This is a genomic window from Kribbella sp. NPDC051587, assembly GCF_044453945.1.
Lineage (GTDB): Bacteria > Actinomycetota > Actinomycetes > Propionibacteriales > Kribbellaceae > Kribbella.
The window spans coordinates 57,672-113,202 of record NZ_JBITDE010000004.1 but is presented as its reverse complement, the minus strand read 5'-3'; the positions used below and the strand labels follow the sequence as shown (position 1 = coordinate 113,202).

At 68.0% G+C, this 55,531-nt stretch carries 59 protein-coding genes and 1 riboswitch (2 of these 60 only partly in view); of the genes, 39 read left to right on the top strand and 20 right to left on the bottom strand.

The window, feature by feature from the left end; translation table 11 throughout:
- On the top strand, positions 1 to 310 hold the final stretch of the coding sequence (locus ACIA49_RS16200; protein ID WP_396377951.1) for a pyrimidine reductase family protein. It extends 416 nt beyond the left edge of the window; only the last 310 of its 726 coding nucleotides appear in the window; its start codon lies beyond the left edge, outside the window; its stop codon occupies positions 308 to 310.
- 1 nt (position 311) lies between these two features.
- Positions 312 to 992 (top strand): hypothetical protein, encoded by a 681-nt coding sequence (locus ACIA49_RS16195; protein ID WP_396377950.1) that lies wholly within the window; start codon positions 312 to 314, stop codon positions 990 to 992.
- Here the strand turns inward: ACIA49_RS16195 and ACIA49_RS16190 are convergent.
- Positions 985 to 1,551 carry a hypothetical protein gene (locus tag ACIA49_RS16190; protein ID WP_396377949.1) on the bottom strand — a complete coding sequence of 189 codons (567 nt, stop codon included), beginning with the start codon at positions 1,549 to 1,551 and terminating at the stop codon, positions 985 to 987. The genes ACIA49_RS16195 and ACIA49_RS16190 overlap by 8 nt on opposite strands.
- Before the next feature lie 69 nt (positions 1,552 to 1,620).
- Positions 1,621 to 2,631 carry an ABC transporter substrate-binding protein gene (locus ACIA49_RS16185; protein ID WP_396377948.1) on the bottom strand — a complete coding sequence of 337 codons (1,011 nt, stop codon included), beginning with the start codon at positions 2,629 to 2,631 and terminating at the stop codon, positions 1,621 to 1,623.
- 74 nt (positions 2,632 to 2,705) lie between these two features.
- Between ACIA49_RS16185 and ACIA49_RS16180 the strand changes: the two genes are divergently transcribed.
- The 9 genes from ACIA49_RS16180 (at position 2,706) to egtD (ending at position 14,291) form a co-directional block, all read left to right on the top strand.
- The gene (locus tag ACIA49_RS16180; protein WP_396377947.1) at positions 2,706 to 3,701 is read left to right on the top strand and encodes a FecCD family ABC transporter permease; all 996 of its coding nucleotides are present in this window, start codon (positions 2,706 to 2,708) and stop codon (positions 3,699 to 3,701) included.
- Positions 3,698 to 4,726: a FecCD family ABC transporter permease gene (locus ACIA49_RS16175; RefSeq protein ID WP_396377946.1), complete on the top strand. Its 1,029-nt coding sequence runs from the start codon at positions 3,698 to 3,700 to the stop codon at positions 4,724 to 4,726. Before ACIA49_RS16180 ends, ACIA49_RS16175 begins: the two co-directional genes overlap by 4 nt.
- A 1-nt stretch (position 4,727) precedes the next feature.
- Positions 4,728 to 5,504: an ABC transporter ATP-binding protein gene (locus tag ACIA49_RS16170; protein WP_396377945.1), complete on the top strand. Its 777-nt coding sequence runs from the start codon at positions 4,728 to 4,730 to the stop codon at positions 5,502 to 5,504.
- Positions 5,501 to 6,184: a (2Fe-2S)-binding protein gene (locus tag ACIA49_RS16165; RefSeq protein ID WP_396377944.1), complete on the top strand. Its 684-nt coding sequence runs from the start codon at positions 5,501 to 5,503 to the stop codon at positions 6,182 to 6,184. The genes ACIA49_RS16170 and ACIA49_RS16165 overlap by 4 nt, the downstream gene beginning before the upstream one ends.
- A gap of 39 nt (positions 6,185 to 6,223) precedes the next feature.
- Complete coding sequence (locus ACIA49_RS16160) at positions 6,224 to 9,862, top strand: glycoside hydrolase domain-containing protein (protein WP_396377943.1); 3,639 nt, start codon at positions 6,224 to 6,226, stop codon at positions 9,860 to 9,862.
- A gap of 160 nt (positions 9,863 to 10,022) precedes the next feature.
- Positions 10,023 to 11,249 carry a glutamate-cysteine ligase family protein gene (locus ACIA49_RS16155; protein ID WP_396377942.1) on the top strand — a complete coding sequence of 409 codons (1,227 nt, stop codon included), beginning with the start codon at positions 10,023 to 10,025 and terminating at the stop codon, positions 11,247 to 11,249.
- Positions 11,246 to 12,586: an ergothioneine biosynthesis protein EgtB gene (egtB, locus tag ACIA49_RS16150; protein ID WP_396377941.1), complete on the top strand. Its 1,341-nt coding sequence runs from the start codon at positions 11,246 to 11,248 to the stop codon at positions 12,584 to 12,586. The genes ACIA49_RS16155 and egtB overlap by 4 nt, the downstream gene beginning before the upstream one ends.
- A complete protein-coding gene (gene egtC / locus ACIA49_RS16145; protein ID WP_396377940.1) occupies positions 12,586 to 13,329 on the top strand; it encodes an ergothioneine biosynthesis protein EgtC in 744 nt (247 codons plus the stop codon). Before egtB ends, egtC begins: the two co-directional genes overlap by 1 nt.
- The gene (gene egtD / locus ACIA49_RS16140) at positions 13,326 to 14,291 is read left to right on the top strand and encodes an L-histidine N(alpha)-methyltransferase (protein ID WP_396377939.1); all 966 of its coding nucleotides are present in this window, start codon (positions 13,326 to 13,328) and stop codon (positions 14,289 to 14,291) included. The genes egtC and egtD overlap by 4 nt, the downstream gene beginning before the upstream one ends.
- A 101-nt stretch (positions 14,292 to 14,392) precedes the next feature.
- On the opposite strand, the gene ACIA49_RS16135 is transcribed toward egtD, so the two are convergent.
- From ACIA49_RS16135 to ACIA49_RS16125, 3 genes are read right to left on the bottom strand one after another with little or no spacing between them, the layout of a single operon-like run.
- On the bottom strand, positions 14,393 to 15,685 hold the full coding sequence (locus tag ACIA49_RS16135) for an ABC transporter substrate-binding protein (protein ID WP_396377938.1): 1,293 nt from the start codon (positions 15,683 to 15,685) through the stop codon (positions 14,393 to 14,395).
- 10 nt (positions 15,686 to 15,695) lie between these two features.
- Positions 15,696 to 16,565, bottom strand: a complete 870-nt coding sequence (locus ACIA49_RS16130) for a carbohydrate ABC transporter permease (protein WP_396377937.1) — start codon at positions 16,563 to 16,565, stop codon at positions 15,696 to 15,698.
- Positions 16,546 to 17,481, bottom strand: coding sequence for a carbohydrate ABC transporter permease (locus tag ACIA49_RS16125; RefSeq protein WP_396377936.1), 936 nt, complete (start codon positions 17,479 to 17,481; stop codon positions 16,546 to 16,548). Before ACIA49_RS16125 ends, ACIA49_RS16130 begins: the two co-directional genes overlap by 20 nt.
- A 77-nt stretch (positions 17,482 to 17,558) precedes the next feature.
- On the opposite strand from ACIA49_RS16125, the gene ACIA49_RS16120 reads away from it, so the two are divergent.
- Positions 17,559 to 18,608 carry a LacI family DNA-binding transcriptional regulator gene (locus ACIA49_RS16120; RefSeq protein WP_396377935.1) on the top strand — a complete coding sequence of 350 codons (1,050 nt, stop codon included), beginning with the start codon at positions 17,559 to 17,561 and terminating at the stop codon, positions 18,606 to 18,608.
- Between the two features lie 28 nt (positions 18,609 to 18,636).
- A complete protein-coding gene (locus tag ACIA49_RS16115; protein ID WP_396377934.1) occupies positions 18,637 to 19,368 on the top strand; it encodes an alpha/beta fold hydrolase in 732 nt (243 codons plus the stop codon).
- On the opposite strand, the gene ACIA49_RS16110 is transcribed toward ACIA49_RS16115, so the two are convergent.
- The 3 genes from ACIA49_RS16110 to ACIA49_RS16100 form a co-directional block, all read right to left on the bottom strand.
- Positions 19,361 to 23,311: a glycosyl hydrolase family 18 protein gene (locus ACIA49_RS16110; protein ID WP_396377933.1), complete on the bottom strand. Its 3,951-nt coding sequence runs from the start codon at positions 23,309 to 23,311 to the stop codon at positions 19,361 to 19,363. The two genes, ACIA49_RS16115 and ACIA49_RS16110, sit on opposite strands and share 8 nt — an antisense overlap.
- Before the next feature lie 215 nt (positions 23,312 to 23,526).
- Positions 23,527 to 24,219: a CHAP domain-containing protein gene (locus ACIA49_RS16105; RefSeq protein ID WP_396377932.1), complete on the bottom strand. Its 693-nt coding sequence runs from the start codon at positions 24,217 to 24,219 to the stop codon at positions 23,527 to 23,529.
- Between the two features lie 119 nt (positions 24,220 to 24,338).
- Complete coding sequence (locus ACIA49_RS16100; protein ID WP_396377931.1) at positions 24,339 to 24,818, bottom strand: CHAP domain-containing protein; 480 nt, start codon at positions 24,816 to 24,818, stop codon at positions 24,339 to 24,341.
- 165 nt (positions 24,819 to 24,983) lie between these two features.
- On the opposite strand from ACIA49_RS16100, the gene ACIA49_RS16095 reads away from it, so the two are divergent.
- Both ACIA49_RS16095 and ACIA49_RS16090 read left to right on the top strand, forming a co-directional pair.
- Positions 24,984 to 25,667 (top strand): NBR1-Ig-like domain-containing protein, encoded by a 684-nt coding sequence (locus ACIA49_RS16095; protein WP_396377930.1) that lies wholly within the window; start codon positions 24,984 to 24,986, stop codon positions 25,665 to 25,667.
- A gap of 214 nt (positions 25,668 to 25,881) precedes the next feature.
- Positions 25,882 to 27,636 carry an alpha/beta fold hydrolase gene (locus ACIA49_RS16090; protein WP_396377929.1) on the top strand — a complete coding sequence of 585 codons (1,755 nt, stop codon included), beginning with the start codon at positions 25,882 to 25,884 and terminating at the stop codon, positions 27,634 to 27,636.
- A 42-nt stretch (positions 27,637 to 27,678) separates the two neighbouring features.
- Here the strand turns inward: ACIA49_RS16090 and ACIA49_RS16085 are convergent, their stop codons facing one another.
- Positions 27,679 to 28,179, bottom strand: a complete 501-nt coding sequence (locus ACIA49_RS16085) for a GbsR/MarR family transcriptional regulator (protein ID WP_396377928.1) — start codon at positions 28,177 to 28,179, stop codon at positions 27,679 to 27,681.
- Positions 28,180 to 28,253: 74 nt separating this feature from the next.
- On the opposite strand from ACIA49_RS16085, the gene ACIA49_RS16080 reads away from it, so the two are divergent.
- The 6 genes from ACIA49_RS16080 (at position 28,254) to ACIA49_RS16055 (ending at position 33,828) form a co-directional block, all read left to right on the top strand.
- Complete coding sequence (locus tag ACIA49_RS16080) at positions 28,254 to 29,153, top strand: ATP-binding cassette domain-containing protein (protein ID WP_396377927.1); 900 nt, start codon at positions 28,254 to 28,256, stop codon at positions 29,151 to 29,153.
- A complete protein-coding gene (locus ACIA49_RS16075; RefSeq protein ID WP_396377926.1) occupies positions 29,150 to 30,748 on the top strand; it encodes an ABC transporter permease in 1,599 nt (532 codons plus the stop codon). Before ACIA49_RS16080 ends, ACIA49_RS16075 begins: the two co-directional genes overlap by 4 nt.
- Positions 30,749 to 30,811: 63 nt before the next feature.
- Positions 30,812 to 31,195: a TIGR03618 family F420-dependent PPOX class oxidoreductase gene (locus ACIA49_RS16070; RefSeq protein WP_396377925.1), complete on the top strand. Its 384-nt coding sequence runs from the start codon at positions 30,812 to 30,814 to the stop codon at positions 31,193 to 31,195.
- Positions 31,185 to 32,375: a precorrin-6y C5,15-methyltransferase (decarboxylating) subunit CbiE gene (cbiE, locus tag ACIA49_RS16065; RefSeq protein ID WP_396377924.1), complete on the top strand. Its 1,191-nt coding sequence runs from the start codon at positions 31,185 to 31,187 to the stop codon at positions 32,373 to 32,375. Before ACIA49_RS16070 ends, cbiE begins: the two co-directional genes overlap by 11 nt.
- Positions 32,372 to 33,112: a precorrin-4 C(11)-methyltransferase gene (gene cobM / locus ACIA49_RS16060; RefSeq protein WP_396377923.1), complete on the top strand. Its 741-nt coding sequence runs from the start codon at positions 32,372 to 32,374 to the stop codon at positions 33,110 to 33,112. The genes cbiE and cobM overlap by 4 nt, the downstream gene beginning before the upstream one ends.
- On the top strand, positions 33,109 to 33,828 hold the full coding sequence (locus ACIA49_RS16055) for a cobalt-precorrin-6A reductase (protein ID WP_396377922.1): 720 nt from the start codon (positions 33,109 to 33,111) through the stop codon (positions 33,826 to 33,828). Before cobM ends, ACIA49_RS16055 begins: the two co-directional genes overlap by 4 nt.
- Here ACIA49_RS16055 and ACIA49_RS16050 read toward each other — a convergent pair.
- Positions 33,822 to 34,532 (bottom strand): TetR/AcrR family transcriptional regulator, encoded by a 711-nt coding sequence (locus tag ACIA49_RS16050; protein ID WP_396377921.1) that lies wholly within the window; start codon positions 34,530 to 34,532, stop codon positions 33,822 to 33,824. The genes ACIA49_RS16055 and ACIA49_RS16050 overlap by 7 nt on opposite strands.
- 77 nt (positions 34,533 to 34,609) lie before the next feature.
- Here ACIA49_RS16050 and ACIA49_RS16045 point away from each other — a divergent pair, with 77 nt between their 5' ends.
- Complete coding sequence (locus ACIA49_RS16045; protein WP_396377920.1) at positions 34,610 to 35,458, top strand: NAD(P)H-binding protein; 849 nt, start codon at positions 34,610 to 34,612, stop codon at positions 35,456 to 35,458.
- A 28-nt stretch (positions 35,459 to 35,486) separates the two neighbouring features.
- Here the strand turns inward: ACIA49_RS16045 and ACIA49_RS16040 are convergent, their stop codons facing one another.
- A complete protein-coding gene (locus tag ACIA49_RS16040) occupies positions 35,487 to 36,089 on the bottom strand; it encodes a TetR/AcrR family transcriptional regulator (protein WP_396377919.1) in 603 nt (200 codons plus the stop codon).
- Complete coding sequence (locus ACIA49_RS16035) at positions 36,089 to 36,937, bottom strand: oxidoreductase (protein ID WP_396377918.1); 849 nt, start codon at positions 36,935 to 36,937, stop codon at positions 36,089 to 36,091. Before ACIA49_RS16035 ends, ACIA49_RS16040 begins: the two co-directional genes overlap by 1 nt.
- 89 nt (positions 36,938 to 37,026) lie before the next feature.
- Here ACIA49_RS16035 and rpe point away from each other — a divergent pair, with 89 nt between their 5' ends.
- Entirely contained in the window at positions 37,027 to 37,689 is a 663-nt protein-coding gene (gene rpe / locus ACIA49_RS16030) for a ribulose-phosphate 3-epimerase (protein ID WP_396377917.1), read from the top strand.
- A complete protein-coding gene (locus tag ACIA49_RS16025) occupies positions 37,686 to 38,477 on the top strand; it encodes an HAD-IIA family hydrolase (protein ID WP_396377916.1) in 792 nt (263 codons plus the stop codon). Before rpe ends, ACIA49_RS16025 begins: the two co-directional genes overlap by 4 nt.
- On the opposite strand, the gene ACIA49_RS16020 is transcribed toward ACIA49_RS16025, so the two are convergent.
- From ACIA49_RS16020 to ACIA49_RS16005, 4 genes are all read right to left on the bottom strand, one after another.
- The gene (locus ACIA49_RS16020; protein ID WP_396377915.1) at positions 38,474 to 39,202 is read right to left on the bottom strand and encodes a polysaccharide deacetylase family protein; all 729 of its coding nucleotides are present in this window, start codon (positions 39,200 to 39,202) and stop codon (positions 38,474 to 38,476) included. The two genes, ACIA49_RS16025 and ACIA49_RS16020, sit on opposite strands and share 4 nt — an antisense overlap.
- Positions 39,203 to 39,429: 227 nt before the next feature.
- The gene (locus ACIA49_RS16015; protein ID WP_396377914.1) at positions 39,430 to 40,167 is read right to left on the bottom strand and encodes an amino acid ABC transporter ATP-binding protein; all 738 of its coding nucleotides are present in this window, start codon (positions 40,165 to 40,167) and stop codon (positions 39,430 to 39,432) included.
- Positions 40,157 to 40,903 carry an amino acid ABC transporter permease gene (locus tag ACIA49_RS16010; RefSeq protein ID WP_396377913.1) on the bottom strand — a complete coding sequence of 249 codons (747 nt, stop codon included), beginning with the start codon at positions 40,901 to 40,903 and terminating at the stop codon, positions 40,157 to 40,159. Before ACIA49_RS16010 ends, ACIA49_RS16015 begins: the two co-directional genes overlap by 11 nt.
- Before the next feature lie 29 nt (positions 40,904 to 40,932).
- Complete coding sequence (locus tag ACIA49_RS16005; RefSeq protein WP_396377912.1) at positions 40,933 to 41,787, bottom strand: ABC transporter substrate-binding protein; 855 nt, start codon at positions 41,785 to 41,787, stop codon at positions 40,933 to 40,935.
- Positions 41,788 to 41,989: 202 nt separating this feature from the next.
- Between ACIA49_RS16005 and ACIA49_RS16000 the strand changes: the two genes are divergently transcribed.
- The 7 genes from ACIA49_RS16000 (at position 41,990) to ribH (ending at position 46,999) form a co-directional block, all read left to right on the top strand.
- A complete protein-coding gene (locus tag ACIA49_RS16000; protein ID WP_396377911.1) occupies positions 41,990 to 42,295 on the top strand; it encodes a hypothetical protein in 306 nt (101 codons plus the stop codon).
- Positions 42,292 to 42,615, top strand: coding sequence for a type II toxin-antitoxin system PemK/MazF family toxin (locus ACIA49_RS15995; RefSeq protein WP_396377910.1), 324 nt, complete (start codon positions 42,292 to 42,294; stop codon positions 42,613 to 42,615). Before ACIA49_RS16000 ends, ACIA49_RS15995 begins: the two co-directional genes overlap by 4 nt.
- 98 nt (positions 42,616 to 42,713) lie before the next feature.
- A riboswitch (FMN riboswitch) is annotated at positions 42,714 to 42,847 on the top strand.
- Between the two features lie 162 nt (positions 42,848 to 43,009).
- Positions 43,010 to 44,020 (top strand): bifunctional diaminohydroxyphosphoribosylaminopyrimidine deaminase/5-amino-6-(5-phosphoribosylamino)uracil reductase RibD, encoded by a 1,011-nt coding sequence (ribD, locus tag ACIA49_RS15990; protein WP_396378551.1) that lies wholly within the window; start codon positions 43,010 to 43,012, stop codon positions 44,018 to 44,020.
- Positions 44,021 to 44,629: a riboflavin synthase gene (locus ACIA49_RS15985; protein WP_396377909.1), complete on the top strand. Its 609-nt coding sequence runs from the start codon at positions 44,021 to 44,023 to the stop codon at positions 44,627 to 44,629. It begins immediately after the preceding gene.
- Entirely contained in the window at positions 44,626 to 45,300 is a 675-nt protein-coding gene (pnuC, locus tag ACIA49_RS15980; RefSeq protein WP_396377908.1) for a nicotinamide riboside transporter PnuC, read from the top strand. Before ACIA49_RS15985 ends, pnuC begins: the two co-directional genes overlap by 4 nt.
- Positions 45,301 to 45,302: 2 nt before the next feature.
- Entirely contained in the window at positions 45,303 to 46,529 is a 1,227-nt protein-coding gene (locus ACIA49_RS15975) for a bifunctional 3,4-dihydroxy-2-butanone-4-phosphate synthase/GTP cyclohydrolase II (protein ID WP_391547132.1), read from the top strand.
- A complete protein-coding gene (ribH, locus tag ACIA49_RS15970) occupies positions 46,529 to 46,999 on the top strand; it encodes a 6,7-dimethyl-8-ribityllumazine synthase (RefSeq protein ID WP_391547131.1) in 471 nt (156 codons plus the stop codon). Before ACIA49_RS15975 ends, ribH begins: the two co-directional genes overlap by 1 nt.
- A 558-nt stretch (positions 47,000 to 47,557) precedes the next feature.
- Here the strand turns inward: ribH and ACIA49_RS15965 are convergent.
- Positions 47,558 to 48,505, bottom strand: a complete 948-nt coding sequence (locus ACIA49_RS15965; RefSeq protein WP_396377907.1) for a hypothetical protein — start codon at positions 48,503 to 48,505, stop codon at positions 47,558 to 47,560.
- 62 nt (positions 48,506 to 48,567) lie between these two features.
- Between ACIA49_RS15965 and ACIA49_RS15960 the strand changes: the two genes are divergently transcribed.
- Genes ACIA49_RS15960 through ACIA49_RS15945 form a run of 4 tightly spaced genes read left to right on the top strand, consistent with a single transcriptional unit; the run spans position 48,568 to position 51,222 of the window.
- Positions 48,568 to 49,578, top strand: a complete 1,011-nt coding sequence (locus ACIA49_RS15960) for a helix-turn-helix transcriptional regulator (RefSeq protein ID WP_396377906.1) — start codon at positions 48,568 to 48,570, stop codon at positions 49,576 to 49,578.
- Positions 49,579 to 49,591: 13 nt separating this feature from the next.
- Positions 49,592 to 49,855, top strand: coding sequence for a phosphoribosyl-ATP diphosphatase (locus ACIA49_RS15955; RefSeq protein WP_391547128.1), 264 nt, complete (start codon positions 49,592 to 49,594; stop codon positions 49,853 to 49,855).
- A gap of 49 nt (positions 49,856 to 49,904) precedes the next feature.
- On the top strand, positions 49,905 to 50,753 hold the full coding sequence (gene hisG, locus ACIA49_RS15950; protein ID WP_396377905.1) for an ATP phosphoribosyltransferase: 849 nt from the start codon (positions 49,905 to 49,907) through the stop codon (positions 50,751 to 50,753).
- A 7-nt stretch (positions 50,754 to 50,760) separates the two neighbouring features.
- On the top strand, positions 50,761 to 51,222 hold the full coding sequence (locus ACIA49_RS15945) for a PH domain-containing protein (protein ID WP_396377904.1): 462 nt from the start codon (positions 50,761 to 50,763) through the stop codon (positions 51,220 to 51,222).
- Here ACIA49_RS15945 and ACIA49_RS15940 read toward each other — a convergent pair.
- Positions 51,197 to 52,081 (bottom strand): aldose 1-epimerase family protein, encoded by an 885-nt coding sequence (locus tag ACIA49_RS15940; protein ID WP_396377903.1) that lies wholly within the window; start codon positions 52,079 to 52,081, stop codon positions 51,197 to 51,199. The two genes, ACIA49_RS15945 and ACIA49_RS15940, sit on opposite strands and share 26 nt — an antisense overlap.
- Before the next feature lie 93 nt (positions 52,082 to 52,174).
- Here ACIA49_RS15940 and ACIA49_RS15935 point away from each other — a divergent pair, with 93 nt between their 5' ends.
- Genes ACIA49_RS15935 through ACIA49_RS15920 form a run of 4 tightly spaced genes read left to right on the top strand, consistent with a single transcriptional unit; the run spans position 52,175 to position 54,843 of the window.
- On the top strand, positions 52,175 to 52,528 hold the full coding sequence (locus tag ACIA49_RS15935; RefSeq protein ID WP_396377902.1) for a YciI family protein: 354 nt from the start codon (positions 52,175 to 52,177) through the stop codon (positions 52,526 to 52,528).
- 2 nt (positions 52,529 to 52,530) lie between these two features.
- The gene (locus ACIA49_RS15930; protein ID WP_396377901.1) at positions 52,531 to 53,769 is read left to right on the top strand and encodes an RNA polymerase sigma factor; all 1,239 of its coding nucleotides are present in this window, start codon (positions 52,531 to 52,533) and stop codon (positions 53,767 to 53,769) included.
- Entirely contained in the window at positions 53,766 to 54,392 is a 627-nt protein-coding gene (locus ACIA49_RS15925; protein WP_396377900.1) for a maleylpyruvate isomerase family mycothiol-dependent enzyme, read from the top strand. Before ACIA49_RS15930 ends, ACIA49_RS15925 begins: the two co-directional genes overlap by 4 nt.
- A gap of 4 nt (positions 54,393 to 54,396) precedes the next feature.
- Positions 54,397 to 54,843: an oxidoreductase gene (locus tag ACIA49_RS15920; protein ID WP_396377899.1), complete on the top strand. Its 447-nt coding sequence runs from the start codon at positions 54,397 to 54,399 to the stop codon at positions 54,841 to 54,843.
- Here the strand turns inward: ACIA49_RS15920 and ACIA49_RS15915 are convergent.
- A complete protein-coding gene (locus ACIA49_RS15915) occupies positions 54,822 to 55,472 on the bottom strand; it encodes a uridine kinase (protein WP_396377898.1) in 651 nt (216 codons plus the stop codon). The genes ACIA49_RS15920 and ACIA49_RS15915 overlap by 22 nt on opposite strands.
- Positions 55,459 to 55,531, bottom strand: the 3' portion of a protein-coding gene (locus ACIA49_RS15910; protein ID WP_396377897.1) for a hypothetical protein. 425 nt of this gene lie beyond the right edge of the window; only the last 73 of its 498 coding nucleotides appear in the window; the start codon falls outside the window, past its right edge; it ends in the stop codon at positions 55,459 to 55,461. Before ACIA49_RS15910 ends, ACIA49_RS15915 begins: the two co-directional genes overlap by 14 nt.

Genomic DNA, 55,531 nt, shown 5'->3' with positions numbered 1-55,531 from the left:
CCTGGCCGAGGTCGCCGACCTGGTCGTACTCGGTGATTCTGAGGTGGACCTCCAGGCGGTGGTCGAGGAGTTCGCCGCTCGCGGGATGCCGCAGATTCTCTGCGAAGGCGGTCCGCACCTGCTGGGCGCCCTGACGGCAGCTGACCTGGTCGACGAGTTCTGTCTGGCGTTGGCACCTCTCCTGGCAGGCCCCGGCTCCGGCCGCGTCACCGCCGGCGTGCCCACCACGCTCACCCGCCAACTGAGGTTGGCCACGAGCCTGGGCGCCTCCGACGACTACCTCTTCTTCCGCTACCTCCGGGAGTCCTGACGTGCCCGTAGTCGCCGCCGCCGTCTGCCCCCACCCACCGCTCCTCGTCCCCGAAGTAGCCTCTGGCGCGGCATCCGATCTGGACGAACTCCGCGCTGCCTGCCTCGCAGCGATCGACGGACTGGCCACGGCCGACAGCGTGCTGGTGGTCGGCTCGGCGGCGACCGACGCGACGTACGACGGGCGCACCGGCGGTTCCTTTGGCCCGTACGGCGCTCCGACCGTCCGCATCGGCTCCGGGGATCCGGTCCTGCCGCTCTCGCTGGCGATGGGCGGTTGGCTCCTCGACCAGTCGAAGGCTGCTCACGTCTCCCGGATCTATCGCGCCGTACCGGTTGATGCGCCGCCCGCCGACTGCTTACAGCTCGGCAAGGAGCTTGCTGGAGGCAACGATCGGCTCGCGCTGCTGGTGATGGGGGATGGGGCGCCGCGACGCAGTGAGCACTCACCGGTCCACCTGCATCCGCTAGCAGAGATCTTCGACAGTACCGTCGCACAAGCCTTCGCGGCCGCGGATGCCGACGTACTGGCTGCTCTTGACCCAGACCTGGCGACCGAGCTGCAGGCCGCCGGCCGTGCACCCTGGCAGGTGCTGGCGGGGGCGCTTGGTGGCCTAAGCGGTGAGTTGGCCTACCACGCCGCGCCGTACGGGGTCGGCTACTTCGTAGCGTCGTTCAGCTGACCGGAACGTCCGGCCAGCGCGGTGCGGTGTCGGCCAGGTCCTCCCGGCCAGCAGCGCGCAGCTGCTCAACCAGCTCATCACGTGCAGCTTGTACGACGGCTACCGCGGCCGCCTCGGTCTCGTGCGGGCCCGACCAGTTGCAGACGGCATTCCCGGCGTACCAGCCAGAGCCTGTACGGCGTACGTGGGCCGCAGCGAGTCGCGCAGCGGGCAGTGTGGTCGCGGCGAGCTCGATGACCGCGTCAACGGCCACCACTGGTGCTGTCAGGTCCAGCACTGGACGTAGCTCGACAGCGTCGGTGCGGACAAACTCATAGCCCGCAGGAGCCCGCTCTGCCAACCAGGCAAGGGCTTCCGCGGCAGTCTGCTCCAGCAGCTCCGGTTCGGCGAGCGTATGGACGCCGCACTGCCGGGTGTGCGTCGGACGCAACTCGTTCTGCCAGAGCCGCACCTGGAGCTCATCACGGCCGGACAGCCGCCGGCCGAGGATCCGGGCCAGTCCAACGACGTCGAAGTTCAGCTCGTCCGGAGTGCGTTTCCGCCCTGGCTCGAGTGGCATGCCCGGCAGTGTCCCCCGAGTGGTCCACGGCCCGACATGCCACCGAGTCAGAACAGTCACACCCGCACCCTATGCCTTGGCAGGTGCGTCCACGCCGAAGGTCTTGGCCAGGTCGGTCAGGATCGCCCAGGCGCCCTGCAGACCGACGGCGGTCATCCAGGTCAGGTCGGGGACCTCGTGCACCTTGGGCGCCAGCGGCTTCCACAGCGGGTTGGCCTTGAACTCAGCCGCGGTCTTGGCGCCCAGGCCCTTGTCGTCGGCGAACTGGGTGACGAAGATCGCGTCCGCGTCGGCGTCCTTGATCCGCTCGGCGCTGATCTCCAGGGCGAAGCCCTCGACGTCCTGCGACTTCGGCCGGGCCAGGCCGGCGTCCTTCAGCACGATGCCGGAGTAGGTCGCCTTCTGGTAGAGCCGGGTCGGGCCGTCGAGGAAGCGGACCACCGAGATGGTCGGGTTCTTCGCCTTCGCATTGATCGCGTCGCCGACGGACTTGGCCGCCTTCTCGTACGACGTGATCTCCTGCTCGGCCAGGGTCTCCTGCCCGAGCGCCTTCGCCTCGAGCCGGATGTTGTCCTTCCAGGTCGGCCCGGTGGTCTCCGACATGATCGTCGGCGCGATCTTGGAGAGCTGGTCGTAGAGCTTCTCGTGCCGGACCTTGGCGGTGATGATCAGGTCCGGGGCGAGGTCGGCGATCTTCTCCAGGTTCGGCTCGGCCAGCGTGCCGACCGGCTGGGCATCCTTGCCGAGGGTGTCGCGGTCGGCGCCGAGGTACTCCGGCAGCTTGTCCTTGATGCTGCGGTAGTCGGTGTAGCCGACGACCGGGGTGTCCAGGATCAGCGTGGCGTCGACGAAGCTGGCGTCCAGCGCGACGACCCGCTTCGGCTTGGCCGGGATCTCGGTCTTGCCCATCGCGTGCTCGATCGTCCGGGGGAACCCGGTGCCGGCCGAGCCGGACGCCTCGGGGGTCTTGCTGTCGTCGGACGAGCCACAGCCGGTGAGGGCCAGTGCGGTGACGGCGAACAGGGCGGTGATGCGGGCCAGTCCGGGGCGGTGGGGCGGGGACGGTAGTGGCACTCGCACGGGTCTCTCCTGGTAGGGCAAGGGTCGCAGGTAGGGTGTCTGTCGACCTCTGACTAGTAAGGTAACCCTAACCTATGTCGCCCCCTGCTCGGCGCACGGTATCGCTGGTGGTGCTGGCCGTCGTTCTCGTGCTGGTCTTCGTGGCCAGCCTGGCTTTCGGCTCCCGCTGGCTCGGCCCGGGCGCGCTCTGGCACGCCCTGACGGCCAACAACGGTTCGGATGCGGATGTGATCGTCCGCAGCCTCCGGGCGCCGCGCACGATCGTGGCTGTGCTCATCGGTCTCTGCCTCGGGGTGGCCGGCGCTCTGATGCAGGGCCACACCCGCAATGCCCTCGCAGAGCCGGGCATCTTCGGTGTGAGCTCCGGTGCCGCCTTTGCGGTAGTCCTGGGGCTACAGCTCGGAGTGGTCGAGTCAGTCGGGTCCACGGTCTGGGTCGCGCTCGCGGGTGCGTTGATAGCGACGTACGGCGTGCAGTGGCTGGCGTCGCGGGGGAGTGGAGCCACTCCGGTCGGGCTGGCGCTCACGGGTGCCGCGGTCGCCGCGCTGCTCGGTGCGATGACGTCGGCGGTCGTGTTGCTGGACAGCACCACCTTGGACAGCTATCGCTTCTGGGCGGTCGGATCGGTCGCCGGACGCGGTCTGGACGTTGCCGGACAGGTGCTGCCGTTCGCGGTACTCGGTCTGGTGCTTGCGGCCGTCAACGCTCGTGATCTCGACCTGCTGGCTCTCGGTGACGACGTGGCTGCAGGGCTCGGGCTGTCCATCCCCAGAGCTCGTCTGATCGGACTAGGTGCGATCGGCTTGCTTACGGCGGCCGGAGTGGCCGCGTGTGGCCCGATCGGCTTCCTGGGCTTGCTGTCCGGGCATGTAGCGCGGCAGCTCTTCGGTTCCCGCAACACCTGGCTGATCCCGGGCGCCGGACTGGTCGGTGCGAGCGCCATGGTGCTCGCAGACCTCGTCGGCCGGTTGATCGGCGGTGCGGGTGAGGTGCAGGCCGGCGTGGTGCTGGGCATCGTCGGTGCGCCGCTGTTCGTGCTGGTGGTCCGTCGCCGGGCGGTGGTGCTGTGAAGTCCCGCACTGTCGTGCTGAGCCTCGTCTTTGCCGCACTGGCGATCGCCGTCGCTCTGCTGTCTTTGAGCATCGGTACGTCGAAGGTACCGATAGCTGACGTGATCGACGTCCTCCTCGGCGGTGGACGCCGTGGGCAACGTCTGATCGTGTTGGACCTGCGATTGCCACGAGTGGCGACCGGACTGCTGGTCGGGATCGCGTTCGCGGTGTCCGGTGCGCTCCTGCAAACCCTGTCCCGTAACGCGTTGGCCAGCCCGGACATCGTCGGAGTGAACTCGGGCGCCTCGGCCGGAGCAGTCGCAGTGATCGTGCTGGCCGGAAGCGGTGGTGGCAACATCTCCGGGTTCGCAGGCCGGGTGGGGATCCCGCTGGCCGCGGTACTCGGCGGACTGCTCGCCACGGTCGTTGTAGGCGCACTGTCTGTTCAGCGCGGCCAGGTGGATGGTGGGCGCGTCGTACTGATCGGTGTGGGCATTGCAGCCGCCGCCAACTCCTTGGTCGCTTGGATGTTGGTGATCGGCGATGTGAACGACGCTGGTCGAGCTGCAGCCTGGCTGGCCGGTTCACTCAACTCCCGCGAGTGGAGCGACGCCGTACCGGTATTGATTGCTGTCGTGGTGCTGTTGCCGGTAGCAATCATGTTCAACCGCGACTTGTCCGCCATGGTGCTCGGTGACGACGTGGCGTCCTCACTGGGCGTGCGGGTAGCCCGCATTCGCCTGCTTCTGCTGATCGTTGCGACCGTACTGGCCGCCATGGCGACAGCGGGCGCCGGTCCGATCGCCTTTGTCGCGCTGGTAGCTCCACAGGTCGCACTGCGGCTCACCCGGATGGAACGACCGCCGCTGGTGACGTCCGCGATGCTGGGCGCAGTGTTCGTCGTACTGGCTGATCTGCTCGCGCGGAACGGCCTGGGCTGGCTCCACCTCGGACCGTATGAGCTGCCAGTCGGTGTCATCACCGCCGCGGCCGGAGCGCCGTACCTGCTTCACCTCATCGGCCGCCAGCAGAAGGGGCGCTGAAGTGCACGTCGAGAACCTCACCCTTGGGTACGGCGCGGATGCGCCCGTGGTGACAGGGCTGACGCTGGAAGTGCCGGCTGGGCAGTTGACGGCGATCGTCGGGCCGAACGGCTCGGGCAAGTCCACGCTGTTGCGCGGCATGAGCCGACTGTTGCCTCCGCAGAGTGGACAGGTGTTGCTGGATGGTGAGGACATCCACAAGCTGCCGGCGCGGGAGTTGGCGCGGCGGCTCGGCGTACTGCCGCAGGGACCGGTTACGCCAGAGGGCATCACTGCGGCCGAGCTGGTGTCGCGTGGTCGGCATCCGCACCGAGGGCTGTTCGGGCGTCTGACGCCTGAGGATGATGCGGCGATCGAGCAGGCATTGGCCGCGGTGGAACTGACCGAGCTGCGAGACCGTCCGGTCGATCAGCTGTCCGGTGGGCAGCGGCAGCGGGTCTGGATCGCCATGGTGCTGGCGCAGGGGACCGCACACCTGTTGCTGGACGAGCCCACGACGTACCTGGACCTGGCGCACGCGGTTGATGTGATGAACGTCGTACACGCTGCTGCGCACCTGTCCGGTCGGACCGTAGTGGTGGTGCTGCACGATCTGACGCTGGCCGCGCAGTACGCCGATCACTTGGTGGTGATGGGAGACGGTGCGATCGCGGCCGAGGGGCGTCCGGTCGACGTACTGACCGCGGAGCTGCTGGACGACGTGTTCGGGCTGCAGGCAACGGTGGTGGAGGTCGGTGGCGCGCCGGTAGTGGTGCCGGATCGTAGGCTTGCTGGGTGACGCACTCCGTTCGTTCCCTCGTGGACACCCTGGCCGACTCGGTCGAGTGGCTGTCCGTGCGGACTGCGGACGCCGTACCGGGGCCTGAGTGGGTGTCGTGTGCCCAGGTCATTGCTGAGCAGCAGGACGGCGGCGATCCGACGGCTGCTTGGCGTGCTCGGGTCGCGGCGGACTATGCGCGTGACTACACGATCGATCCGCCTACGCAGGTCGCGGCCATGTTCACGCTCATGTGGTACGTCCAGGTGCCTGCGCTGGTTGCCGGAGTGCTCGGTGCGGCTGAGGGAGTGTCACCCGAGGTTTCCCCGGAGGCGCTGGCTTTTCGGGTGCATCCGACTGCGCACTACCCGGTTGAGGTCGCGCTGCTCTCGGAGCGCGTCGTACCGGTGCAGACAGCAGCTGTGCAGCTCAAGGAGCACGCCAAGGCGTTTCTGGACTCGTACCGGCCCGGGGTGAAGCTCAGCTCACTGCAGCGGTTCGGTGCGGTCGACGACGAGGTGCGGTCTGCACTCCGGCTGCCGGAGAGTGCGCCGTACGCCGATGAAGCGGCTGCCGCGTTCGGAGTCTCACTGGAGCAGAAGCTGCGGACGTCGTGCTGCTACTTCTACGTGTTGCCGAAAGTGAACGCCTGCACCACTTGCCCCAGGTTTCGACGAATGGTCTATACCAACAGGATCTAAAGGATTGCCCGCCTCCTGATCCGCACTGAGGCTGTCCGCATGCGGTGGACACGTGCAGTGGTGGCAGGCGTACTTCTGGTGACCTCGGTAGCCCCGATGCCGATGGCACACGCACGGGAGGCGGCCGGCGCGATACCGGGGATGTGGACCGAGACGGCGTACAGCTCGGTCTTCAAGGACAGCGGGCGCTCGGCCGACGCCGGCGACAGCATTCGTCTCGACACGGCGAAGAACGACTACGAGGGCGCGCAGATCGTGTTGCGTGGCTCGGCCGGGTTCACCGTGAACAGCGTCGACTTCACGCCGCTGAGCGGATCGACGGATGCGATCGCGGCGAGCGAGATCAGCTACAACCCGGTCGGTTACGAGTACCTGAACCACAACTCGGTCAACGGCTGGGAGCCCGACAACTTCGTCGTACCGACGATCCGCAAGGGCGCTGGTGAATACCCGGACCGGTTGCTGAACGCAAAGACCGTGGCGGTGCCGGCCAACCAGACGCAGTCGATCTGGGTCCGCGTGCATGTGCCCGCCACGGCCGCCGGTGGTGTCTACACCGGCCGCGCCACGGTGAAGACGACGAACGGCGATCTGTCGGTGCCGATCACGGTGAACGCCCGCAACGTGGTGATCCCGCCGGCGAACCAGAGCGAGTTCACCAACGTGATGTGGACGAACTTCCTCGGTTTCACCTCCTGGGACCACGGCAAGGGCGACACGGTCGACCTGTTCTACGAGTACAAGCGGTACACCCCGGACTGGTGGCAGCTGATCGACAACTGGGCCGACGTGATGAAGCAGAACCGGCAGAACAACCTGCAGCTGCCGCTGATCACCCTGCTCACCGACGGTGGCAGCAAGGTCGATGCCGCCGGCAAGTACACGTTCAACTTCAGTCGGTTCGACGAGGTCGTGCAGCGCTTCCTGGACAAGGGCGTGGTGCACACGCTGGAAGGCTTCACCGGTGCCGGCCCGCAGCGCGAGGACCGCAACCCGTACTTCCCGCAGTGGCTGATCGAGACGGTGCCGAAGGCAACCGGCTCGCAGACGCCGGACTACATGCTGTGGAAGTCGCCGGAGGCGAACAACTGGTACTCGCAGTTCTATCCGGCGCTCAAGCAGCACCTGGACGCCAAGGGCTGGACGTCGAAGTACTGGATGCACGTGGGTGACGAGGCCAACGGCAAGGAGGGTGAGGAAGGCTGGACCGGCATCGCCGCCCAGCTGCGCAAGTACTTCCCCGGCGTGCGTCTCGGTGACACGTCGGTGAACGGCTCCGGCCCGCTCATCGCCAAGAACTCCGACATCGAGATCCCGAACCTGTTCACCTACACGATGGATCCGGGCACGTACGACACCGAGCGCAAGGACCACGGAAAGCCACTCTGGTTCTACAACTGCAACATCCCGGCCGGGAACCACCTGAACAGGTTCATCGACCAGCCGCAGTGGAGCCAGCGCCAGACCATGTGGCTGGCCTACAACAAGGGCGCCACCGGCTACCTGCACTGGGCCTACGGCAACTGGCAGTTCGACATGAACGACCAGGATGTCAAGGGCGACGGGTACATCGTCCGGCCCGACAAGCCCAACCACACCATCGAGTCGTCGACGCGCTACGAGTCACTGCGGGACGGCATGGAGGACTGGGAGGTCCTTAACAAGCTCGGCAAGACCAACCCCGGGCTGGCACACGACCTCGCCAACAGCGTCGTCCAGGCGAGTGACACCTACACGCCGGACGTCAACTACATGCAGCGGGTACGACGGATCGCGCTGGACGCCGCAGCTGGTCTGCCGGTCACTGCCAAGGACCTGGCGCGGGCCAAGACGGCCACGGCGTCGAGTGGTGACGCGGCCAAGGCTGTCGACGGTGACAGCTCGACCGCCTGGCAGCCCACGTCGGGTAACGGCACCAACTGGACGCAGGTCGACCTCGGCCGGCAGGCGCAGGTGGACGGTGTCCGGCTGAAGTGGGGTGCGACCTGGGCTAGCAACTACCGGGTGCTGACCTCGTTCGACGGCACCAAGTGGGCCGAGGCAGGTACCCGGGTCGACAACCCCAAGGACGACCTGGCCAAACCCGGTGGCGACGACTTCGTCGGTCTGAACGTCAAGGCCCGGTACGTCCGGGTCGAGGCGACCACGTCCAGTGGCGGAGCGACGCCGTACCAACTGCTCGACTTCGAGGTGGCCGGCAACCTGCTCCTGCAGCAGAACATCGCTGGTGGCAAGTCGACCACCCACTCCGCCCCCTCCGGCCGGTTCCCGGACTCCGGGAACGAGGCCACCGACGGTGTGCTGAGCGACAACTGGGGGGACGGCAAGAGCTTCGGCTACGAGCTCTCGTCGATCGGCAGCTCGATCCGGCCGTCGGTCACCATCGACCTGGGCTACTCGCAGGCCGTCGGCACCGTCCGGTTCCATGCCTACCAGGAGTACCCGGACTATCGGCCGGACATGATCACGGTCGAGACCAGTAACGACGGGACGAACTACAGCGAGCGCGGCCGGTTGAGCTTCGTCAACGGTGCCTCGAACCTCTGGTACGACCTCGGCTTCGCTCCGGCGACGGCACGCTACATCCGGGTGTCCCTGGACAAGAAGATGAACAACAAGTACCAGACCGGCCTGTTCGTCGACGAGATCGAGGCGTACGGCGCCGGCCAGCCGGGAGACGTGACGCCGGGGTCGACGGCGTACCGGTGGGACGGGACGGACGGCGGTCACCAGGTGATCTTCGCGCCGACGGCCACCGGGTCGATGGGCCGGTTCGACTGGAGCGCGGCACCTGGTCTGAGGCGGGACGATCTGGGCGGCGGTCCGATCGCGGGAAAGACCAGCGGGTACGCCTGGTACAACCAGCAGCACGCGGTGGCTCGCAGTACGACGGGCAAGCTGTTGCACTGGTGGTGGATCGAGGGCGAGTCGGCGTCACACACCGCGGACTGGGGCGGTGACGCCGCCGGTGATCCGACCGCAGTGGTGTGGTCGGGACAGCAGCACATCTTCGCGCGCTCCTCGACCGGTGATCTGACGCACTGGTGGTGGGACCCGGCGGACAGCCAGCTCCGCATCGACAAGTGGGGCGGTGCGCCAGGGCCGATCGTCGGCACTCCGTCCACGTACGTGTGGGGCAACCAGCTGCACGTGGTCGCGCGGGGCGCCAACAACCACCTGTACCACTGGTGGTGGGTGAGCGGTGAGTTCGAGCCGCACTTCGCCGACTGGGGTGGTGAGGCGTACTCCGACCCGACGACCTTCGTCTGGAACGGGCAGCAGCACGTGTTCACCCAGGCTGCCGATGGTCAGCTCTTCCACTGGTTCTGGGACGCCGGGAGCGGTCTGAACCAGGTGAAGTGGGGCGGGGCGCCCGGCAAGTTCGTCGGAGCACCCTCGTCCTTCAAGACCGCCACCCAGCAGCACGTCGTCGCCCGCGGCCCGAACAACACCCTCTACCACTGGTGGTGGGACCAGGGCCTGGGAGTCGTCCAGTGGGAGGACCGGGGCGGTGAGGTCTACTCCGACCCGGTCGCCTTCGCCTACGACAACCAGCACCAGTACTTCGCCCAGAGCAAGACGAACACCCTGGCGCACTGGTGGTGGGTCCCCGGCGACCCGAACAACGGCTGGCACTACAACGACTGGGGCGGCAGCGTGAAGTACCCGGCCTCGTGATCGCTCTTTGAAGCGCTTCCACCAGGAAGTTCTTGTCTGTAACGAAAAATGTCGGTGGCTGCCTGCAGGATGCGGGGCATGAGAGTCGTGCTGCAGGCGTCATCGATGAGTAATCCGGTCTTGGTTGTCCGGGCCCGGCGCGAGAGCTACGGTCGCTGACGTGACCTCGTCCGGTGGTTCTCCGGCGACGACCCCGATCGGCTCCCGGGCCGACGCGGAGGGCTACGTCGCGATGGTCTGTTTCAAGCATGGTCCGCCCCGGCTGCACGGCGTCGAGCTGGAGTGGACCGTGCATCACGCGGAGGATCCGCGCCGGCCGCTCGACGCCGACCGGCTGAGGAAGGCACTGGGCGTGCACGCGCCCCCCACCCTGGTCCCCGGCAGCGCGCAGCTGCCCTTGGGCCGGGGTGCTCTGGTCACCGTGGAGCCGGGTGGCCAGGTGGAGATCTCCGGCCCCGCCATGGCGTCGATCCAGCAGCTGGTCGACGATACCGCCGCCGATGCGGCCGAGCTGGCCGCGCTGTTGCAGTCCGAGGGTCTCGTCCTGGGCGAGCACGGGCTGGACGCGTTCCGCGCGCCCCGGCGCATCCTCACCGTTCCGCGCTATGCGGCGATGGAGGGTGCCTTCCGGCGGCTGGGGCCGCACGGCCCGCGGATGATGTGCAGTACGGCTGGACTACAGGTCTGCCTGGATGCCGGTGAGGTGGACCAGACTGCGCTGCGTTGGCGTGCGCTGCACGATCTGGGCCCGACTCTGGTCGCACTGTTCGCCAACTCGCGGCGCCGAGCCGATGCAGACACGGGCTGGGCGTCTGCACGGACAGAGGCGACCTTCGGCACCTGTGCGCCGTTCACTGAGCCGCCGCCCCTGGACGGCGACCCGGCTGAGGCGTGGGCGCGGACTGCGATGGAGGCACCGGTGCTGTGCCTGCGCCGCGGCGACAGCTGGGACGCGCCGGTCGGGCTGACCTTCGGTGACTGGGCCGATGGCCGGCTGCCCGGTGACAGACCGACGTACGACGACCTTGAGTACCACCTATCCACGCTGTTCCCGCCGGTGCGGCCACGTGGCTATCTGGAGGTCCGCTACCTCGACACCCAGCCGGGAGACGGGTGGATCGCCCCGACCCTGCTGATCACTGCGTTGATGTCCGATCCGGCGCGACTGGACGACGTACTGGCTGCTGCTGAGCCGGGGGCCGGGCGTTGGTTCCCGGCGGCCCGCGACGGGCTCGACGACAAGCCGGTCGCGCAGGCGGCCCGTGAGCTCGTCGATCTGGGCATCGGCCTGCTGGACCGGACCGGCGTCACCCCTGAGCTTCGTGCTGCGGTCGCAACCCGGCTGCAGGACATCGTCGACGACACCCACAGAAGGCGAGCCTCATGACTCAGCATCAGTTGTCAGACCTGACCGAGGAGGGACTGCGGTCCTTCGTGGCCGAGCAGCTGGACCGGTCCCGGCGGCGGACGGCTCACCTGGCGGATGCGGTCGACGTCGACGACCTGATCAAGCAGCACTCGAAGCTGATGTCGCCGCTGATCTGGGACTACGCGCACATCGGCAACCAGGAGGAGCTCTGGCTGGTCCGGGATGTGGGTGGTCGCGAGCCGCTGCGCCAGGACATCGACGAGCTGTACGACGCGTTCATGCACCCGCGCTCGGATCGGCCGGCGTTGCCGCTGCTGGGGCCGGTGGAGACGCGCGCGTACGTCGAGGAGGTCCGGGACAAGGTGCTCGACGTCCTCGACCACGTGAAGTTCGACGGTGGCCGGGAGCTGGTCGACAACGGGTTCGCGTTCGGGATGATCGTGCAGCACGAGCAGCAGCACGACGAGACGATGCTGGCGACTCACCAACTGCGTCACGGCGTACCGGTGCTGGATGCGCCCGCACCTCCGCCCGGTCGACGGCTGCCGTCGGCTGAGGTGCTGGTGCCCGGTGGGGTCTTCGAGATGGGGACGTCGGTCGAGCCTTGGGCGCTGGACAACGAGCGACCGGCTCACGCCGTACGGGTGGCGCCTTATGCGATCGACACCGTGCCGGTGAGCAATGGGGACTACCTGCGCTTCGTGACCGGCGGTGGGTATCAGGACCCGCAGTGGTGGTCGGAGGCCGGCTGGGCGCACGTCCAGAAGGGCTCACTGACCGGACCGCGGTTCTGGGAGGTCGAGGACGGCTCCTACTGGCAGCTGCGGTTCGGCAAGCGAGAGGCGTTGCCGCTGGACGAGCCGGTGATGCACGTCTGCTTCTACGAGGCCGAGGCCTATGCGAAGTGGGCGGGCAAGCGGCTGCCGACGGAGGAGGAGTGGGAGTTCGCAGCACGGTTCGACCCGGCGACCGGGCGGACGCGGCGGTTCCCGTGGGGTGACGAGAGCCCGGGTCCGCAGCACGCGAACCTCGGCCAGCGCCACCTCGGCCCGGCTCCGGTCGGCGCCTACCCGGCCGGCGCGTCACCGCTGGGCGTCGAGCAGCTCATCGGTGACCTCTGGGAATGGACCTCGAGCGACTTCACGCCGTACCCGGGCTTCCGTGCCTTCCCGTACGACGAATACTCGCTGGTCTTTTTCGGACCGGACTACAAGATCCTCCGTGGTGGCTCGTTCGCCACCGACGAGGTGGTCGCCCGCACCACGTTCCGCAACTGGGACTACCCGATCCGCCGCCAGATCTTCGCCGGGTTCCGCTGTGCCCGCGATCCCCGGCCAGAGGAGCTGCGCTCCTGATGTGCCGCCACCTCGCCTACCTGGGTCCACCGACCACCCTCGCGACTCTGGTGCTGGAGCCGGAGCACTCCCTGTTCGAGCAGTCCTGGGCCCCGCGCGACATGCGTGGGGGCGGGACGGTCAACGCCGACGGCTTCGGCCTGGGCTGGTACGCCGACGGCCAGCCGGCGCGGTACCGGCGGAACGTGCCGATCTGGACCGATGACAACCTGCGGGACCTCTCGCACGTGATCACTTCGGACGCGATCATCGCCGCCGTACGGAACGGGACGGAGCGGATGCCTCATGTGGAGTCGGCGGTCGCGCCGTTCCGCAACGGGCGCTGGTTGTTCAGCCACAACGGGCGGATCCCGGGCTGGCCGGAGTCGACGGTGAAGCTGGCCGGCGCGTTACCGGTCGCCGACCTGGTGACGCTCGACGCCCCCGTCGATTCCGCCTTGCTCTTCGCGCTGATCTCGCATCGCCTGACCACTGGGTACGACGCCGCCGAGGCGGTCGCATCCGTCGTCCACGAGGTGGAGGAGGCGGCACCGGGTTCGCGACTGAACCTGTTGCTGACCGACGGCGAGCAGCTCGTCGCCACCAGCTGGACGCATTCCCTGCACGTCCGACGGACCGCCGACTCGACCACCGTCAGTTCGGAACCGTTCGGCGCCGGGCACTGGGACGAGGTCCCGGACCGCTCGCTGCTCGTGGCCACCGCTACCACCGTGAGCATCACCCCGATGGAAGGACCGCAGTGACCCAGATCGACGTACACCTCACGCCGGACTATGCCGCTCGTACCCTCCGCGAAGACGTCCGCGCCGGCCTCACCGCCGACGCCAAATGGCTGCCGCCGAAATGGTTCTACGATGCGCGCGGCAGCGAACTGTTCGAGCAGATCACCCGGCTGCCCGAGTACTACCCGACCCGCGCCGAGCGCGAGATCCTGCAGGCGCGCAGCGGCGAGATCGCCCAGCTGACGAAGGCGCGCACCCTGGTCGAGCTCGGTTCCGGCTCGTCGGAGAAGACCCGCCTGCTGCTCGACGGGCTGCGCGATCACGGCACGCTGACCACGTTCGTCCCGCTCGACGTCTCCGAGTCCGCACTGCGCGAGGCGTCGGACGCGATCAACGCCGACTACCCGACCATCGACGTCCACGGTGTTGTCGGTGACTTCACCGCCCACCTCGACAAGCTGCCCGGCGACTCACCCCGGCTGGTCGCCTTCCTCGGTGGCACGATCGGCAACCTGCTGCCTACCGAGCGCGCCACCTTCTACCGCTCGATCCGCGACGTCCTCGAGCCTGGTGAGTGGCTGCTGCTCGGCACCGACCTGGTCAAGGATCCGGCCACCCTGGTCGCGGCGTACGACGATGCCCAGGGCGTGACCGCGGAGTTCAACCGCAACGTCCTGCGGGTGATCAACCGCCAGCTCGGCGCCGACTTCGACGTCGACGCCTTCGAACACGTCGCCCGCTGGGACGCCGACAACGAATGGATCGAGATGCGCCTGCGGGCAACCAGCCCGCAGCGCGTCCTGATCCCCGAGGTCCACCTCGAGATCGACTTCGCCGAGGGCGAGGAGCTGCACACCGAGATCTCGGCCAAGTTCCGCCCCGAAGGCGTCACCGCCGAACTGGCCACCGGCGGCTTCACCCAAGCAGCCTGGTGGACCGACACCCAGGCCCGCTTCGCCCTCTCCCTCTGGCAAGCCGCCTGACCCGGTCCCCAATTTCCCTGGCTAGGCACTGAAATTGGGGGTTCTGCACTCATAACCAGAGTGCAGAACCCCCAACGGGAGTGGCTAGGCAGCGAAATTGGTCAGCCGCCGGACTTGATCAGGGCGTTGATCTTGTCGACGTAGGTGGACAGGTTGGAGACCGGCTTCTTGCCGCTGAGGATCGGGGTGTACTCGGCGGTGGTGAGGTCGCCGACCTGCTGGGCCCACTGGGTGGTGAAGCGGACGCCCACGGTTTTCTCGGCGGCCAGGTCGGCCTTGACGGTGTCGACGACAGTGCTCTGCTGGGCCTTGGTCAGGGCGTCGAAGTAGCTGGCCTGCGCGGGTGTGTAGGCCGGGGGAGCGACCGGGGACTGCGGCAGTACGGCGTCCCACACCTTGGTGTTGAGGTACTGCAGCACCTTGAAGGTCGAGTCCTGGTTCTTCGTGTACTGCGGTGTGCAGATCCCGACCGAGTCGTACAGAGTGGCGGGGGTCGTGACCTGCGGGAATGGCGCGAAGCCGTACTTCACCTTCGGCTTGTCGACCTGGAATCCGGCGGCCAGCCACTGTCCGCCGAACATCATCGGGATCTTGCCGGCCGCGAACAGCGACTGCGCGTTCGCGGCGTCGTACCCGGGTGGGGAGACCGAACCGTTCTTGACCGCGTCGGCGAGCTTCTGCACGCCCTCGGTGTACTTGGCGTCCGCCTCGGCCTTGGTCGGGTGGTTCACGTCGTCGGTGAACGGCGCGCCACCCGCGGAGACGGCGTACATGCTCATCGTGAACGGGCCGTCCGGTCCGGTGAGCTGATCGGCGACCAGCCCGTACTTCGCTCCGTTCTTGCCGGTCAGTTTGACCGCGGCGGCGTACATCTCGTCCCAGGTCCAGCCGCCCTTGGGGATGGTGACCCCGGCGGCGGTGAACGCGTCGGCGTTGTACCAGACGCCGTACGTGTTCATCAGGGACGGGAGTCCGCCCATCTGGCCGTCGGCGGTGGTCCAGTTCGCGATCGCGGACGGGACGAACTTGTCCGCGCCGAAGTCCCCGTCCTTCAGCTTCGAACTCCAGTCCACCAGCAGACCCTGCTGGGTGTACTGCTGCTCGGTGTCGTTACCGCACCAGAACAGGTCCGGCAGCTTCTTCGCCTGGGTCAGCGACGACAGCTTGTCGCCGTACTGGCCGCTCGGGGTGTCGAGCAGCTCGACCTTGATGTTGTCGTCCTTGAACTCGGCCAGCGCCTTCTTGATCACGGCGTTGGTCTGGGTCGACTCCCACGTCATCACGGTGACGGTGACCGGGCCGTCGCTGGAGCCGGAGTCCGAACCGCCGCAGGCCGCGGTGGTCAGCAGCCCGGCGCAGGCCAGGGCGGCCACGCCGATGAGCTTGGTCTTCACGAGATGTCCCTCATTTCTGGGTGGTGCTGCCGAGCGAGCCGAGGCCCTGGATGAAGTAGCGCTGCGCGACGAAGAAGAGGATCAGCGGTGGCAGCATGTAGAGCAGGTTGGTGGCCATGTAGTAGCTCCAGTCCGGCGTCTTGCCGGCGAACGGCGAGATGAACGCGGCCATGCCGACCGACAGCGGCCACTTGCCGGAGGAGTAGAGGTAGACCAGCGGGTTCAGGTAGTCGTTCCACGAGGCCTGGAAGGCGAGGATCGCCATCGTGATCCAGGCCGGCCGGGTCAGCGGCAGCATCACCTGGGTGAAGATCCGCAGGTGCCCGGCGCCGTCGATCTTGGCCGCCTCGTCGATCGAGTACGGGATGGCCAGGAAGTACTGGCGGGCCAGGAAGATGAAGAGCGGGTTCCCGCCCAGGAACGCCGGGACGATCAGCGGCAGCCAGGTGTCGTACCAGCCGATCGTCTTGTACATCTGGAACAGCGGGATCAGCCCGACCACACCAGGCAGCAGCATGCTGCCGACGAACAGGTAGAACCACACCTTCCGGCCGGGGAACCGCAACCGGGCCAGCGCGTAACCGGCCATCATCGCGGTCATCACGCCACCGAGCACGCTGAGCGCGGTGATGATGGTGGAGTTGAGCAGTAGCCGCGGGAAGTGGATCGCCTGCGGGCCGTCGATGAAGTTGCGCCAGGTCCATTCGCGCGGCAGCAACCGCGGTGGGATCTCGAAGACCGCCGACCCGCTCTTCAGGCCGATGGTGATCATCCAGAGCAGCGGCACGATCATCACGGCCGCGACGAACAAGGCGGTCACGTACCAGGCCGTCGTACCGGCCAGACGGCGCGACGGGCGGCTAGTCGGGAGTGTTGTCACTGTAGGTCCAAAGGGAGGTGAACTTCGCGGCCAGGGCGATGACGACGATGATGATCACGAACAGCACCCACACCTGCGCCGAGGCGTAGCCGAGCTGGGGGATCCGGCCGAGGTTGGGGAAACCGTTGTTGTAGATCGACAGCATCAGCACGCTGGTGCTGAAGCCGGGGCCGCCGTTGGTCAGGATCTTGGGCTGGTTGAACGTCTGCAGCGCCGCGGTGGTCTGCAGGATCACCTGCAGCAGGATGATCGGGCTGATCGTCGGCACCGTGATCCGGAAGAACGCCGACCACGGACCGGCGCCGTCCACCTTGGCCGCCTCGTAGAGCTCGGTCGGGACGGCCTGGAGCGCGGCCAGGAAGATGATCATCGTGCCGCCGACGCCCCACAACATCATCAGTACGACGGAAGGCATCGCCATCGTCGGACTCTGGAGCCAGAGACTGGTCGGCAGGCCGAGGCGGTCGAGCACCGTGTTGAGCAGCCCGACCTGGGGGTTCAGGATGAACTTCCAGAGTGTGATGGTCGCGACCGCGGGCAGGACCACCGGGAGGTAGGCCAGCGTCCGGACGATCCGGACGCCGCGGAAGCGTTGGTTGCAGAACATCGCCAGCGCGAGACCGAGTACGAGCGAGAGCGGCACGTACAGGACCACCAGGTACCCGGTCGCGCGCAAGGCCGGCCAGAAGGCCGGGTCGGCGGTGAAGAGCCGGCGGAAGTTGCCGAGGCCGACGAAGACCGGATCGGACAGGCCGTTGTACTTCGTCAGCGCGAGATAGAACGAGCGGATCAGCGGGTATCCGACGAACACCGTGAACCCGATGATCGCCGGGGCGATGAACAGGTACGCCGCCGTTGTGTCGGACCCGGCACCGCGGCTGAGGCCGCCCCGGGCGCGACGGCGGGATTCATTCATCCGGCCTCCTGGACGGTAACGTTTCCAAGTTTTACTGTGGTGTGACGATGCCGTGTCGGGAAAAGGAAGTCAACCCTGTGTCCGAAACGTTTCCAACGCAGTCCGGGACCGCCCGGCAGCCGACGATGATCGACGTGGCCCGGCGGGCCGGCGTCGGGCTCGGCACGGTCTCCCGGGTGGTGAACGGCGGGCACGGAGTCCGGGACGAGACGGCCGAGCGGGTCCGGACCGCGATCGACGAGCTCGGTTTCCAGCGCAACGAGGTCGCCCGCGCGCTGCGGCCGGGGAAGAAGTCCTCGAGCCTGGCGCTGGTGCTCGGTGACCTGACCAACCCGTTCTACGCGACGATCGCGAAGGCCTCGCTGGAGGTCGCCGGCCAGTCCGGGTTCGCCGTCGTCCTCGGCAGTGTGGACGAGGATCCGGAGGGGGAGAAGCGGGCGATCCAGGAGTTGGTCAGCCGCCAGGTCGCCGGCCTGATGATCGTGCCGGACCAGGGTGATCACGCGTTCCTGGCGAGCGCCGGCGTACCGGTCGTGTTCGTGGACCGGCCCGCGACCGGGATCGAGGCCGACATCGTGATGGTCGACAACGAAGGTGGCGGGCGGCTGGCCACCGAGCACTTGCTGACGCAGGGTCATCAGCGGATCGCGATTCTGCTGGCGCCGTCGTACTACACGACCGGACGGCGGTTGCGTGGCTTCCGGCGTGCGCACCGGTCCGCGGGTTTGGACGTGGACGAGTCGCTGGTGGTGCAGCTGCCCGAGGGCAACGCCGAGTCCGCCGAGAAGGCGACGCGGGAGCTGATGCTGCGGCCCGATCCGCCGACGGCGATCTTCGCGTCCACCAACTTCCTGACCGAAGGTGTACTGCGGGCGCTGGGCGAGCTGAAGCTCGAGCCTGCCGTGGTCGGGTTCGACGACTTCCGGCTGGCGGACATGCTGCCGACCCCGGTCACGGTCGTCGCGTCCGACATCGCCGAGCTCGGCCGGAGCGCTGCCCGGCTGCTCCTCGACCGAGCCTCCGGCGCCGATCGCCGGCCGCCGCAACGGATCGTACTGCCGTGTGCTCTGATTCAGCGCGGTTCAGGGGAGCGGCCGCCGTCTGCTCCGAAGAGAAAGCCTCGCTGATGGCACCGTGCCTGGATAGGGTCGTCCCGTGTTCTACGAATCCATCGGCACCGGCCGACCCATCGTGTTCCTGCCCGGCTGGGGCGGCAACAACGGCGAGACCCAAGCCGCCCACGAGCCGGTCTTCGCCGACCGCGCCGGTTGGCGTCGCATCTACATCGACCCACCCGGCACCAACGGTCGTCCCGGCGATCTGTCGATCACCGACCAGGACGGGATGCTCGACGCCATCGCGGAGACCATCACCGAGGTTCTCGGCAGCGACCAGTACGCCGTTGCCGGCACCTCCGCCGGTGCTTTGCACGCCCGCGGGCTGATCAAGCGCGACCCGGCGCGCGTGCTGGGCTTGCTGCTCCGCGTCCCCGGCGTCATCGCCGACCGGACCGCGCGCACCCTTCCGACGGATGATTACCTTCGCCGGACGCCGTCGTACGCCGCCGCGTCGCAGACCAAGCAGGACCTGTACTACGACCCGGCCGAGCGGTCTGCCGACCTCGATTTCCTCGCCCGGATCCAGTCCGACCCGAAGACCTACGCGCTGGCAGACGATCCCGCCGTACTGTTCGAGCGGCCGACGCTGATCGTGGCCGGGCGCCAGGACACGATCACCGGGTACGCCGATGCGTGGGGGTTGATCGACGACTACCCGACCGCGACGTACGCCGTACTGGATCAGGAAGAGCACGACCTACCAGTACGGCGACCAGCGCTCTACCACGCACTGGTCGCCGACTGGCTGGATCGGATGGAGGCTAGCTAGCCGGGCCGATCAGTTTCCAGGGCTCGTGGTCGGGGTCGGGCCCGGTCCCTGGGGCATTGTTCTGGGTCCACCACTTGGCTTTCCAGACCTTGCCGTTGTACTTCACGGTCACCTGCTCCACCGCTTGGGTGGTCGGGTCGTAGACCTTGGTCGAGTCCCAGTTGCCGGCGCTACATCCGCCGGCGGGTGGGGTCGCCGTACCGAGTCCCTTGAGGTTGTCGGTCACCGGCGCGTACGGCGTTCCTCCGATCGACAGGCTCGTGTTCACGGGGCCGGTGATCGGGAGGTAGTAGATGATCGGCAGGTCGAGCGTCTTCCCGGCCGGGATGATCTGGCAGTAGTCCAGCGTCGTGGTGATCCGGTGGAAAGGCGATCCCGGGGTCAGCTGCCATTGACCGCCTTGGGCACCGGTCTGCCAGTTGACGTCCTTGACCAGGGGCGAGGTCGAGGCTGGGATGTCGAACGACAGCTTGGTGTCCTTGCCGCCACCGAGCGTGCGCCCGGTGTTGTTGGTGATGCGGACGGTCGGCGTCAACGGCCAGAGCTTGGCCGTCTCGGTCGGGTAGTTCACCATGTCGACGCTGATGTTCGCGGTCACCGTCGGCGCCGTACCGGTGCTTCCGGTCCGCAGACTGTTGTCTGAGGCACCTGAATTGCCGAGCTTCTCGTTGAGCCGCGTGGTCAGGGTGTAGCCCATGCCGCACGGGTGCTGCGCGTCCACGACTGCCGGGCAGGCGTAGTCGCCGCCGAGCTCCCACATCATCACGCCGCCGGCGCCCGTGGACTTGACGAGATCGGTGACCGCGTCGATGCCCTGCTCGTCCTCGGTGGACAGGAACACCTTCTTGTCGGCGTTCCACAGCCACGAGGTCTTGGTGGTGTTGTCCCAGAACCTGTTGTACTGGCCGGAGATCCGGTCGGCCTCGTCGGTGCCGGGTCTGAGCCCGACGTTCGGCGCGTACTTGGGGAGAATGTTCTTCTCCAGATTCTTGGTGTGCCAGAGCGGGTTCGTGCCCGAGCCGAGCTCACCGCCGTTGGACGTCTCGTCGTGCCAGATGTTGTCGATCCCGATCGCGCCGTCACCACACGGACGCTTGATACCGGTCCCGGGTTCGCAACCACCCGGCTTCTTCGAGTTACCCCACAGGCCATTGGTGCCGCCGGTGACGTTCTTCCAGCCGCGGGTGTAGTACGGGATGCCGATGTTGACCCGCCCGGCCTGCAATGCGCCGCGCATGTACTTCATCGCCCAACTGGTGTTGAAGTAGCCGATCCCGCCGTACTCGGGCGTCGCGTAGAGGTCGGCCAGCTCCGGGTCCTTGCCGTCGTCGAACAACGCGGCGTTCGGACCGACGACGTCGTTCCAGGTGCCGTGGTAGTCGTAGGCCATCAGGTTGGTGAAGTCCTGGTAGTCCAACGCGGTCTGGTTGGCCATCCCGCGGGTCAGGTAGCCGGAGGCGGTGGAGGCCGAGGTGAGCAGATAGTACTTGTCGTCGGCAACAGATGCGCGGTTCAGCGAATCGCGCAGCGTCTTCATCAGGGCCGCGTACGACGCCGGGAGACCCTTGCGACGCGGGTTGGACGTACCCCAGTCGGTCGGGTTGCCGGTGTCGTCCAGGACCGTCGGGTACTCGAAGTCGATGTCGACCCCGTTGAACCCGTAGGTCCGCAGGAAGTCCACGACCGAGCTCGAGAACGTGTTGATCCCCGCCTGGTTGACCGAACCGTCGGAGTTGGTGGTCATCGAGTAGAAGCCACCGGACCCGGCCCAGCCGCCGACCGAGATCATCGTCTTCACCCGCGGGTGCAGGCGCTTGTACTTCGTCAGCAGGTTGAAATGGCCCTTGTAGGGCAGCGAGGTGTCCATCTCGGCACCGGGCTGACCGGGCCACTCCATCCCGATCGCCGGGTTGGTCGGACCGGCCGCGCCGACCGAGATCTTGTTCGCCTCGACCGAGGCGAACGCGTAGTTGATGTGCGTGACCTTCGACCACGGGATGTTCTTCACCAGGTAGTGCGGCGTGCCGTCGGCACCCGTGCGCCCACCGTTGAAGTAGGCAACGACCCTGCGGTCGCGACCCTGCCCGAGCCACTCCCGGCCGTCGCTCTGATAGACCTTGCAGTACGGCGTTGCCACGCCGGCCGTGGTCGCGAGACCATCCGGCCTGCAGTCGCCGCTCGCACCTGGACGCGTGCCGCCGTCGTCGCCGCCGGGATGGGCTTCCATCGGGTCGCCGACACCCCCGTTCGCGGCCGCTGCGATGTCGCTGGGCAGCAGCCAGCCGTCGACGCCCTGGGAGGTCGAGTTGTAGAGCAGGAAGTCGGACACCTTGTCGGCGTCGAGGTCACCGAAGTCGCCGACGGTACCGCCGAACGCGTTGCCGGCGCGGATCCGGCCGAGCGACTTCCAGCCGCCGTCGGCGGTCGCCTTGTTCGCCTTGGTCTTGGTGTCGCCCCAGCCACTGCCGAGGTTGATCCAGGCGTCCACGTCACCGGTCGTGTACCGCACGACCACGACGTCGGCCTTGCCGTCACCGTTGATGTCGGGATAGGAGACCGAGCCGGTCGGTCCTTCGGCCGGATGGGTGAAGCCGTCGATCTTGCTCCAGTTGCCCGGCTTCGGGAGTCCGCCGGTGGTGGTGTTGCGCCAGGCGGTGAGGAAGTTCAGGCGGTCCGGGATGATGATGTCGTCGTCCTTGTCCCCGTCCAGATCGGCGAAGACCGGATTGCCGACGTACCCGAGGTCGTTGGCGACGATCACCGGGTTCGCCCAGCGGACGTCCTTGCCGTTGGACTCGTTGCGCCAGACCCGCATCGCCGCGAAGCCGGTGCCCGACTCCGCGCTGGTGAGGAAGTTGACCAGGTCGTCCTTGCCGTCGCCGTCGAGGTCGCCGAAGAACGCCGGCTTCGGCGTCTGCCGGGCGCTCGCCGGTGCGGTGTCACCGATCGGCAGCCAGACGCGCCTGCCGTCGGAGCCGCAGCCCGCGTTCTGCCAGGTGTACAGCCGGCCCTGGACCGTGACGGCGCGATCGACGTCCCGGTCGCCGTCGACGTCCATGAACCTCGTCTGGGCACCCTGCGCGGCCATCACGATCTGACCGAGCGGAGCCCAGCCGCTGGGCTCGGTGTTGCCGTCGGGCTCGCGGCAGACGCCGTTCGCCGAGCTCGCGCTGCGCAGGTAGCTCGGCAGGTAGCGCTCGAGTGTGTCCAGCATTCCGGCCAGCGCGTCGCCGGCGGCGTGGCCCCCGAAGAAGGCCTCGACGGTCCGGACGAACCGGATGATCGAGGCGCTGGTCGCCTTGTACCAGGCGAGTGCCTCGGCGGTTCCGGCCCACGCGATGGCGAACGTCGTCAGGCCGGCCGCGATGGACTTGGCCATCGTGTTGGCCCATTCGTCGGCGTCGCCGAGCTTGCCGTCGGCCCACTGGGTCAGCGCGCCGTTCACGAACTCGCCCATGAACCCGCCGACGCCCGCGCACACGGTCGCCGGACCACCGGCGTACGCGCAGGCCGCGCCGGCACCGACGCCGATCAGGATGGAGCCGGCGACGATCAGTGCGCCTTGCCACCAGGTGGCGTCCACCACGGCGTCCGGCGCCTTGATGACGATGGTCGCGACGGTGCCCTCGACCTTGGTCTCGGCGTCGAACTCGATGTACCGCAGGTTCGGCATCACGTCCTGGAGGTGACCCTTGGTCCGCTCCTCCAGCGCCTGGCTGAGCTTCTGGCCCTTGGCCTTGATCTCGTCGAACTGCCGGACGTATTCGGCGGCCAGCGCCGGGTTCTCGAAGTTGTGCGTGACGACCTGGTCCTCGGCGGTGGGCCCGGCCAGGGCGGGCCGGATGCCGGTGCTCGACAGCAGTACGGCGATCGCGGTCACGAGGGCGATCAGCAGGCCGGGCGGTTTCCGGCGGTGCAACGGTCGTGAGCGTCGTGTGCTCATCTGGGATTCCTTCGTCGGGGCGGGCAATGCGCTCACGATGAGAGCGTTTGCACGCACCGTAATGAAGGGTTTCGGAGCAGAAAGCGCTCTCCGGGCAGAACCTACGGTTTCGAACGTTCGAAAATCCCGAACTCTGTGGTCGTCACCGGGCGCGAAGGAAGGCTCCTGGACGCGCGCGGGGCGGTGCGCGCGTCCAGGAGCCGGGGTTCGGGGGCTCAGAAGTTCGGGTAGGCCCAACCGAGGTAGCTGTTGAAGTAGGGGAGCTTGGCCAGGCCTATCTTGCCGTTGACGCTGGTGGCCCAGAAGTAGCCGTCACCGCGGGCGACGCCGACGTGGCCGTAGGGGGCGGCGAGGTCCCAGAAGACCAGTGCGCCCTTCGGTGGGTTCAGGTCGGTGTGGGCGGCGCCGCGGGCGACAGCGTCGTTCCAGTCCGCCTTGGCCGAGGCCCAGATGCCGGTCTTGCCGTAGGAGTTCTCCGCAGCCATCTCGCAGTACCCCTGGAACGCGGTCGAGCCGTTGCGAGCGGCGTACCAGGCAATGGCCTTGTCGGCACGCGGGTTCTCGGTGCACAGCGGTGCGACCAGGCCGGTGCTGCCGGTGTTGACGTAGGAGTCGGAGATGTAGCCCTTGCCCGGGACGTGGTCCCAGACGAGGCTGCGGCCGAACTTGCCGGTCACTGGCTCGCCGTAGATCTGGCAGTCGATCTCGACCGCGCCGTTCGGCTGGGTGCCGACGGAGCCGAAGCTGGTGGCGTTGCCGGACCGGATGGTCACTCCGGAGCCGCTGTCGGTGACGACCGTGCCGGTCGCGGCGTGAGCGGGCAGGACGACGGCGCCGGTGACGGCGAGGCCGCCGAGGAGGGCGCTGGTGGTGATGCGGGAGACGGTACGGATGAGGGCGGTCCGCATGAGGGTGTTCCCTTCTGGGAGAGTGCTTCACTCGCAGGGAATCAAAGGGTGATGCCGTTGTCGCAGTGGGCAACGGGCCGCCCGGCCCGGCGGGGATGCCGGACGGCCCGCCGGGAGGCTCAGAAGTTCGGCTGTGCCCAGCCCAGGTAGTTGGAGAAGTACGGCAGGCGGGCCTTGCCGATCCGGCCGTTTACGCTGGTGGCCCAGAAGTTGCCGTCACCGGTCGCCAGGCCGACATGGCCGTAGCTACTGATGTTCCAGAAGACGAGCGCGCCCTTCGGCGGGTTCAGGTCACCGCGGTGCGCGGCACCCCGCCGTACGGCGTCGTTCCAGTTGGCGATCGCGGAGGCGTAGATGCCGGTCCGGCCGTAGGCGTTCTCGACGGCCTTCTCGCAGTAGCCCTGGTAGGCCGTCGAGCCGTTGCGGGACGCGAACCAGTTGATCGCGTCGTCGGCTCGCGCCTGCGGTGCGGCGGAGATGGCGGCCGGTGCGGACGCCGGTGCGGGTGTCGGTGCGGCCGTGGCCGGCAGGCCGGCGCCGAGCAGGGCGGCGCCGCCGAGGAGGGCGGACAGGGTGGCGCGAACAAGGAAAGATCTCATGATGAGTGCCTTTCGCTGCGATGGGAGGGGCGGTGTGGCTGGCGAATTCGCTCCTACCCGAAGAGAATCAGGGCGTGATCACGTTGTCGCAGTAGGCAACCGTAAAATGAAAACCATCATCTTAGAATGTATGTAGGTTACTAACCTCAAGGGCAGGATGGCGTCGTGAGGCCAGCGCAGGCTCGCTTTGTGATCGGCAGCCGGATGCGAGAGCTCCGGGAGGCTGCTGGCGTGCCGTTGACCCGGGCCGCCGTGATGTCCGGCTGGGACAAGGGACACCTGTCCCGGGTGGAGCGTGGGCACACCAAACCGAGCCGTGAGCTGACCGAGTGGTACGACGCCTCGTTCGGCGCGGGGCAGGCTCTGGTCAACCAGCTGATGGAGCTGGACGCCGCCGTACGGGCTGATCGGGACATGTCGCAACGGGACCTGCGGCGGCACGTGCAGCCGGTCTCACTCGGTGGGTCCGTACCGGCTGACCACCATCCGGAGGACCGGGCCGAGCTGGTGGGGGAGACGGTTCCGGACGGGACACAGGTCTGCCGGGACGAGTCCTTCGAGAAGACCTGGCAGATTCGCAACAGCGGTGAGCGGCCGTGGCGGGACCGGTGGCTGACCCGGCAGGGCGCTGCCGGCGCTCCGGGCTGGCTGCGGTCGCCGGCGCGCGAGCGGGTGCCGGATGCGGAGCCGGGCGAGGTAGTGGTGGTGAAGATGCAGTTGCAGGCGCCGTCCCAGGTCGGGGCGTCGACGGCGTACTTCAAAATTACTGATGATGCCGGGCGTTTGTACTACCCCGGTCTGGAGTCGCCGCCGGTCTACTGCACGATCTTCACCGTCTACGACCTCTAGGGAATGCCCTTGCACTGCCTTTAGTGCCTGGTCATCGGTGGTCTGTCCGGCATACGTTGCTGCTTTCCTGCAATCCCCGCCCGGACAACAGGAGCCAACAGTGATCCGTCCTCGCAAGATCGCAATGGCCTTGGCAGTGGCGCTTGTGGTGCCACAGCTGGCCGTCAGCTCGGCTTCGGCGGCTCGCCCGGCCAGAGGTCCTGTGGACCCGCCGGTGCCGTCCATTCCGCAGCGGTACCTCGACCAGCCGATCACATGGTCGGTCTGCTCGTTCGATGCCGCGGTCAAGCGCTTGTACCCGCAGGCGCCGACCACCAATTGCGCCAAGGTGAATGTGCCGATGGACTGGGCACACCCGGACGCGCATCCCGACGTACAGGTCGCTATTGCCTACAGCAAGGCCACCGGTAAGTCGAAGGGCCTGATGACCACCAACCCCGGTGGACCTGGTGGTGCTGGCTTGAGCCTGTCGGCTGCGCTGGCTGCGGAGAAGACCCAGCTGTTCACCGACTTCGACCAGCTCGGCTTCGACCCGCGTGGGTTCGGAGCCAGTACGCCGTTGCAGTGCATCACCACCACTGAGAAGCTGGCCGCGTTGCCGACCACTCCAGACTACAAGGAGCGCACCCGGCAGACGCACAAGGTTGAGGTGGCCGAGGCCGCCCTGCAGGCTGAGGCCTGTGCAGCAACGGAGTTCGGTCAGTTCGTGAGCAGCCAGCAGACCGTCTACGACATGGACTTCCTGCGCGCGCTGTTCAAGGCCCGCCAGCTCAACTTCATCGGCTACAGCTACGGCACCTGGCTCGGTGGCTGGTACGCCGACACCTACCCGCAGCGCGTCGGCCGGTTCGTGATCGACTCGAACATGGACTGGACCCACACCCAGTGGGACAACGTGAACTTCGACCCGTTCTCCGGCCAGCGCCGCCGCGACACGCAGCTCTTCCCGTGGATCGCCCGGCACGCCGATCAGATCCAGGGGCTCGGATCCACGCCGCGCGCGGTGACAGCGTCGTACAACAAGATCCGCGCCGACCTGGTGAAGCTGGTCAAGGCCGGTACGTCGTCCGTGCGTGGTGACGACCTGGACGGCACGATCTACAGCACCATCTACGGCAACGTCCGCTTCATCCGGGCGACCGCCGACATCCTGATCCACGACGAGTACACCAAGGACCCGTCCGCCTCCGGCGCGATCGAACTCCGGCACGTCGACAAGGCGTGGGCCCGGCTCTCGCCCGAGCTGCAGGCCTTCGACACCCTCGCCGCCCTGCGTGCCCGGTACGGCGTGACTCCGGCCGCCTCGGCCGCCGCAGCCGCAGCGGTCAGCACCGACTCGGTCCACTCCGTCCTGGCCGACGCCCGCGCGGCTGCCTTGGAGTCACCGGCCAGCGACGAGCCGTACAACCTCGGCGCCATCGGTACGACGGTGCGCTGCAACGACACCGCGTGGAACAAGGATCCGAAGTTCTACCTGGCCGAGGCCGACAAGATGGCCAAGAAGTATGACTTCTTCGGCTACCTGAACGGCGTACCGATGTGCGCCTTCTGGAAATACAAGCCGCAGGACCGCAAGCTGGACCTCACCGGCTCCCCGCGCCTGCTGATGATCCAGGGCGAGCTCGACCCGGCAACGGCGTACGAGGGCTCCCTGCGCACCCACCAGGACACCGCCAGGACCACCCGCTTCGTCGCCATCGACGACGAAGGCCAGCACGGCCAGTACGTCGGCTCCGCGTCCGCCTGCGCCGAATCCATCGGCGACACCTTCGTCTTCACCGGCGAACTGCCTGCTCGCGACAAGGTCTGCGGTACGACGCCTCTACCGGCCGAGCTGTCGGTCTACCCCGTCAGGGGCCCGGTCGACGGCAATGCCGTCCATCTGCCGCGCTCCAAGGCCGGCTCGCAGAAGGTGAACCCGCTGCTCCAGCAGGCGCTCGACACCATCGCCGCCGGCACCCTGCGGTAGTTGCTGTTGTTGAGCGGGCCCGGCGTGATCGCCGGGCCCGCTCTACTGGTACTCGGCTTTGATTTCGGCGTCGAGCTCGGCCTTGTGGGCCATCCAGCGTTCGCTGAGGCCTTTGACCTCGCCGCTGATGAAGTCGATGAAAGCTAGCGAGACCCGCACTCGGTAGTGGGCGGGGGTGCCTTCGCCGGAGGCGTCGAGGACCTTGCGCAGCGAGGCGGACCAGCGGAGCAGGGACTGGTCCTCGGTCATCATCGTCTGGTACCAGGCGTCGTCCTGGATGACGTACACGTCGCGGCGGCTGCCGGGCTCGCGTTCGCGGGTGGCCAGGCGGAGCTGGAGCAGGTAGTTGACCGCCCCGGAGACGGCCGCGGGGCTGGCCTGGAGCTGCTCGGCCAGCTCGGCCGCGGTCAGCCGGCCGTCCTCGCTGGCCAGGATGGCGGAGAAGACCCGGCCGGCCATCCGCGGCCAGCCCGTGTCGGCCAGCAGGTTCCCGAACTGCTCGGCGTACCGGCGGACCGCCTCGTCGTCGCGTTGTGCACTCACCAGCCCATCATCCCCTCCCGGCCACGCAATTCGGAAGATTCACAAAATTCTGAATGAAGTGTACGTTATGAATCATGACATCAGCCATCGTGGTCTCCGGACTACACAAGTCGTACGGCGCGACGCACGCCCTCGACGGTCTCGACCTTGAGGTCGCCACCGGCGAGGTGCACGGATTCCTGGGCCCGAACGGCGCCGGGAAGTCCACCACCATCCGGGTGCTGCTCGGACTGCTGCGCGGGGACGAGGGCGACGTGTCGCTGCTCGGCGGCGATCCGTGGCACGACGCGGCCCAGCTGCACCGCCGGCTGGCCTATGTCCCCGGTGACGTCAACCTCTGGCCGAACCTGACCGGCGGCGAGGTGATCGACCTGCTCGGCCGGCTCCGCGGCGGGCTGGACCCGAAGAAGCGTGACGACCTGCTGCGCCGCTTCGACCTGGACCCGACCAAGAAGGGCCGCACCTACTCCAAGGGCAACCGGCAGAAGGTCGCACTGGTCGCGGCACTCGCCTCCGACGTGGAACTGCTCATCCTGGACGAGCCGACCTCCGGACTGGACCCGCTGATGGAGGAGGTGTTCCGGCAGTGCATCGAGGAGGAGCGGCAGCGCGACCGTACCGTCCTGCTCTCCAGCCACATCCTCTCCGAGGTCGAGGCGCTCTGCGACCGGATCAGCATCATCCGCCGCGGCAAGGTCGTCGAGACCGGCACGCTGGCCGACCTGCGTCACCTGACCCGTACGTCGATCCAGGCGGAGCTGGCGGCCTCGCCCAACGGACTGGCCTCGCTGCCGGGCGTGCACTCACTGGACGTCGAGGGCAACCGCGTCCACTGTGAGGTCGACACTGCCCAGCTCGATGCGGTGATGCGGCAGTTGGCCGCCAGCGGCATCAAGAGCCTGGTGGCACAGCCGCCGACGCTGGAAGAGCTGTTCCTGCGCCACTACGAGGATGACTCGGTGGCTGTCTCATGAGTGACTTCGTAGGCACTGGAACCCTGGTCCGGCTCGCCCTGCGGCGTGACCGGGTTCTGATCCCGACCTGGATCGCCGTGTTCGTGGTGATGGCCGCAGGCTCGGCCAAGGCCTCGATCGACCTCTACCCCGAGGTCGCATCCCGCGTCGAGGCTGCTCGGACGACCAACGCGTCCCCGGCCCTGGTGTCGCTCTACGGTCGCATCTTCGACGAGACCTCGCTCGGGGAGCTCTCGCTGTTCAAGCTGACCGCGTTCGGCGCCGTACTGGTCGGACTGCTCGCCTCGATCCTGGTAGTCCGCCACACGCGCTCCGAAGAGGAGTCCGGTCGGCTGGAGCTTCTCAGCGCCGGAGTCCTCGGCCGGTACGCCGCTCTGGCCGCAGCACTGATCGTCTCCATCGGAACCGTTGTAGTGCTGGGTTTGCTGACCGCACTGGTCCTCATCGGCGTCGGTCTCCCCGCTGGTGGCTCATTCGCCTTCGGCCTCGTCTGGGCCTCAGCCGGGCTGTCCTTCGCTGGTGTCGGCGCACTGGTCGCCCAACTCACGGAAGGCGCCAGAACCGCCAACGGCTTCACCGCCATCGCTCTGGGCGTCTCCTACGTTCTCCGCGCGATCGGCGACTCCTCTGCCGACGGCAAGTCCGAGTGGGTCTCCTGGCTGTCGCCCATCGGCTGGTCCCAGCAGATCCGCGCGTACGCGGGCGACCGGTACGTCGTCGTACTGCTGCCGCTCGTGTGCCTCGCAGCCCTGGTTGCCGGTGCGCTGGCTCTGATCCGCCGCCGCGACGTCGGCGCCGGCCTAGTACGCCCGCGTCCCGGCCCCGCCGTCGCCGCACCATCGCTCCGCTCACCACTCGCCCTGGCCTGGCGGCTGCACCGAGGCTCCTTGTACGGCTGGGGTTTCGCGTTCCTCCTCCTCGGCCTCCTGGTCGGCAACATCGCCAGCAACGTCGACGGCTTCGTCACCAGCGACAGCGCTCGCGAAATGGTCCAGAAGCTCGGCGGCGTCCAAGCGATCACCGACGCCTTCCTCTCCACCGAAATGGGCATGGTCGGCCTCCTGGCCTCGGCGTACGGCATCCAAGCCGCCCTCCGCCTCCGCTCCGAAGAGACAGCCCTCCGCGCCGAACCCCTCCTGGCCACCGGCGTCACCCGAACCCGCTGGCTAGCCAGCCACGTCCTGATGGCGCTCCTAGGCACCGCAGCCCTCATCCTCATCGCCGGCCTAGGCTCCGGCCTCACCAGCGGCGCCTCCCTGGGCAACGTCGGCCGCCAAGTCCCCCGCATGCTCGCCGCCGCCGCAGTCCAGCTCCCCGCCATCTGGCTGGTCACAGCCCTCGTAGTAACCCTCTTCGGCCTGGCCCCCAAGCTGGTCACCGCAGCCTGGGCCCTCTACGGCCTCTTCCTGCTCCTGGGCCAGTTCGGCGCTCTCTTCAACCTCCCCCAAGCCGCCATCAACCTAAGCCCCTACGGCCACACCCCCCGCCTCCCCGGCGGCACCTTCACCACCACCCCAGTCCTAGCCCTAACGGCCATTGCCGCCGCGCTCCTAGCCCTGGGCCTAACCACCTTCCGCCGCCGCGACATCGGCTAGCCCTTTGGTGCGATCCGAGGCCCGCCCGGTTGTCGGGCGGGCCTTGCTGTTTACGATCGCTGGGTGTTGTGGACTGAGCGGTTGGTGGAGTTCTGGAGTGAGCGGCATCTGGGGGTGCTGAGCACGGTCCGGGGGGACGGGTCGGTCCATGCGACGCCGGTGGGGGTGACGATCGACCCCGAGGCGGGGGTGGCTCGGGTGATTTGCTCGGGGACGTCGTACAAGGCGCGGGTGGTTCGGCGGCTGGGGAGTGCGGCGGTTGCGGTCACTCAGGTGGACGGGCGGCGGTGGAGCACGCTGGAAGGGCGTGCGGTGGTGGTGGACGAGCCGGAGCGGGTGCGGGACGCGGAGCGGCGGTATGCGCGGCGGTACAAGGAGCCGCGGGTGAATCCGCAGCGGGTCGTTCTGGAGATCACTGTGACCAAGGTGCTCGGCAATGGGGGCTGAGATCGTTGTCGTCGGCATCGGGGCGGACGGCTGGGCTGGGCTGTCACCTGCTGCTCAGGAGGCGATCGCAAAAGCTGATGTGCTGATGGGGAGCGCACGGCAGCTAGGCCTGGTTCCGGACGGTACGGCGGAACGCCGGGCGTGGCCGTCTCCGTTGTCCGAGGCGTTGCCGGGGCTGTTGGCGGAGTACCGCGGCCGGCGGGTGTGTGTGCTGGCGAGTGGAGACCCGACGTTCCACGGGATCGGTACGACGCTCGTGCGGTTGCTGGGGGCGGACGCCGTACGGGTGATTCCGCATCCGTCCAGTGTTTCGCTGGCGTGTGCGCGGCTGGGGTGGGCGCAGGAGCAGGTGCAGGTGGTCAGCCTGGTGGGGTATCCGACTGAGCTGGTGCACCCACAGGTGCAGCCGGGACGGCGGCTGGTGATTCTGAGCTGGGGTGCGCGGACTCCGGGTGAGGTGGCCGCGCTGCTGGTCGCTCGCGGCTACGGGGCGAGTGAGTTGACAGTGCTGGAGCAGCTGGGCGGTCCGGGAGAGCGAGTGACCGGTACGACGGCTGCCGAGTGGGCTGGTGACGTGGACCCGCTCAACGTCATCGGGGTGCTGTGTGCGGACGGACCGGTGCTGTCGACGACGCCGGGGCTGCCGGACTCGGCGTACGAGAGCGATGGGCAGTTGACGAAGCGTGAGGTGCGTGCGGTGACGCTGTCGCGGCTCGCGCCCGTGCCGGGCCAGCTGTTGTGGGACGTGGGTGGGGGAGCGGGCAGTATCGCGATCGAGTGGTCGCGGCATCACCCGACCTGCCGTGCGATCGCCATTGAGCGTGACGAGGAGCGGGTACGGCGGTTGGAGCGGAACGTCGCTGCACTCGGGGCCAAGGCAGCAGTGGTGCATGGTGCCGCACCGGCCGTGCTCGACGGGCTTGAGCAACCGGATGCGATCTTCGTCGGCGGCGGTGCGACGGCCGAAGGGATGATCAAGGCGTGCTGGGCGGCGCTGCGGCCGGGTGGACGCTTGGTGGTGAACGGCGTGACGCTGGAGACCGAGAGCCTGATTGCCCAGTGGTACAAGGAGTTGGGCGGTGACCTGGTGCGGCTTGACGTGCAGCGCGCGTCCAAGGTGGGCGGGATGACCGGCTGGCGTCCGGCGATGCCGGTGACGATCTGGAGTGTGACGAAGTGACTGTGCACTTCATCGGCGCCGGACCGGGTGCTGCCGACCTGATCACCGTGCGGGGGCGTGACCTCATCACCGCCTCGCCGGTCTGCCTGTACGCCGGTGCGCTGGTACCGGTCGAGCTCCTCGAGTACTGCCCGGTCGGGGCGCATAAGGTGGACACGGCCAATCTGGACCTCGACCAGATCATCGCTGAACTCGCCGCCGCCCACGCCGCCGGTCTGGACGTCGCGCGCCTGCACTCCGGCGATCCGTCGGTGTTCAGCGCGATGGCTGAACAGATGCGCCGGCTCGACGCACTCGACATCCCGTACGACGTCACACCCGGCGTACCGGCGTATGCCGCGGCCGCGGCGACGCTCAACCGGGAGCTGACCGTGCCAGAGGTGGGGCAGACGGTGATCCTCACCCGGATCAGTGGACGAGCCTCGAAGATGCCGGCAGGTGAGGACCTCGCGACCCTCGGTGCGAGCCGCGCCACGCTCGTCCTGCACCTGGCCGTGCAGCAGATCGACCGCGTCGTGGCGGAGCTTCTGCCGAGCTATGGCGCGGACTGTCCCGCCGCCGTGGTGGTACGTGCATCACGCGACGACGAAGAGGTGCTGCGCGGGACGCTGGCCGACATCGCGCAGCAGGTGCAGGCAGCGGGCATTCGCCGTACGGCGGTCATCGTGGTGGGGAAGGTGCTCGCAGCAACGGAGTTCCGCGACAGCCACCTGTACTCGACAACGCGGGAACGATGAAGGTCCTGCTGCTCGGCGGTACCGGAGAAGCGCGTGAGCTGGCAGGGCAGCTGGCTGACTTCGAGGTGGTGTCGTCGCTGGCCGGTCGGACCCGGGAGCTGCGACTGCCTGAGGGTGAGGTCCGAGTCGGTGGCTTCGGTGGGGCGTCCGGCTTGGCGCAGTGGCTGACCGAGAACCAGGTGGATGCGGTTGTCGACGCTACGCATCCCTTTGCCGCAACGATGACTGAGCACGCGGTGGAAGCCACCCGCGCAGTCGGCGTACCGCTACTGGTACTGCGCAGGCCGGGCTGGACCGCCGGGTCAGGAGATGACTGGCACTGGGTGGAGACGTCGGATCAGGCGGCTGCGCTTCTTCCGGCGTTGGGACAGCGTGTGCTTCTCACGATCGGTCGTCAGGGGCTAGCTGCGTTTGCCGGCACCGGCCTGTGGACGCTGGCGCGCTGTGTGGACCCGCCCGAGCCGGAGCCGACCTGGTGCACGCTGCTGCTCGACCGCGGCCCGTACGCCGTCGACGCCGAACTCGCGTTGTTCCGGGAGCACCACATTGAGGTGCTCGTCACCAAAGACAGCGGTGGTCCGCAGACCGCAGCAAAGCTCACCGCAGCGCGCCAACTTCAGGTCCCGGTCGTTCTGATCCAACGCCCACCCTCGCCCACCGGCGTACCCGTGGTGGAGTCGATTGCCGCGGCAGCCGACTGGTTGCGCAGCTACTGACCAGTGATGCGGGCAAGCCACTCGTCGAGGACCTGACGCTCGCCCGGCGTCAGGACGTCGAGGTCCGCCAGTTGAGCGCGGAGCGCGTTGGCGGCGGGGACTGGACCGTCAAGCGTCGGAGCGACGTCATCGGTGGTGATGGCGGCGACCAGCGCACTGAACATGGCATCGGACAGCTGCGGGTCACGCTGGTCCGCGGGGACGGCGAGCATGGCGAGGACGAGGCCTGAGCCGGCTGCGTGGATCATCTGGACGGCCAGGTCCTCGGGCACGGCGAGGCGGCCGGTGGTGGCGAGAGCGCGGACTCGGTCGCGGAGGATCTCGATGCCTGCCTCGGCTGCGGCCGGCCGGGGGGTCGAGCGGGGTTCGCCGTACATGAGCGCGAACAGGGCTGGGTTGGTCAGCCCGAAGTCGAGGTGCAGATCCCAGCCGTCGCGGAGCTCGACGAGCGGGTCGGCGTCCGGGTCGACCGGCGGCTTGGCCTCCAGGTACGCGGTGAATCCGTGGTCGAGCAACGCGGCCAGTAAGCCGTCCTTGTCGCCGAACAGGCGGTAGATGGTCGGCGCCTGCGTCCCGGCCGCGGTCGCGACCGCGCGGGTCGAGACGGCGTCGCGCCCGCCCGCGGCGAGCAGCTTCGTCGCTTCTCCGACGATCTTCTCCCGCATCCGGTCCCGGGTGTCGTCGTCCTGCCGGCGTCGCTCCACGGGTCAACGGTAGCGGTTGGCGAATGGTGTTAACAGTGATAGCTTGAAATTGTTAGCGACGATAACGGAGGTGGCAGATGATCATTGTGACCGGCGCGACCGGGCGGCTGGGCAAGGCAGTGGTGGAGCGGCTGGCGGAGCGGATGCCCGCGGTGGAGTTGGGGGTCAGCGTGCGGGATCCCGAGCGGGCCGCGGAGCTCACGGCGCGGGGGATCCGGGCCAGACGCGCCGACTTCGACGATCCCGGTGCGCTGGCGCACGCCTTCGAAGGGGCGAGCCAGGTGCTGATCGTGTCCGGGCCGGCGGATCCGGCACCCCATCAGGCAGCGATCGAGGCGGCGCAGAAGGCCGGCGCCGGACGCATTCTCTACACAAGCCACATGGGCGCGAAGCCGGATTCCTTGTTCCTCGCCACCCGAGGGCATGCGGCGACCGAGCAGCACCTGGCCGACGCGGGAGTGTCGTTCACCGCACTCCGCAACGGTTTCTACGCCAGTACGACGGCCTGGCACCTCCGCACGGCGCTCGAGACCGGCGAGCTGCGAGTTCCGCAAGACGGTCCGGTGTCCTGGACCGCCCATCCGGATCTTGCCGATGCTGCGGTGATCGCGTTGACCGAGCCGGATCGCTTGCAGGGCATCACTCCGGCGCTCACCGGGCCAGCGGCACTGGACCTCGCCGATGCGGCGGCGATTGCCTCCGACCTGACCGGGAAGAAGATCGTCCGCGTGGTGATGGACGACGAGGAGTGGAGAAAACAGGCGCTCGCCCAAGGCCTGCCGCCGTTCGTCGTCGACCTGACGCTCGGCATCTTTCAGGCCAGTCGTCGCGGCGAGTTCGCGACCGTCGATCCGGCCCTGGGTGAGCTCCTCGGTCGACGTCCGATGGACCTCCGGGCTGTGCTGGAGGCCGAACTCGCAGGCTGACCCGCCCCGGAACCAGCAGTTGGCTGCATCAGGTCGTGAGGCGGGCGGTGGTTTGCCAGATGTGTTGGCACGTTGAGGAGGCTGCTTGGAGGGTGTCTTCGGGGGATTGGGAGGCGTGGTAGAAGGTTCGTTCGATCATCCAGCAGAGGGACTGAGCCAGGGCCGGGGCCTGGTCTGGCTGGGGACCAGTGGGGATGCCGGCGCGTTCCAGCACTGCGGTGATGGCGGTGATGAAGAGCTCGGCGGTGTGGTTCCAGAGCTGGCCGATCTCGGGGACGGTTCGGGACAGGTCGATGGCGGTCCGCATGACCAGGCCGTGGGCGGTCCAGAGCTCTACGGTGCGTTGCATCGCAGCGCTGATCGCTTGGCGGGGGTCCTCGGTGGTGGCTGCGACCTGTGAGCGTTGCCAGAGGTGTTCGACGGTTCGGGCGACCAAGGCGGTGACTACTTCCTGTTTGGAGCCGAAGTAGAAGTAGAGGGCGCCGCGGGTGATGCCGGCGCCGTCGGCGATGTCGCCGACGGTCATCGCCTCGTAGCCCGTCTGCGCGAGCAAGGTCTCGCAGGTGTCGAGGATCGCGCGTTCACGGAAGTCGCCCTTGCGTTCGCCGCCGCGTCGGGTCCGGCTGGGCATCAGAGCTGGGCGCCGGTTGCGAAGTCCGTCGTACGGGAGAGTGTTTCCCAGGCGCGGATCTCGTCGTCCACGGCGGTGCGCGCGGCCGCGATCAGGCGCAGGGCGTCCGAACCCAGCACGAGATGGCTCGGCGGCTGCTCCAGCGCTGCGATCCGGACGACGGCCTCGCCTGCCTTGGCTGGGTTGCCCAGTTGGTTGCCGTCGGCCTTCATTCGGGCCTCCCGGATCGGGGCGAACAGCTCGTCGTAGTCGTCGATCGACCGTTCCGCGCGGGTCATCGAGCGGCCAGCCCAGTCGGTCCGGAACGAGCCCGGCTCGATCGCCGTCACGTGAATCCCGAATTGCGCGACCTCCTTGCCCAGGGCCTCGAGGATGCCTTCGACCGCGAACTTCGACCCGCAGTACGCCGACATCCCAGGCACTGCCATCAACCCGCCCATCGAGGTGACCGCCATCAGATGCCCGCGGCGACGGCGACGCATGAACGGCAGCGCCGCCTGCAGGGTCGCGACCACCCCGAACACATTCACCTCGAACTGGCGGCGTACCTCACCCAGGGGCGTCTCCTCGAGCGTGCCCTCCAAGCCGTAACCAGCGTTGGCGACGACAACATCCAGACCGCCGACGCTCTCCTCCACCTCCGCGACCACCCGACGTACCGCGTCGTCATCGGTCACGTCCAGCACCCTTCCGTACGCCGACCCGGGCGCGAGCGCTTCGAAATCCCGCAGGTCGTCCTGGGAACGGACCGTGCCGACGACGGTGTGTCCAGCACTCAGGGCCGCCTGGGCGAAGGCGCGTCCCAGTCCGCTGCTGACGCCGGTGATCAACCACTTCTGCTTCTCCATGACGCAAATTCTACACTATGTAGATTTTAGTCAACGAAGCGTCGAATCAGGATTCTGTGCGGGCCGGGTGATGTCGGTAGATTGACGGCATGGGGATTCAGATCGCGCCGAGCATCCTGTCCGCGGACTTCGCCCGGCTGGCGGACGAGGCGGCGGCCGTGTCGAACGCGGACTGGCTGCATGTCGATGTCATGGACAACCACTTCGTGCCGAACCTGACGCTGGGGTTGCCGATCGTTGAGTCGCTGGCGAAGGCCACCGACACTCCGCTCGACCTGCACCTGATGATCGAGGACCCCGATCGCTGGGCCCCTGGATATGTCGAGGCGGGCGCGTCGAGCGTGACGTTCCACGTGGAGGCGTGCCGGGCGCCGATCCGGACGGCGCGCGAGATCCGGGCCAAGGGAGCACGGGCGGCGATGGCGCTGAAGCCGGCGACACCGATCGAGCCCTTCGAGGACATGCTGTCCGAGCTGGACATGATCCTGATCATGACCGTGGAGCCCGGGTTCGGCGGGCAGAAGTTCCTGGACGTCTGCGTGCCGAAGATCCGCCGGACCAAGGAGTTGCTGGTCAAGCACGGCCTCGACCTGTGGATCGAGATCGACGGTGGTGTGTCGGTCGAGACGATCGAGCGGTGCGCCGAGGCCGGTGCCGATGTGTTCGTCGCGGGCTCGGCCGTGTACGCCGCCGACGACCCGAACGCGATGGTCGAGAAACTCCGTGGTCTCGCCGAAGGGGCAGCCGAATGAGCGAGCACAAGCCGGTGGAGAGCTGGCTGACCGACATGGACGGCGTGCTGGTGCACGAGGAGCGCGCGATCCCGGGGGCGGCCGAGTTCATCGCGACCTTGCAGAAGTCGGGCAAGAAGTTCCTGGTGCTGACCAACAACTCGATCTTCACCCCGCGCGACCTACGGGCCCGATTGCTTGCCGCAGGCATCGATATCCCCGAGGACGCGATCTGGACCAGCGCGCTGGCCACGGCGCAGTTCCTGGACGACCAGCGCCCCGGCGGTACGGCGTACGTGATCGGCGAGGCGGGGCTGACCACGGCCCTGCACGAGATCGGGTACGTGCTGACCGAGCGTGCGCCGGACTACGTCGTACTGGGGGAGACGCGGACGTATTCGTTCGAGGCGATCACCAGGGCGATCCGGCTGATCGCCGATGGTGCGCGGTTCCTGGCGACCAACCCGGATCCGACCGGTCCGTCGCAGGAGGGCCCGTTGCCGGCGACCGGTTCGGTGGCGGCCCTGATCACGCGCGCGACCGGCGTCGCGCCGTACTTCGTCGGCAAGCCGAACCCGCTGATGATGCGCAGCGCCCTCAACCGGATCGGTGCGCACTCCGAGACCGCGGTGATGATCGGCGACCGGATGGACACCGACATCATCAGCGGTCTCGAGGCCGGGCTGCGCAGTGTGCTCGTGCTGTCCGGGTCGACCGGTGAGCACGAGGTCGACCGCTTCCCGTATCGCCCGACCCGCATCGTCGAGTCCATCGCCGACGTCGTACCGCTGATCGACGCACTCACCTAACAGGACAGGGTGCGGAAGCCGAAGCCCTGCGCCTTGAGCTTCTCCAGGATGCTGGGCAGCGCGGCCAGCGTCTGACTACGGTTCCCGCCGCCGTCGTGCATCAGGATCACCGACCCGTTCTTCACGCTACCCAGCACGCGCTTCTCGATCACTGGGACCCCCGGCTTCGACCAGTCCCGCGAGTCGATCGTCCACAGCACCAGTTCCTTGTCGAGCGCCTTCGCCCGCTGCCGGACGGTCGCACTCACTCCGCCGTACGGCGGTCGCAGGCAACTGGGCGTGATCCCGGCCGCGGACCGGATCGCTGCGTCGGTGTCGCCGACCTGCTTCCGGAACCCGGCAGCGGTCTGGTGCCGCAGGTCGGCGTGCACCCACGTGTGGTTCTGCACGCTGTGCCCGGCCGCGTGGATCGCCTTGGTCAGCTCGGGATGTTTCGCGACATTCTTCCCGACCTCGAAGAACGTCGCCTTCGCCTCGTACTTCGCCAGGATCTCGAGCACCTTCGGCGTGTAGGCCGGATCAGGTCCGTCGTCGAACGTCAGTACGACGTACTTCGCGGGCAGCGGCGCCTCAACCGGTGCAGCCGCGGCCGGGGCAGGAGGCGGTGTCGGCTGCGTGTGCGGACGCGCCGCAGCCACCACGATCGTTCCGATCACCGCACTGACGGCGACCATCATCGCCAGCCCGGTCAACCGCTGACCGGTGCGCGTCAGTCGAGTCTCCATGCATCCCCCAGGGCGGGTGGGCCTCACTCCACCCGCCCACCCTCACCCGCCCAGCCCCGAAACCCGGCTCCCACGCCGCTTCCCCGTCAACAACCACGCATATCGGACACGGCGCAGGAGTGGACCGCCACCACCCACCAACCGCCTCCAATGTCCGTCGGCGGTCTCAAGCTGAGCGTGACGAGGGCACCGGACGCCGGGTTGGACGGTGATGGAGGTCCGGGTAGTCACAGCACTTGTGACAGGAACTGCTGCAGGCGCGGGGACTCCGCGGCAGTGAAGACCTGGTCGGGGGCACCGGACTCGACGACGATGCCTTGGTCCATAAAAGCGACCTGGTCGGCGACCTCGCGGGCGAAGCCCATTTCGTGGGTGACGACGACCATCGTCATACCGGACTGGGCGAGGTCGGCCATCAGGCCGAGGACACCTTTGACGAGCTCCGGGTCCAAGGCGGAGGTGGCCTCGTCGAAGAGCATCACCTCGGGCTTCATCGCCAGGGCGCGGGCGATCGCGACTCGCTGTTGCTGACCGCCGGAGAGGTTGCCGGGGCGAGCCTCGGCCTTCTCGGACAGCCCGACGAGCTCCAGTTGTTCGAGCGCGGCGGCTCGCGCGGCGGCCGCGTCCAGCTTCTGGAGCTTGCGCAGCGGGAGCGTGATGTTGTCGATGACGCTCTTGTGCGGGAACAGGTTGAAGTGCTGGAACACCATCCCGATCCGCCGCCGCAGCACGTCCGGGTTCCCCGGCAGCACGGACTCGCCGCCGAGCAGGACGTCGCCCGCGTCGGGTTCGATCAGCCGGTTGATCGTCCGCAGCAGGGTCGACTTGCCGGAGCCCGAGGGGCCGATCACGCAGGCCGTGCGGCCGGCCGGTACGGCGAGGTCGACCCCGCGCAGCACCTTGTTCGTACCGAAGGCGAGCTCGACGCCGCGGACCTCGAGGCTCGCCGCTCCCTCAACGGGCATATTCCGGCTCCTCCACTAGGGGCGTGTCGGTCGCTCGGCCCTCACGCAGGCGCTTGTCGATGTAGTTGACCAGGTGGGTGAGCGGGACCGTGATCACCAGGTAGAAGATGCCGGCCAGCAGCAGCGGCGAGAGGTTGCCGTCGGTGGAGGCCGAGTCCTGGCCGATCCGGAACAGCTCGCGCTGGCTGGCGAGCAGGCCGAGGAAGTACACCAGGCTGGATTCCTTGATCAGCGCGATGAACTGGTTCACCAGCGCCGGCAGGACGCGCCGTACACCTTGGGGGATGACGACGAGCCGCATCCCGTCGGTGTAGCTGAAGCCGAGCGCTCGCGCCGCCTCCAGCTGGCCCTTCTCGACGCTCTGGATCCCGGACCGGAAGATCTCACCGATGTACGCCGACGCGATCAGCGACAGCGCCAGGATCCCCAGCGGGTACGGGTTCGGACCCCACCAGTGCCGGGTGATCGGGGACAGGCCCTGACCGATCAGCAGGATGGTCAGGATCGCCGGCAGCCCGCGGAAGATGTCGGTGTAGATCTTCGCCGGCCACCGCAGCCAGCGCTTGCGGGACAGGGCGAAGACCGCCACGATCATGCCGAGCACAGTGCCCAGCACGACCGAGGCGGCCGCCAGGATCAGCGTGTTGACCAGTCCCACCTTGAGCATCTCCGGCAGGACTGCCTTCATCGATCCCCAGTCGAGGAAGGTTTCGTTCAGGGTGGACCAGATGTCCATGCTTCTTCCCCTCGGCCCGCCTCGTCCTATCAGGCTTTGGGGGCCGCGAACTTGACGCTGCCACTACCCGGCTTGAAGGACTCCGGTACGGCGCGGCCCGGGTAGTACTGCTCGACCAGCTTGGTCCAGGTGCCGTCGGCAATGACCTCGTCGAGCGCCTTGTTCACGGCCTCGCGTAGCTTGTCGTTGCTCTTGGCCACCGCGTACGCCGTCGGCGCGGAGCTCAGCTCCTTGGCCGCCAGGATGACGGTCCCGCCGCCCTGCTCCTTCGCCATCTTCTCGCCGATCTCGGCCGGTGAGATCCAGGCGTCCGCCGTACCGGCCTTGAGCTGGCCGACGGCGGCGTTGTAGTTCGGCACCCGGACCGGGTCGAGGTTCTTCGACGTCGCGTAGTCGTCCTGGACGGTGCCCTGGACCACCACCACGCGCTTGCCGGTGAGCTGGTCGAACTTCGTGATCCCGGAGGTCTTGGTGGTGTTCAGGCCGAGGTATCCGAAGTCGTAGCCATTGCTGAAGGCAACCGTCTTCTTGCGGGCCTCGGTGATCGTGATCGACGAGCTGCCCAGGTCGAACTGGCCGGTGTTCACCTGCGAGAGCAGGGCGGAGAAGTCGGTCCCGACGAACTCCGGCTTCAAGTTCAGCTTTGCGGCGACCGCGGTGATCAGGTCGTTGTCGAAGCCGGTGAACTTGCCGTCCTTGACGTAGACGTTCGGCGGCGCGTCGGTGAGCGTCCCGATCCGCAGCGTGCCCGCCTTGATCAGGCCGAGGTCCGGTCCGCTCGCGGCCTGGTCGTCATCGCTGCCGCAGGCAACCATCGACAAAGCCAACGTGACAACGGCTCCGGCAGCGGCGATACGACGGAAGGGAGCGCTGAAGGCGCGCACGGGTGTCTCCTTAGAACAGTCAGGTGGTACGCAGGGCGAACCACCCCGCTCGACCGAGCCAACACCACCGCCCCGGTCGTCATTCCGTCCCGACACCCACTGAGACGCCGCCGCAATGTCCACCGATCCCGTGGTATATCAACGACGATGGTGCACGATGTGCGGCTTGCGGTGCAGCGAAAAATGCTGCAGGATGTGCTGCATGGAGACTGCCGATCGAGTCCCGGCGACCCGAAAGTCGCTGCCGCTGTCCGAGCGCGACCTGCGCGATCTCGCTGTGCTGCGCGGTTCGGCGGTGCATCGGGCCGCGTTGTCCGATCTCACGCAGGTGCAGGTGACTGAATCGATCAGCGAGGCGGCCTTGTTGCAGACCGTTCTCGAGGCCGGTCTCAAGGCGGTGGCCGATCTGGTGGAGGCGGAGGGTTATGCCCGGATCGCGCTCGAGGTCGTCCCGGAGAATCGGCAGGCCGTGGCGCGGCGGCGACGGCCCACCTGGGCGGACGAGTGAGCTGGCCCCTGCTGCGTGGTCAGGTGGTCCGGGCCGATCTCGGTCTCGATGAGCCGAAACTGTTCGTTGTCGTCTCCAACAACCGGCGCAACCAGCATCTCCAGCAGGTGCTGGCGGTGCGCCTGACGACCACGGACAAACCGCGGATACCGAGCATCGTCGAGCTCGTTCATCCCGAAGCGTTCATCGGCCGCGCGGTCTGTGACGACATCGTGGAGATCTACGCGGACGAGGTCGTCGGCGTGGTCGGTGGTCTGTCGCCGGCAGCGATGCGCGCGATCACTTCCGGACTGGCGGCAGCCTTGGGGATGAACGACTGACGCGCTGAGTGGTCTCGGCGGTCGCGGAGATCAGTATGTGACCTACGTCGTGGCCGGCTTCGCCGACCGGTGCATACTGGAGTCACGAGTGAACCCACTCGCGTGCTCCGGGGTCGGTGAAATTCCGAGCCGGCGGTGATAGTCCGCGACCCGGCTGCTGAGGTTGGCAGCCGGTTGACCTGGTGGAATTCCGGGACCGACGGTGAAAGTCCGGATGGGAGGCAGCACGCGATCGGCGGGAGAGCTCCGACGGTTGCCAGACGTTGCCTGGGCTGAGGCCTGCGCGAGGACGAAGCGGCCGCCCGGAGCTGTACGTCGGTCGTCAACGGCCCCGGTGTGCGTCCGTGACGACGAGGGACCGTGAGTGACAAACGCAGGGCCTACTCCCACGCCGATCGACGTCGCCTGGATGCGGCGCGCGGTCGAGCTGGCCGTCCGTGGCGTCGGCAGCACCCACCCGAACCCGGTGGTGGGCTGCGTGATCACCGCTGCCGACGGCAACCCGGTCGGCGAAGGCTTCCACGCCGTGGCCGGTGGACCGCATGCCGAGGTCGAGGCGCTGCGGATGGCGGGACGGCGAGCCCGCGGCGGTACGGCGTACGTCACGCTGGAACCGTGTAACCACACCGGCCGGACCGGGCCGTGTGCCGATGCGTTGATCGAGGCCGGAGTCGCCCGCGTGGTGTACGCCGTACCGGATCCGAACCGGCAGGCCTCCGGCGGTGGCGAGAAGCTGCGCGCCAAGGACATCCAGGTCGAGCAAGGTTTGCTGCAGGACGAGGCTGAGGCCGGGAACCACATCTGGCTGCACAGCGTGCGGATGGGGCGACCGTTCGTGACGTGGAAGTTCGCGACCACGCTGGACGGCCGGTCTGCCGCGCCGGATCGCACCAGCAAGTGGATCACCGGGCCGGCCGCGCGGGCCGACGTACACAGCAAACGCGCCGAGTGTGACGCGATCGCCGTTGGTACGCAGACCGTGCTCTCCGACGATCCTGAGCTCACGGTTCGGGATGCGGACAACGTACCGGCGGCGCGGCAGCCGCTGCGCGTGGTGGTCGGCGATCGCGAGATCCCCGCGACCGCGCGCGTTCGCAACGATCGGGCGCAGACGCTGCTGCTGCCCACCCACGACCCGGCCGAGGTCCTGCGGCAGTTGGACGACCGCCAGATCCGGCACCTCTGGCTCGAAGGCGGCCCGACGCTGGCCGCCGCCTTCGTGCGCGCCGGGCTGGTCGACCAGATCGTCGCGTACGTCGCCCCGGCCGTCCTCGGCTCCGGGTTCGCCGCGATCGGCGACCTCGGCGCGGAATCGATCGACCACCTACAGCGGTTCAACCTGACGGACGTGACGCGCCTCGGCGACGACGTCCGCCTCACCCTGGCACCCCTGGGAGGGAACTAGATGTTCACCGGAATCATCGAGGAACTCGGCACCGTCGAGGCGCTCGACCTGCTCGACGGCGACGCGGCGCGGCTGACGATCCGCGGTCCGAAGGTGACTGAGGACGCCGGCCACGGCGACTCGATCGCGGTCAACGGCTGCTGCCTGACGGTCGTCGAGTACGGCGACGGCCTCTTCACCGCCGACGTGATGAGCGAAACCCTCAAGCGGACCAGCCTCGGCGGCGTCGGGAAGGGCTCGAAGGTCAACCTGGAGCGCGCGGTCACCGCGCACGCGCGGCTCGGCGGCCACATCGTGCAAGGGCACGTGGACGGCGTCGGCACGATCGCGAGCCGGACCCCGTCCGAGCACTGGGAAGAGGTCCGGATCGCCGCCGCACCGGAGATCCTCAAGTACGTCGCCGAGAAGGGTTCGATCGCGGTCGACGGGGTCTCGTTGACGGTCACCGATGTGGACGACGCGACCGGGACGTTCGGGGTCAGCCTGATCCCGACCACGCTCGAGCTGACCGTGCTCGGGTCCAAACAGATCGGCGACACCGTGAATCTCGAGGTGGACGTGATCGCCAAATATGTAGAGCGTCTATTAGTTGCTGGAGGCACCAAGTGAGCCCGGTGGATTGGCTACTGCACGCACAGGTGACGATCGCCGGTTCGCCGGTGCTGGTCCGCGAGATCGTCGGCAACGTGTTCGGCCTGGCGAGTGCGCTGTTCGGGATGCGCCGGCTGGTCGCTGCCTGGCCGGTCGGGATCATCGGGAACGTGTTGCTGTTCACGGTGTTCGTGGGTGGCATCTTCGATACGCCGCAGGACAAGGACCTCTGGGGTCAGGCCGGGCGGCAGGTCTTCTTCTTTATCCTCAGCGTCTACGGGTGGTACCAGTGGTATCAGACTCGCCACCGCGGCGCGGCGGTCGCCGTACGGCCGCGTTGGGCGACCGGGCGGGAGCGGCTCGAGCTGCTCGGGATCGGCGTGGTGCTTTACGCGATCGGCTTCTTCGTCCTGCGTGCACTGGGTTCCTGGGGTCCGCAGTGGGACGCGTGGATCCTCACCGGGTCGATCCTGGCGACGTACGGGATGGCTCGGGGCTTCGTCGAGTTCTGGGTGATCTGGATCGCGGTCGACGTGGTCGGCGTGCCACTGCTGGTGCAGGCGAAGTTCTATCCGTCGGCGGCGATGTACGTGATCTACGGCCTGTTCTGCGTGATCGGGTTCGCGTCGTGGTGGAAGATCCAGAACAATGAGCGGGTCAGCCCGCCGGAAGCTGTGGTGGTGGGTTAGACATGGGTGACGTGCTGAAGCTCGACACGATCGAGCATGCGCTGGACGAGATCCGGGCCGGGCGCCCGATCGTCGTCGTCGACGACGAGGACCGCGAGAACGAGGGCGACCTGGTCTTCGCCGCGTCCAAGGCGACGCCGGAGCTGCTGGCGTTCCTGATCCGGTACAGCTCGGGCGTGGTCTGCGTGCCGATGGAGGGCGCGGAGCTCGACCGGCTCGGCATCCCGCTGATGACACCGCACAACCGCGAGCGGATGCGGACGGCGTACACGATCTCGGTCGATGCGCGGGACGGGATCTCGACCGGTATCTCGGCCGCGGACCGGGCCCGGACGATTCGCGTGCTGTCCGATTCGGCGTCGGAGTCCTATGACCTCGTCCAGCCGGGACACATCTTCCCGCTGCGGGCGCGCGAGGGCGGCGTACTGGTTCGGCCCGGGCACACCGAGGCCTCGGTCGATCTGGCGCGGCTCGCCGGGCTGAACTCGACGGCCGTGATCTCCGAGCTGGTGAACGACGACGGCACCATGAAGCGCGGTCAGGACCTGCGCACGTTCGCCGACGAGCACGGGCTGGTGCTGATCTCGATCGAGGACCTGATCCGGTACCGGCGTCGTACCGAGATCCAGATCGAGCGGGTCGCGACCACCACGCTGCCGACCCGGTACGGCGATTTTGTTGCCCACGGCTACCGAAACACGGTGGACGGTTCGGAGCAGCTGGCGCTGGTCCGAGGCGACCTGACCGACGGACCGGTGCTGGCGCGGCTGCACTCGGAATGCTTGACGGGCGACGTGTTCGGCTCCCTGCGCTGCGACTGCGGACCGCAGCTCGACGAGGCGCTGCGACAGGTCGCGGCCGAAGGTGGTGTGGTGGTCTACCTCCGCGGTCATGAGGGCCGTGGGATCGGACTGCTGCACAAGCTCCAGGCGTACGAACTCCAGGACGCGGGGCGCGACACGATCGAGGCGAACCTGGACCTCGGACTGCCTGCTGACGCTCGTGATTACGCCGCCGGTGCGCAAATTCTCGCCGACCTGGGCGTGAGCGCCGTGCGGCTGCTGACGAACAACCCGGACAAGGTCGACGGCGTCCAGGGCTACGGCATCGACGTGGTCGAACGCCGCAGCATCTCCATCGACCCCACCGAACACAACCTGCGCTACCTGCGCACCAAACGAGACCGCATGGGTCACCACCTTCCCACCGACGAGCAGGGAGCCGGCTGATGTCAGGCAGTGGAGCACCAACCATCGAAGCCCCCCGCGCCGAAGGCGCCCGCGTAGCCGTCGTCGCGGCCCTCTGGCACCCCAAAGTCACTGACTCCCTGGTCGCCGGCGCACTGCGCGCCCTCGAAGACTCCGGGGTCACCGACTTCAAGGTCGTCCGCGTCCCCGGCTCCTTCGAGCTCCCCGTCGCGGCCCTGCACGCCGCCAAGTCCGGGTACGACGCCGTGATCGCCCTGGGCGTGGTCATCCGCGGCGACACCCCGCACTTCGAATACGTCTGCCAGGCCACCACCGACGGCTTGATGCAGGTAGGAGTGAGCACCGGCGTACCCATCGGCTTCGGCGTCCTGACCTGTGACAACGATCCGCAGGCGTTGGACCGCGCCGGCCTCCCCGACAGCCGCGAGGACAAGGGCTACGAAGCCACCCAGGCCGCGTTGTCCACGTTGGTGGCGGTGCGGGCGTTGTAACGTCCCCCCGCGCCGGACGCGCCCGGTCGCCCCACCCGCCACCTTTCGCGCGGCTGCCGCCGCTTCGTCGTGAGAACAGCGGGTGGCGACTGTTCATCCGACGTCGCCGCCGCTAAGCCCGCTCCTCCGTCGCGTGCACGCGCCTTGCTGTACTTGTGTGAGTGGGACGGGAGCGCGCGACGAGTTGGGTTGGCGGCTGCTCGGGCGAACCGTGTGCCGGGCAGGTGATTTGCCCGGGATTCGCTTGGCTGGTGGGACTGCGGACCTGGGGGAGTGCCTCCTCGAGTGGCCACTGGCCCTCGGGAGTGCTTGATGACTGGTGATTGGGCGGTCTAGCTGGCGCTGTGCTAAGCGGTAACTTTTGGGCGCTATGTGACGATTTCTTACCGCTTAGCGTGCATCGACGGCCGGTGCAGGACGCCAGCTGGATCCCCGCCGGCCCCGCCCACTCGGCCACCCCCTCCATCGCGCTGCGCGGGCGCCCCCATCCCCACCCACACGAGTCCAGCTAGCCGCGTGCACGCGACGCAGGAGCGGGCGTGCCCGGAGCGAGGGGGATCACTCGATCCGGGTGTGTTCCATGTACCAGTTGGGGGTCCACGTCGTACCGGCGTCTTCGGAGAAGTCCTGTTGCCAGGCGGCCTTGTCGGTTCCTGGGGTCCAGGTGAAGCGGACGTCGATGGGACGGCCTTCCCATTCGTCGGGGCCTTCGAAGTGACCTAGGCCGTCGTCGCCGAAGGAGCCGATGACGGGGGTCTCGAGTTGGCCGCGGAGGCTGTTGATCCAGTGGATGGACCAGGTCTTGGTGGTCGGGTTGAAGATGCGGAAGGTGGCACCGCGGAAGCCTTCCGTCGGGAACCAGCCTTCGTCGAAGCTGATGGCGCCGTCGAAGTACGTCGTCACCTGCATCTCGGACTCGATGGCGTACCACTCGTGCGGGTCGCCGAGGGCTGGGCGGCGACGGCGGTTGGCCATGTGCCAGCGGCCGACGAGGAAGTCGAAGTCGCCGGTCACCTTCGGCACGTCCAGCGGCGGCGAAGGCGTCGTACGGCGGGTGAAATCCATCGTCCAGTTGGTTTCCCAGGTTGCGCCGCCGTCGTAGGAGTAGGCCTGCTCCCAGTGGGCGGTCTGGACGGTGATGTCGGACCAGGCGTAGCTGCACAGCACTGGCTGACCGTCGACGGAGTCTTCGCCGACCAGGCGACAGCTGGAGCCATCAGGCGACCAGCCGCCGCGGACCGGGGGATAGAGCTGCATGGTGGTGCTGTTGATCCACCAGATGTTCCACTCCTGCGCCACGGGGTCGTACAGCCGCAGGGACAGGCCGTACGAGCCTTTGGAGGGGAAGCGCATCTCGTCGATGCTGATCGCGCCGTCGAAGTAGGTGTGCGCGGTCGTGGTGCCTTCGAACTCGGTCCACTCGCCGTCGCGCAGGGTCCGGTGCCGGACGTCGAAGTCGCCCTGCAGGAAGTCGAAGTCGCCGGTCACTTTGGTCCATGTCGTCATGGGAACCAGCCTCGCGCCAAAACCTGACAACCGATGGCAGTCTTTCCAGCTACTCTCGAACCATGCGTTCGAGCCGGCTCTTGTCGATCCTGCTGTTGCTGCAGACCCGCAGGCAGTTGACGGCGCGTGAGCTCGCCGACGAGCTGGACGTGTCGCTCCGGACCATCTACCGCGACGTCGAGGCGCTGGCCGCCGCAGGGGTTCCGGTGTACGCCGACCAGGGCCGCGCCGGTGGCTACCGGCTGGTCGAGGGCTACCGCACCCGGCTGACCGGTCTGACCGAGCAGGAGGCCGCTGCGCTCTTTCTGGTCGGCATGCCCGGCCCCGCGGCCGCACTGGGGCTCACAGCGCAGACCAACGCGGCCGAGCTCAAGCTGCTCGCCGCACTGGCACCGGACCAGCGTGACCGGGCCGGACGGCTCAAGAACCGCTTCCACCTCGACATGCCGGCCTGGTACGCCGATGCCGAGTCCTCACCACACCTGTCGGCCGTGGCTGACGCCGTACTGCATGACCGTCGGATCAAGGTCCGCTACCGCCGCTGGGAGGCCCCACGCGAGGTGGACCGCACTCTGGAGCCGCACGGTCTCGTTCTGAAGAGCGGCAGCTGGTACGTCGTCGCTGCCACCGAGACCGGGATGCGCACGTACCGCATCTCCAACATCCTCGACCTCACTCCGACCGACGAGCCGTTCACCCGCGCGAGCGACTTCGACCTCCCGCAGTTCTGGCAGGACCACCTGGAGTACTTCGACCAGTCCCGCTTCACCGCCCAGGCGGTAGTCAAGGTCTCCAAAAGCCTGGCCCAACGCATGTACGACGTCTCGTTCCCACAGCTCGTCTCAGCCGTCGCCCAGACACCCCCGGACGCAGACGGCACCGTCACAGTCACCCTGGAGATCGAGTCGATCGGCAACGCAGCCGCCGCGCTCTGCCGCTTCGGAGCCGGTCTGGAGGTGCTGGAACCGCCAGAGCTCCGCACCGAGCTGGCCACCCTCGGCCGCACTCTCACCACCCTGTACGACGTCCGCCCAGCGGACCTGGGGGCGGATGGCTTACCCGCGGTCCCGTAGTCTGGGGCCCGCCATGAAGAGTTTCGAGGAGCTGTTCGCCGAGCTGGGCGACAAGGCACGCACGCGTCCGGAGGGATCCGGCACGGTGGCGGAGCTGGATGCCGGCGTGCACACGATCGGCAAGAAGCTGGTCGAGGAGGCCGCCGAGTCCTGGATGGCCGCCGAGCACGAAGGCACCGAGCGGGCCGCCGAAGAGCTGTCCCAGCTGCTGTACCACGCGCAGGTCATGATGATCGCGCTCGATCTGAAGCTCGAAGACGTCTACCGACATCTGTAGGTCCACCCGACAGACCCACCGGTTCAGTTTCGACAGATTGGGCAGTGCCATGCTGCGCGTCGCAGTACCGAACAAGGGCTCGCTGAGCGAGTCCGCGATCGAGATCCTCACCGAAGCCGGCTACAAACAGCGCCGGACCAGCAAAGACCTGAGCCTGACCGACGTCGCGAACGAGGTCGAGTTCTACTACCTCCGCCCGCGCGACATCGCCGTGTACGTCGGCGAGGGCACCCTGGACGTCGGCATCTCCGGCCGTGACCTGGTGCTCGACTCGCACGCCGACGCGGACGTGATCATGGGGCTCGGCTTCGGCAGCTCCACCTTCCGGTTCGCCGGACCGCCCGGGGTCGCGTCCTCGGTGAAGGACCTGTCCGGCAAGCGGATCGCCACGTCGTACGCCGGAGTCCTGGCCGACCACCTCGCCGAGAATGGCGTCGAGGCCTCGGTCGTCCGTCTGGACGGCGCGGTCGAATCGGCTGTCGCACTCGGCGTGGCGGATGTGATCGCCGACGTCGTCGAGACCGGTACGACGCTCCGCCAGGCGGGGCTCGAGATCTTCGGCGAACCGATCCTGCAGTCCGAAGCGGTCCTGATCAAGCGCCACGGGGTCGACGACCCGGCTCCCGGCCTGCACCAGCTGGTACGGCGGCTCGAGGGCGTCCTGATCGCGCGGAACTACGTGATGATGGACTACGACATCCCGGCCGACCAGATCGACGCGGCCACGGAGGTCGCGGCCGGTCTGGAGTCGCCGACGGTCTCCCCGCTGCACCGCGCGGGCTGGGTCGCCGTCCGGGTGATGGTGCAGCGCGCCGAGGCGCAGCGGATCATGGACCAACTGTGGGAGGTGGGAGCCCGTGCCATCCTCACCACCGATATCCACGCCTGCCGGATCTGAGGCCGCGATGACCGACCGCCTGTTCACGTTCCACCCGCGGAGCGTGGCGATCATGGCGGCGGTGATGGGCTTCTCGCTGATCGCCCTCTTCGGGGTGATCTGGACCCAGTTCGACGCAGGGACCAAGGAGTCGTTCAGCTGGTTCCAGCGGCTGACGTTGCTGGCGTTCTTCGGTGCGATCCTGTGGATCCTCTACCGGATGGCCACGGTCCGGGTCTCGGCGTACGCCGATCGGCTCCGGGTCCGCAACGTGTTCAAGTCGTACACGCTGCCGTGGTCGGACGTCAGAGCCCTGCGGTTCCGTTCAGGTGATGCCTGGCTGCAGCTCTTCGATGCCGACGGCAACCGGATCGGCATCCTCGCGGTCCAGGCGGCCGAGGGGCGGCGGGCCAGCACGGCCGCCAAGGAGCTGGCGGCCGTGGCCCGCGCACATGGTGCCGGACCTAGCCAGCTGACACCCGAAAACTAGTCTCGTGTGACTGACCGGGTTCCAGGACCACCAGGTCCTGCCCGGTCACGAACGCGTCCGGCGGACACGTCATCGGCTCGACGGCGAGCGCCGTACGGCCGATGGCGCTGCCGGTGTAGAGCTGCATCCAGGCCGTGTCCCCGCTGAGCGTCGCCCGCGCGCCATCGGGAGCCGAGAGCGTGACCGACCAGCCGCCGCCGAGGCCGGTGAACGCGTTGTCGATGTCCAGGTCGCCGATCACGCGGGCGGTGCTGAAGTCGTACGGCGATCCGTCGACCGGCGCGAGGCCGATCGGCGACAAGCGGTCCGGTGAAACCTCCAGCCACTGCGCGGCGCTGAAGTCCAGCACGCACTCGTCGATCGGCCGACCGACGCTCAGATACGGATGGGCCCCATACCCGTACGGCGCTGCCGTGGTGCCGACGTTGACCGCCGACGCCGTGATGGTCAGCCCGTCGTCGAGTCGATAGGTGAGTCGCAGCTCGAGCTGATGCGGGTACCCGGGCTGACCGTGCAGCCGGTAACCCGCCTCCACGGATGACGGGTCCGAGCCGTCGTCGAGCCGGACCCAGTTCGCCCAGCGGGTGAGCCCGTGGATCGCGTTCTGGCGGGCCGGCTCGGTCAGATACAGCTGCTGGTCGGTACCGCCGAAGCTGTACTTCCCGTCGGTGATCCGGTTCGGCCACGGGAACAGGTGCTGCCCGATCCCCGCGTGCGCCGGCTCGTCCTCGCCGTACCCGAGCAGGACGTCACGACCCTCATAGGTGAGCCCGCGTAGTCCACCGCCCACGCTCACCACAGTCCCGGCGTACCCGCCGCCCGAAATCGTCCACTGGTCACCACTCGGCAGCACGCTCATACCCCCATCCTCACAAACTTCTCGGGATCGCTGTCCATTTGGGTCTGACCCGTTCGTGGTGATGCTGTAGACACGCCAACAGGAGGTATCACCGTGAAGTATCTGCTGCTGATCAACGCCGGCGAACTCGACCTGTCCGGGGGAGTGGTCGGGTGTGAGCCCGAGGACTGGATGCGGTTCGACAAGGAGATCACCGACTCCGGGGTGGTCGTGGCGTCGGAGTCGCTGGCGGACCTGGTCACCCAGACCCGGGTGCAGGTGGACAACGACGGCAAGCGGACCGTGACCGACGGGCCGTTCGCCGAGACCCGTGAGGTGCTCGGCGGGTTCTACGTGATCGACGTACCGGACCTGGATATCGCGCTCGACTGGGCGGCCAAGTGCCCGGGCTCGCGGGCCGGTGGTTCGGTCGTCGTCCGGCCGATCGCCGAGTTCCCCGGAGCCTGATGATGGACCAGGTCGAGGCGGTCTTCCGGGAGGAGCGCGGCCGGTTGCTGGCCGCGCTGGCCCGGCGGTTCGGCGACCTCGACCTGGCCGAGGAGGTCACGGCCGAGGCGATCGAGACCGCACTCGTCCGCTGGCCGATCGACGGCGTACCGGCGAACCCGGGCGGCTGGCTGATGACGACGGCCCGACGCAAGGCGGTCGACCGGTTGCGCCGGGACCAGGTGTACGCCGCCAAACTCGCGATCCTGCAGGTGGACGCGGACCGGGCCGAACCGCCGCGGCCCGGAGGCGAGTTCCCGGATGACCGGCTGGAACTGTTCTTCACCTGCGCGCATCCGGCGCTGGCCCCCGAGGACCGCGGCGCGCTCACCCTGCGCTGCCTGGCCGGCCTGTCGACACCTGAGGTCGCCAGAGCATTTCTGGTCCCGGCCGCGACGATGGCGAAGCGGATCGTCCGCGCGAAAGCGAAGATCCGCGACGCCCGCATCCCCTTCCGGGTTCCTTCGAATGACGAGCTGCCGGAGCGCCTGCCCGCCGTACTGCAGGTGATCTACTCCGTCTTCACCGAGGGCTACGCGGCCAGCTCGGGGCCTTATCTGCAGCGACTCGACCTTGCCGAGGAAGCCATCCGCCTCGCCCGCATCCTGCACAAACTCCTCCCCGCCGAGCGCGAAGTCGCCGGTCTGCTCGCGCTCATGCTCCTCGTCCACGCTCGCCGCGACGCCCGCACCGGACCCGACGGCCAGGTCGTCCTCCTCGAGGACCAGGACCGCACCCGCTGGGACCACGATCAGATCACCGAGGGCCGCGCGCTGGTCGTCTCCGCCCTGACCGGCGGTCCGGCCGGACCGTACGCCGTCCAGGCCGCGATCGCCGCCGTCCACGACGAGGCCACCACCTTCGCCACCACCGACTGGCCGCAGATCGTCGCCCTGTACGACGTCCTGTCCGCCCTCGACCCGTCTCCCGTGATCGCGCTCAACCGGGCCGCCGCGATCGCCTTCCGCGACGGCCCCGACGTCGCTCTCACCCTGCTCGACTCGCTCGCCGACGAGCCCCGCCTCCGCAACTACCACCCCTACGCACTGGCTCGAGCCGACCTCCTGCACCGCCTCAACCGCCGTACCGAGGCCACAGCCGCCTACGAACAAGCCCTGAAACTCGCCGGCTCCGACCCCGAGCGCCTCCACATCCGCGCCCGGCTGGCAGAGCTCGCCGCATCCACGACGGAGACCTCATGAACGACATTCAGCACCGGATCGAGGCCGAACGTCTCGACCTCGCCGACTTCCTCGACACCCTCACCGAGTCCGACTGGGCGACCACCTCGCTCTGCCCGGCCTGGACCGTCCATGACATCGTCGCGCACCTCACGCTCTCCACGCGGACCACGCTGTCCGACGTACTGCGTGGTGCGATCCGGGCCCGTGGCAACTGGGAGCGGATGGAAGCCGACGCTGCGACCGAGCGCGCGGCGCGCTTCACGCCGACTGAGCTGATCGCCCAGTTCCGCGAGACCGCTGCTTCCACGCGACGCTCACCCGGCTCCAAGCCACTCGACACCCTCACCGACGCGCTCGTCCACGGCCAGGACATCGCGATTCCGCTGGGCCGGGAGCGCGCCATGCCCCTCGACCTCGCTCAGGCCGCCCTCGACCACGTACTCAAGAGCCCCTTCTACGGCGCCCGTAAGCGTCTGAAGGGAACCCGCCTGACCGCCACCGACACCAACTGGTCAACCGGTCAAGGCGACAACGAGCTCAGTGGGCCGATTCAGGATCTGCTGCTGCTCGCCACCGGTCGCCCGGCCGGATTCCGCACCGTCACCGGAGCTTGTCCTGGTCTGGACCGACTGACAGCCTGACGTCATGCAGACCTTGTACGACGCGGCGGGTGGAATGGATGGCATGGTTCGGCTCGCGCATGCGTGGCATGAGCGGGTGCTGGCGGACGAGGTGGTGAGCCACGCGTTCAGTCATGGCTTCCATCCGGACCACACTCAGCGGCTGGCGGCGTACTGGGCTGAGGCGCTGGGCGGGCCGGCGTGGGCCGAGGGAGACGAGACCACCGTCGTCTGGATGCACAGTGGGAACGGTGAGCACCACGAGATGGACCGGCGCGCGATCGCGTGTTTCGACGAGGCGCTGGACGACGTGGGGCTCACCGGTGAGCTGAAGAGCGTGCTGCACGACTACTTCGCCTGGGCGACGAACGTCTCTATGGCGAGGTACCACGGGTCCAAGGACGAGGTGCCCAAGGGGATGAGCATTCCGCGCTGGTCGTGGGACGGGCTTCAGGAAGCCGCGGAGTCGTGAGGTAGCGCAACTGACTTGGCGACCAGCTCGAGAGCAGGGTCGTGCGGTACGGCGGGGTTGCCGTCGACAACCACGTGGGCACGGTCACGCGTGCCTTGAACGGCGAAGTGGTCGCGCTCCCAGCGCATCCACTCGAGCCAGTGATCACGGAGTGCCTCGCCGTCGCGGTCGATGCCGCGGTCGAGACGGACCTCGTTGGTGGTCTCGATCCAGACGCGCAGGGACTGCCAGCCGTCGGCGTCGCGGTCGCAGGAGGTGACGCCCTCGACGATCAGGAGGTCGACGGTGGCCGGGACGAGGTGCAGCTCGGCGTACGCGCCGGTGTGCCAGTCGTAGCGGCGGTAGCGACCCTCGCGGCCGTCCGCGAGGCGCTGCAGGACGTGGTCCCGGAGGAGGGCGAAGCCACGCTCGGCGCCGGCCCAGCCGTCGTACAGGTCGTCCATGTGAATGAGGCCGGTGTTCAGGCCGCGGGCCTTGGCCCGGGCCTCGAAACGCTCGGCGAGGGTGGACTTGCCGGAGCCGGCCGGGCCGTCGATGGAGATCAGCCGGGTCCGGCCCAGCCGCGGGGGCGCGGCCTGGACGTGGTCGAGCAGGGAGTCCAGGGGCAGGGGGTTCTCAGTTGATTCCATGGCGCTTCAGGATGTCCTCGATCTCGTCGAACTCCGACGAATCCTGCTGCCCACCCTTG

Coding starts and splice junctions, on each gene's coding strand:
- ACIA49_RS16190 (WP_396377949.1), bottom strand. CDS start 1,551: ATGCCACTCGAGCCAGGGCGGAAACGCACTCCGGACGAGCTGAACTTC.
- ACIA49_RS16180 (WP_396377947.1), top strand. CDS start 2,706: ATGTCGCCCCCTGCTCGGCGCACGGTATCGCTGGTGGTGCTGGCCGTC.
- ACIA49_RS16160 (WP_396377943.1), top strand. CDS start 6,224: ATGCGGTGGACACGTGCAGTGGTGGCAGGCGTACTTCTGGTGACCTCG.
- egtB (WP_396377941.1), top strand. CDS start 11,246: ATGACTCAGCATCAGTTGTCAGACCTGACCGAGGAGGGACTGCGGTCC.
- egtC (WP_396377940.1), top strand. CDS start 12,586: ATGTGCCGCCACCTCGCCTACCTGGGTCCACCGACCACCCTCGCGACT.
- ACIA49_RS16125 (WP_396377936.1), bottom strand. CDS start 17,481: ATGAATGAATCCCGCCGTCGCGCCCGGGGCGGCCTCAGCCGCGGTGCC.
- ACIA49_RS16110 (WP_396377933.1), bottom strand. CDS start 23,311: ATGAGCACACGACGCTCACGACCGTTGCACCGCCGGAAACCGCCCGGC.
- ACIA49_RS16105 (WP_396377932.1), bottom strand. CDS start 24,219: ATGCGGACCGCCCTCATCCGTACCGTCTCCCGCATCACCACCAGCGCC.
- ACIA49_RS16100 (WP_396377931.1), bottom strand. CDS start 24,818: ATGAGATCTTTCCTTGTTCGCGCCACCCTGTCCGCCCTCCTCGGCGGC.
- ACIA49_RS16080 (WP_396377927.1), top strand. CDS start 28,254: ATGACATCAGCCATCGTGGTCTCCGGACTACACAAGTCGTACGGCGCG.
- ACIA49_RS16075 (WP_396377926.1), top strand. CDS start 29,150: ATGAGTGACTTCGTAGGCACTGGAACCCTGGTCCGGCTCGCCCTGCGG.
- cbiE (WP_396377924.1), top strand. CDS start 31,185: ATGGGGGCTGAGATCGTTGTCGTCGGCATCGGGGCGGACGGCTGGGCT.
- ACIA49_RS16055 (WP_396377922.1), top strand. CDS start 33,109: ATGAAGGTCCTGCTGCTCGGCGGTACCGGAGAAGCGCGTGAGCTGGCA.
- ACIA49_RS16045 (WP_396377920.1), top strand. CDS start 34,610: ATGATCATTGTGACCGGCGCGACCGGGCGGCTGGGCAAGGCAGTGGTG.
- ACIA49_RS16040 (WP_396377919.1), bottom strand. CDS start 36,089: ATGCCCAGCCGGACCCGACGCGGCGGCGAACGCAAGGGCGACTTCCGT.
- ACIA49_RS16035 (WP_396377918.1), bottom strand. CDS start 36,937: ATGGAGAAGCAGAAGTGGTTGATCACCGGCGTCAGCAGCGGACTGGGA.
- rpe (WP_396377917.1), top strand. CDS start 37,027: ATGGGGATTCAGATCGCGCCGAGCATCCTGTCCGCGGACTTCGCCCGG.
- ACIA49_RS16025 (WP_396377916.1), top strand. CDS start 37,686: ATGAGCGAGCACAAGCCGGTGGAGAGCTGGCTGACCGACATGGACGGC.
- ACIA49_RS16020 (WP_396377915.1), bottom strand. CDS start 39,202: ATGGAGACTCGACTGACGCGCACCGGTCAGCGGTTGACCGGGCTGGCG.
- ACIA49_RS16015 (WP_396377914.1), bottom strand. CDS start 40,167: ATGCCCGTTGAGGGAGCGGCGAGCCTCGAGGTCCGCGGCGTCGAGCTC.
- ACIA49_RS16010 (WP_396377913.1), bottom strand. CDS start 40,903: ATGGACATCTGGTCCACCCTGAACGAAACCTTCCTCGACTGGGGATCG.
- ACIA49_RS16000 (WP_396377911.1), top strand. CDS start 41,990: ATGGAGACTGCCGATCGAGTCCCGGCGACCCGAAAGTCGCTGCCGCTG.
- ACIA49_RS15985 (WP_396377909.1), top strand. CDS start 44,021: ATGTTCACCGGAATCATCGAGGAACTCGGCACCGTCGAGGCGCTCGAC.
- ACIA49_RS15975 (WP_391547132.1), top strand. CDS start 45,303: ATGGGTGACGTGCTGAAGCTCGACACGATCGAGCATGCGCTGGACGAG.
- ribH (WP_391547131.1), top strand. CDS start 46,529: ATGTCAGGCAGTGGAGCACCAACCATCGAAGCCCCCCGCGCCGAAGGC.
- ACIA49_RS15965 (WP_396377907.1), bottom strand. CDS start 48,505: ATGACGACATGGACCAAAGTGACCGGCGACTTCGACTTCCTGCAGGGC.
- ACIA49_RS15960 (WP_396377906.1), top strand. CDS start 48,568: ATGCGTTCGAGCCGGCTCTTGTCGATCCTGCTGTTGCTGCAGACCCGC.
- ACIA49_RS15955 (WP_391547128.1), top strand. CDS start 49,592: ATGAAGAGTTTCGAGGAGCTGTTCGCCGAGCTGGGCGACAAGGCACGC.
- hisG (WP_396377905.1), top strand. CDS start 49,905: ATGCTGCGCGTCGCAGTACCGAACAAGGGCTCGCTGAGCGAGTCCGCG.
- ACIA49_RS15945 (WP_396377904.1), top strand. CDS start 50,761: ATGACCGACCGCCTGTTCACGTTCCACCCGCGGAGCGTGGCGATCATG.
- ACIA49_RS15940 (WP_396377903.1), bottom strand. CDS start 52,081: ATGAGCGTGCTGCCGAGTGGTGACCAGTGGACGATTTCGGGCGGCGGG.
- ACIA49_RS15930 (WP_396377901.1), top strand. CDS start 52,531: ATGGACCAGGTCGAGGCGGTCTTCCGGGAGGAGCGCGGCCGGTTGCTG.
- ACIA49_RS15925 (WP_396377900.1), top strand. CDS start 53,766: ATGAACGACATTCAGCACCGGATCGAGGCCGAACGTCTCGACCTCGCC.
- ACIA49_RS15920 (WP_396377899.1), top strand. CDS start 54,397: ATGCAGACCTTGTACGACGCGGCGGGTGGAATGGATGGCATGGTTCGG.
- ACIA49_RS15915 (WP_396377898.1), bottom strand. CDS start 55,472: ATGGAATCAACTGAGAACCCCCTGCCCCTGGACTCCCTGCTCGACCAC.